Below are 57,671 nucleotides of genomic sequence, written 5' to 3'. Positions count from 1 at the left end.
GCTCAAAAAATCCGAAAGTACAAACAGTTGACCAAATTACCTATAAGCAAGCATTGACGGTCGGATTGTTTCAATGCTTTTCCCTTTGGCCTGGATTTTCTCGTTCGGGATCAACCATCTCAGGCGGCGTCCTGATGGGGATGAGTCACCGTGCTGCAGCTGATTTTACCTTTATTATGGCTGTGCCGATCATGGCCGGTGCTAGTTTTCTTTCCTTATTAAAGAATTGGGAATATATGACCTTGGATGCCTTACCTATTTTTATCGCGGGATTTATTAGTGCTTTTATTTTTGCTTTATTGTCTATTCGCTTTTTCCTAAAGCTAATTAATAAAATTAGGTTGTTGCCATTTGCCATTTATCGTATTGTCTTGGCACTCATCCTCTATATCATTTTTTTCTAAATTTGGCATTTTGAATAGGAATCTCTAATAATAGACTGGTAGTGGAGAAACACGTCGTTTCTTCCTGCCGGTTTTTTTGTATGTATAACTATAAAAATTAAAATAATGTATAAGCCTGTTTAAAAATAATTAGTTATTTACCTGTTTTTCCGTAAGAAAGTTGCCTATACCAACTGCTCTTACTAGAATATTTTAAAATTAGGGACAGTTGAGTGGTAACAGGGGAGGAGGGAAAACATGGGGGAAGAACGGTGTCAGGAGCACTGTTTATGTAATGAACTAGAACAACTTCTTGAAGAGCAAAAAAGATTATCCTTCAATGATTTTAGATTTGTGTGTGATAAGATTGGATATGATACCATTCCGTTTGTCCTTTCAAATGGGAAATGTGACTTTGAGGTATTTGGAAGAACAAGAAATGGTAAATTCTTTACAACCCAAGTGTTCCGAATAGAAAGTCTTGATTCCAGACATTGCTGCGCAACATTATCGCTGCTCTTGCCAGTAGATATGGACGGATATCCAGTAGAATTGTGCGATGAGGTATTTTCACTTGTAAAAACAGATAATTGCATTATTGTTGATTTGTCTTGTTTTTGTAGTATTAAACCTTTATCACCTAAATTAGTAAATCGGGAGCTGCCCATTGTTGAACCAAAATGTTAAAAGCAAAGAGGGTCTAATGAATAGACCCTGCTTTTTCTTAAGATAAATCTGGAAAGTCACTGACAATGCCTTCAACATGTAAATTTTTTAATGCCTTTAAGTCATTCTTCCTTTTAACTGTCCAAATAATTGTTTTAAAGCCATGAAGGTGAATTCTTTTAATCATCCGCTTATTCACCATGGATATTTTCGGATTTACATACGACACATAGCTAGCAAAGGACTTTAAATTTTTGTTCGAAATCATCTTCAAACCTGAATTTCTTACCAAAATACCAATTGGAATTGAAGGCAGGAGTTCATGAAACCGTTTAAGGGATTCACGATCAAAGGATTGAACAATAATTTGCCTGTCACCTGTAGTAAACTCTCTCTTTACTAGTTCCTCCGCAAGTTTTTCCTCAATTAGGGGATAAAGCGATGGTTTTTTTAGTTCAATTAAAAAGCCTATTTTCCCAGCAAACTCATCAAAAACTTCAGAGAGAGATGGTATTTTCTCGCCCGCAAATTTACGATGAAACCAACTTCCTGCATCAAGATTTTGAATTTCAGGTAAGGTAAAATCCATTACTTTCCCTTTTCCATTCGTTGTTCTGTTAACGGTTGAATCATGAATCACAACCAGTTCACCATCTTTAGTCATTTGAATATCAAGCTCTAGGTAGTCAGCCCCTAATTCTAACGCTTTTTGAAAGGATGAAATGGTGTTTTCTGGACAGTAGCCTGCTGCACCTCTATGGCCAATTTTCAAGGGGGAGTGTTGTTCAGTTTTTACCATTAATCGTGTTATTGCCCGAAACAGTAATGCGAAAAGGATAACCAAAAGGGTAGCAGGGTTCCTCAAGTTGTGGGCTCCAATCTATAATTATTTGTGAACATGGTATGAAAAATAAAAAGAAATGTCAATCAAAAGAGGATAAATTTGTAAATTATTTTTTTCTTGTGTCATATAGGCCTTTAATTACTTGGTTTTGTACCTAAGAATGGGCTTCTTCTTTTTTTTCAAAACTAGGTATTTAGGATATGTGTCTATCGCACATTTTTAACCAAGTGAATAGGATATATGGAATTAAGAAAAGGAGGTAATGCAAATGTCAGGTGCAGCTGGTGGCTACGGCGGCGGATTTGCCCTACTAGTCGTTTTATTTATTTTGTTAATCATTATTGGGGCTTCATGGTGCTACTAAGAAATCGATTAAGATAAAAAGGAGGTCTTGATACATGTTTGGATATGGATATGGTGGATGCGGTTACGGTTACGGCGGCGGATGCGGCTACGGCGGCGGATTTGCCTTAATCGTTGTATTATTCATCCTCTTGATCATTGTGGGTGCTGCTTGCTTTAGATAAAAAAATAAAAAAGTGGACCCGCTTGGTTAATCAAGCGGGTTTTCATAATGAAGAATATTAGCTCGTTTCCATTTACTAAATGCATCTAATTCGGTTGAAATTTTCTTTACGGTATAACCAATCAATGCTGCATCATCAAGGATTCCAAGACCAATGATGAAATCTGGTATTAAGTCTAGTGGTGAAACAAAGTAAAGCAAGGTACCGATAACGGTAAGGATGGTGCTTGGTGCGATATTTTTATATTCTCCTTTTGAATATGCTTTAACTAATTCAAAAAATAATTGCAGTTTATCCCATACTTCTCCTAAACTTTCTTTCTTCTCGTTCGCCAATTTTATCGCTTTGTTAAGTAACCCTTGTGTTTTTTGCGGATTGCCGAGGTAATCCTTTGCTTCGTTATTATATTTATACTGCTCTTTTTCAAACATCTTAGTTTTACCGAACAATTCGTTCACTTCCTTTATGTGAAGTCAAATCTTAGTTTACCACCAAATCAAAAAAACATAAGATATTTCATTATAAACAAAACCAGGTGCTCGAATTAGCACCTGGTTTTCGTTGGCTATTTTTATACTAATACCACGTTATCACGTAAGGTTGTCCGTGTTCCCCAAACAATCTCTTCAATTTCAGAGCCTTCAAGTGTTTCTTTCTTTAATAAAGCATCAACTAATTGTTGATACTGATATTGATGGCTATTTATAAGGTTTTCTGCTTTTTCTAAAGCTTTCTCAAATAGCTCTTGCATCTTCTCTTCTTTATCTTGTTTTTTGAATGTCAATGTAAAACCATCTTGAAGCATTCCAGTGTCCACCATTTGTTCGATGATTTGTTTGGCCTGCCCGACGTCGCCGCTAACGCCGATGCTGTGCTCTCCAAGATGGATTCTCTCAGCAACTCCACCAGCTAAAACCATTGCAACCCGCTCTAGGAGGTCACTGGTTGTCGACAAATGCAATTCCTTAGGAATCGGGGCAACATACCCTAACGCCTCTCCACGCGGGATAATGGTTGCTTTTCTGACTGAACCCGGCTTTGTTAATGAAGCTACAATGGCATGGCCTGCTTCATGAATGGCGACCCTTCGTTTTGTTTCATAATCTTGTAAGGATCGGGAAGTGCTCCCTAAGATCGTCCTATCAAGAGCATAGTCAAGGTCATGTTTTTGAATCATATCTTGTCCATTCCGTACCGCTCTTCGACTAGCAGTTTCAAACAGAGACTGAAGCTCGGCACCAGAAAAACCTGAAGTGCTTTCTGCTAGTTCATCTAATTGTGCAAGAGCATCCCTGGAAAATGACTTGTCATTGGCATGTATAGCAATAATTTCTCTTCTTCCTTTTGTATCAGGAAGTGGTACATGGAAAGAGAAATCAATTCTTCCTGGACGAAGAAAAGCATCATCCAACATGTCTTTGCGGTTTGTGGCAGCTATAAAAAGGATACCATCATTAGGATGGCCGCCATCTAATTGTACAAGTAATTCTGTTAAAGTTTTTTCAGCTTCTTCACCGCCATGTGCCTTTCTTTTGGCTGCTAAAGCATCCACTTCATCAATAAATATAACTGCTGGACCCTGTTTTCTTGCTGCCTTAAACAAGGAACGAACCCGGCTTGCCCCAACTCCAATAAACATTTCATTAAATGCCGATCCACTTGCTGAAAAGAATGCAGCATTTAATTCACGGGCGATTGCTTGAGCAAGCAGAGTTTTTCCAGTACCTGGAGGACCATATAAAAGGATGCCCTTTGGTGGTTTAATCCCTAATTTGGCCGATCGATCCGGTTCTTTTAAGGTAGAGACTGTTTGTAATATTTCTTCTTTCATTTCGTCTCCGAGTCCACCGACATCTTTAAAGGTAATCGAAGGAAGGGTACGAGACTTGGCAACACTATTCTTCATAGAATTATTTAGTCCAAAGCCGCCTTTTGTTTTTTGTAGAGCGAATGCTGCTCCAGCCAAGAGGATAATTACACCGCCCAAAATCCATTTTCCATATTTACTGCTCGTCGAATATGAATATTCAATATTATATTTAGCAACCAACTTATCTACCATTTGGCTATTTGGTGGAACATGGGAAACAAATACCGCGTCGCCTGTATGAATATAAAGGCTTCCATCGGGCTTTTCAATAATTTTAACGACCTTTCCTTGTTGAGCTTGTATGGTTTTCTCAACTGAAGAAAACGGAATCGCTACTTCATTATTAGTGGTCTGAATAACCCAGACGATTCCTGCAATAACTAATATAAACGCTGCAATTAGCGGAATAAACTTTGAAACTTTTTTTATATTTGGCTTCAATTTTCTTCATCTCCTTTAACAAGGTCATACTCTATTATAAAGGAGTTTCCAGAAAAATGGATGTGGGAATCATTGGGAAACACAGTTTCCTTAATCATAAGCTATGTTCAAGCATATTGTTGTTTTTGGCACCCGGTTGATTGGAGAGGAAGGCGCTGCGCTCCTGCGGGAGACCCTCAGGAGCGCAGCGACGAGGAGGCTCCCCGGACCGCCCGCGGAAAGCGAAGCGCCTGGAGCGGAAATCAACTGGCAAGTTTAACAGAGCCTAATCATAAAAAATAACCAGCACGATTGTAAAATGTGCTGGTGTGGTTTGTAATGGTTATGATAATAATCGAAGATGAGGGATGATTGGCATTAACACACTTTGAGCGATGGCGCCAATACTTGCACCGATACATGATGCTTTACTCCATTTAAAAACATGAACTTTTTCGTCTTTTCCTTCATACAAAAATAATAACTGTTCGTTTTCTTCAGCAATTCCAATTTTTTCAAAGGGGATTTTATTTTCGTTTAGAATAATTTCAAATGCTTTATGCAATAAATTCAAGGTCGGTTGGTCAATTTTAGTAATATCCAAGGTATATGCCTCCGTTGTGGTTATGTATTCACGGTACCTATATTCATCATTACCGCTACCTTTCATTATATTCTTTCTACACATTGGATTAAAGAAATAATCGCTTTTGCTCAATTGAAATATTGCAAAGTTCTGGCTGGAGAGATAAGATTGAAGTTATGGACAAAAATTTTTATTGTCAAAAGAGAGGAAAACGAAATGGGTAACAATTTTAAAGAAGAAGTATTGTCACGCCGGACATTTGCGATTATATCCCACCCAGATGCCGGAAAAACCACGCTTACGGAAAAATTATTATTATTCGGTGGCGCTATTCGAGACGCTGGAACTGTTAAAGCGAAAAAAACAGGTAAGTTTGCAACAAGTGACTGGATGGAAATTGAAAAGCAACGGGGAATTTCAGTAACTTCCAGTGTAATGCAATTTGACTATGAAGGTTTCCGTGTTAACATTTTGGATACTCCTGGGCACCAGGATTTCAGTGAAGATACGTACCGAACCTTAATGGCTGTAGATAGTGCTGTGATGATCGTGGATGCTGCCAAAGGGATTGAGGCACAAACACTTAAGCTTTTTAAAGTATGTCGGATGAGGGGCATTCCTATTTTCACATTTATGAATAAACTCGATCGTCAAGGAAAACCGCCACTTGAACTTTTGGCAGAATTAGAAGAGGTTCTCGGTATAGAATCATATCCAATGAACTGGCCGATTGGGATGGGTAAAGAGTTCCTTGGAATTTATGATCGTTATAACAATCGAGTTGAACAGTTCCGTGTGGATTCAGAAGACCGATACATTCCTTTAAATGAAGACGGAGAAATAGCTGGTGACCATCCACTTAAAAAGTCAGGGCTATATGATCAAACACTAGATGAGATTATGCTGCTAAACGAGGCTGGAAATGAGTTTTCAGCAGAAAAAATTGCAGCGGGCAGCTTGACACCAGTTTTCTTTGGTAGTGCGCTGACTGCCTTTGGAGTACAGACATTTTTAGAGTCTTACCTCCAGTTTGCTCCGCCGCCAATGGCACGGAATTCCACTATTGGTGAAATTGATCCGTTAGGGGAACAATTTTCAGGGTTTGTGTTTAAAATCCAAGCTAACATGAATCCTGCACATCGAGACAGGATTGCTTTTGTTCGAGTATGTTCAGGAAAATTTGAGCGGGGAATGTCAGTAAATATTCCGCGTCTAAATAAACAAATTAAGCTCTCTCAATCGACGTCATTTATGGCTGAAGAACGTAATACGGTAGATGAAGCCGTCAGTGGAGATATTATCGGGTTATACGATACTGGCACATACCAAATTGGTGATACCTTGACTTCAGGGAAGAATGACTTTCAATATGAAAGACTGCCTCAATTTACACCAGAATTGTATGTCAGGGTTTCAGCCAAAAACGTTATGAAGCAAAAATCCTTTTATAAGGGAATTCAACAACTGGTTCAAGAAGGGGCTATCCAGCTCTATAAGACAATTAAAATGGATGATTATTTATTAGGTGCAGTTGGTCAATTACAATTTGAAGTGTTTGAGCATCGGATGAGAAATGAATATAATGCAGAGGTATTAATGGAACGAATGGGTTCCAAAATTGCTCGCTGGGTAGATAGTGAAACGGTAGATGAAAATTTATCGAGTTCCCGTTCACTTTTAGTTAAAGACAGGTACGACAATTATGTATTTTTGTTTGAAAATGAATTTGCACTCAGATGGTTTCAAGAGAAAAATCCAACGGTTAAACTCTATAATCCAATGGATCAAAATGATTAAGAAAAGTGGCGGCTTAGAAACCCGCCACTTTTCTTAATTATATTAGTCTGAAAATTCAGACTAATTTCCTATGGACGAATCATTTCTAAGGACTTTACAATGGTTACAATCGTCTTAAGGAGGAGATATGTTGGAAAAAGGGTTCTTTTTTACTGGTTTTCCTGGGTTCATATGCAACCAATTGATACGTGAAGTTTTAAAAAGAAATAATCATAATGGTACAATTTATGTCCTGGTCCTGCCTGATATGGTGGAAAAAGCAATAAACGAATCGACAGCAATAATTTCGGAATATGGGCTAGAGAAGTCCTCCTTTAATATTATTGTTGGAGATATAACAAAACCTTTTCTTGCTATTACGGACGAAGTACAGGAAGTTTTACAACAAAGGGTTACCCATGTTTTTCATCTAGCAGCTATTTATGATTTAGCTGTTCCAAGGGATATTGCCCAAAGAGTCAATGTGAACGGAACGGAAAATGTCAATGAATGGGTAAAACGATTACCAAGCATAGTCAGATATGTTTATTTTAGTACTGCCTATGTGGTTGGAAATCGAGAAGGAACACTTTATGAAACGGAACTTATCGCCCCGAGTAGTTTTAAAAACCATTATGAAGAAACAAAATATGAAGCGGAAGTTTTGGTCGAAAAACTGAAGTCAGAAGTGCCTGTAACTATAATTAGGCCAGGGATTGTCAAAGGTCATTCCCATACAGGTGAAACCATAAAATTTGATGGGCCCTATTTTATTATGAACTTTTTGGATCGGTTAAAATTTCTCCCTCTTATACCACGACTAGGAAAAGGTGAAGCCTTTGTGAACCTTGTTCCAGTAGACTATATAATTCAAGCCACTACGTATCTAAGTCAATTAGATAAAGCCGCTGGAAAGACGTATCATCTTACAGACCCTCATCCATATCGTGCTTCAGAAATTTATGAAATAATCATGCAAGAAATGCTAAACAAAAAGCCAAAAGGAATGGTACCCTTAACATTAGGTAAATGGTTCCTGTCTTTTAAACCGGTGCGAAAATATTTAGGAGTAGAAAAAGAAGCGTTGGATTATTTTACTTGGCAAGGACGTTTCGATTGCAAACAGGCTGTTACTGATCTAAAGGATTCAGGGATATCCTGTCCTGACTTTAAAGATGGGATGAAACCGATGGCATCTTTTTATTTAAAACAAAAGGATAACCCAACGTTTCAAATAAAAATTTTATAATAAGGGTGAAGACCTATGGATGCAATTCATGGAAAGCTTAAAGTAATTGCCCCAGCAACAGGAGAGCAGATTGGAGAAGTTTCAGAAACGCCAGTTAATCAAGTGGATAAATTTTATCAAAAGGGTAAAACTGCATTTAAGCAGTGGAGTAACCTGACTTCTTCAGATAGGGGAAAATATCTGTCTACGCTAAAAGGCATCATCGTTGAGGAGATGGATGAAATAGCTAAAATCATCGCTGCAGATACCGGAAAAGTGGTTACCGAAGCTTTGATTGCAGATATCATGCCGACCTTAGACAGTATTGATCACATCATAAACCATGGTGAGAAAATTCTTCTGAGGAAAAAAGTAAAAACACCTCTTTTATTGATTGGGAAGAAATCATTTATTGAATACATGCCTAGGGGTGTAGTATTAATTATTTCACCATGGAATTATCCCTTCCAACTTGCGATGGTTCCGATGCTGAGTGCTTTGGCATCAGGAAACACCGTTATCTTAAAACCATCGGAAGTAACTCCTCTTGTCGGGAAATGTATAGAGGAACTTTTTGTGAGAGCTGGCTTTCCTGTGGGAGTAGTACAAGTTGCCCATGGTGGGAAAGAGGTAGGGGCAGCGTTTACAAATGGAAAACCGGATTATATTTTTTTTACAGGGTCTGTCCGAACGGGGAAAATTATTCAACAGGTCGCGGCTAAAGAGCTAATTCCAACAACGCTTGAACTTGGCGGCAAGGACCCGATGATTGTATTTGCCGATGCTCATTTGGAACGAGCTGCAAAAGGGGCAGCATGGGCTGCATTTACCAACAGCGGCCAAGTATGTATGAGTGCAGAAAGGCTTTATGTTGAAAAGACAATCTATCCCCAGTTTCTGTCTTTACTAAAAAAAGAGATTCTAACCTTAAAACAGGGGACAGATGAAGATGCTGATGTCGGTTCGATGACCTTCCCGGCACAAAAAGAAATAGTAATGGACCAATTAGAGGATGCATTGAGGAAGGGAGCGAAACTAGAGAGCGGTCTACTGCCTGGTCAGTGGGAAAGTGGATTGTTTTTACCTTTAACGGTAGTAACCAATGTGAGCCATGAAATGAAAATAATCCAGGAGGAATCCTTTGGGCCTCTACTTCCTGTTATACCATTTGAGAATGAAGAAGAAGTAATTCAACTTGCAAACGATACCGTATATGGATTAAATGCTAGTGTTTGGACAAAGGACAAAAATAAAGCGAGAAGAGTAGCCTCGAAACTCGTATCGGGTGCAGTTGTTATTAATGATGCAATTATAAGTATCGCAAATCATGGTCTTCCTTTTGGAGGAACAAAACAAAGTGGAATCGGCAGATACCATGGTGAAGCAGGATTAAGGATTTTTTGTCATGAAAAAGCAATTGTCGAAGATTCAGGCCGGAAAATAAGTGAAATCCATTGGTATCCGTATAAAGGGAAATTTCCGTTATTTCTACAACTCTTTAAAAGTTATTTTCGCACCAATCGTGATTGGATTACCTTTGCGAAAACCTACCTGCGTATCCTTAAAAAGAATTAAGGTTGGGAAAAATTATTGAATATCCACTATTTTTTGGCATATTTGGATAAGCTAAGTTGAGGTGTTTTTTAGTTAAAAAATATGCCATGAGAAGCGGGATTGTAAGATGAAAAAGATGAGCAAACTCGAAGCAGTTTTATGGAATATTGCTTTTCCTGGTTTTAGTCAGTTGATATTGGGACAGTATATCAAAGGGATTTTATTTGTTGCATTAGAGGTAATGATAAATGCCATGAGTCACTTTAATATGGGGATTATGTATAGTTTTTTAGGTGAAATTGACAAGGCAGAGGCGGTTATTAATTACCAATGGCTAATGTTTTACCCCTGTGTCTATATGTTTTCCATGTGGGACGGTTATCGAACTGCAATGCCTGAAAATGAAAAAAACTCATTTTTACCATTTGTCTTTAGTGCCTATTTTGTGACAGTTGGTTTGATGCTATCACCTAAAATTACGATCTTTAAAATTCATCCTGGACCAGTATTTTTACCGATGTTGTTTTTAATTCCCGGATTACTTGTTGGTTTTGTGATTAAATTTTTATTGTCATTAAAGCAAGCAAATCATTAAAAAGCTTCAAATCAGGATTTACTGGTTTGAAGTTTTTTATTGGGAAAAATTTTTCAAAATGAACCCCCACAAATTGCTTTAGATGATACGTAACTATGTAGTGAAAAGAGCAATTTACCAAATATAAGGGGGAGAAAGAAGTGGATAAAGAGGTAAGGAAACAAAGACAAAAAAATAAGTACTCGCTTTAAATAATAGATAGGAAATGATAGCCATTCTTGGGGCTATTTTTTTCAAAATGCCTCACCCCAAAAAGTCCAAGATAACATTCGTATGTTATAATTGGTCGAATAGAGGTGAGCATATGCTAGGTTTATTGTTTATGGCCAAAAAGAATAAGAAAAAACAAACAAAAACATTAGAAGAAATGGTCCTACTAATTCAACAAGGTGACCGTTCTCTACTTGACGATATTATTAAATCCTATAAACCATTTATTGCTAAAACAGTATCTTCTGTATGTAGAAGATATATCTATGAAACCGATGATGAATTTAGTATTGGACTCATCGCATTCAATGAAGCGATTGAAAAATATTCAACTGAGCGAGGAAATTCCTTGTTGAGTTTTTCAGAAGTCATTATTAAAAGAAGAGTAATTGACTATATCCGTAAACAATCCAAAAATCAACATTTAAGTTTTGATTTAACCAATGATCCTACTGACGAAGAATCCGCTGGAACAATAATTGTTAACGAACTCTCATTAGATGATTACCAAAAAAAGAATGACGAACAATTAAGAAAAGATGAGATTGCTCACTTTCAGAATTTATTAATTACCTTTGATTTGAGTTTTAATGACTTAGTTGAGAATTCACCTAAGCATGTTGATGCTCGAAAAAATGCCATTATTGCAGCAAAGATGTTAGTAGAAAATGAAGAATTAAAAGATATGTTATTTACTAATAAGCGTCTTCCCATTAAACAATTAGAAAAAATGGTAGATGTCAGCAGAAAGACGATTGAGCGCAACAGGAAATATATTATTGCCATTGCACTTATTTTAGCTAGTGATTATGTGTATATGAAAGATTATATAAAGGGGGTGCTTGACACATGAAAAAGGGAATTATTATGGATATCGATGATGAATTCCTTACGCTTTTGACCCCAGAAGGTGAGTTTTTACATACTCGAAGACAAAATCAGCCGTATGCGGTTGGGGAGGAAATTCACTTTTTTCCAATTGAAAGGGTTAAGACTTCAAATCCTTTTCATCCGTTAAAAACGATTCTTAAATATAAACCGGTCTGGGCACTTATGGCTGCATTTGTTATTTTATTTAGCTCATTTTTCACAATGTATCAAAATAATAAAGCATATGCGTATATGTCCATTGATGTTAATCCAAGTATCGAACTTGGTGTGAATAAGAAAATGCAAGTAGTTGGGATAACTGGTAATAACAAAGAAGGTAAGAAGATTGTCTCGCATTTGAAAAACTGGAAAATGGAAAATGTTTCTAAAGTTGCACAAACAATCTTAGTTGAACTGAATAAAGAAGGTTATTTGAATTCTAATGAAGAAGTTATTATTTCCACAGTGCGGACCAAAGAGCCTGAAGTTAATGTGGAAAAGAAACTTAAAGAAAACATTGAAGTAATTAAAGCATCAGTAGCCAAGAAAAAGGTTGATCTTACATTCCAAAATGCAACGCTGGAAGAAAGGGAGAAAGCTCATAAAACTGGTACTAGCATTGTCAAAAACCGAGACAGAAAAACCAAAACTTCATTAAATCAAACAAATAAAGTGAAAACAAAGGATAATCAGTCAAAAACTGAAAATAAAGCTACCATTACAAAACCTAATAAATCCATTCCTTCTGAACTAATCAAAAAACAAACAGAAAATAAGGCCCTCCAAAATAAGAACAATGATTTGAAAAAGAAATCGGAGAAGAAATGGATCAATGGTAAATCTAATGCACCTGGACAATTAAAAAAGATTGAAGAAAAGCAATTCAAACAAAATCAATGGCAGCACAAAAACCAAATTAACAAAAGAGAAAAAAGGGCAGAAAACAAAAAATCATTAAACCGAGAAGACAATAAAAAAGAAGACAATAAAAAAGAAGACAATAAAAAAGAAGGCAATAAAAAAGAAGACAATAAAAAAGAAGACAATGAAAGTAAAGAACATAAATGGAAAGATCGTAATACAAATACGGGCAAAAATAATAATTACCAGAACAACAATGAATCTAAGTGGAAAAACAAAGAAAAAGATAAACATAAACAGGATGGCAGACAAAGTAAAAAATCTTATGGAAACCATTGGAGCAATCAAAAGTATAGATAAAAGTCCGGATAGGATCCGGACTTTTTTTCCATATTTATGAAGTTATTTTCCTGATAGTTGTGCTTGTGCTTGTTGTACGAGACGTTTTGTAATTTCCCCGCCAACAGATCCATTTGCTCTTGAAACTGTATCTGACCCTAAATTAACCCCAAATTCTTGGGCAATTTCGTATTTAACTTGATCTAAATATTGTTCAATCCCTGGTACTAACAATTTGTTTCTGCTATTAGCCATTTTATTCAACTCCTTATTTTCGGTACAGAGATAAATTACCTCTGTATAAGTATTATTAATTAAATTTGGTGTTTTATTAGTGGTAATGTTTTTCGTTATTGGATAGAAATTTTTTTGATACAGATTAAAAAAAAGAGCCAACTGGCTCTTTTTAATTACTCCTTCACTGCCTCCAATAAGAGGTCAACAATGTGTACGCCTCTCATTTTCTCAGAGAGTCCTTCCTTCTCAATTCCTACCTTCATTTGTAATAGGCAGCCAGGGTTGGCAGTGACGATCGTTGCAGCCTGAGTGTTTTTCGCTTGTACCATTTTGTAATCAAGCATTTTCATCGACATTTCTGATTCGATGATATTATATATTCCTGCCGAGCCGCAGCAACGATCTGCCTCTTTCATTTCCTTATATACCACTCCTTTAATCGATTGGAGAAGAAGTCTTGGAGCAGAAGCAGTTTTCATGACATTCCTAAGGTGGCAAGAATCCTGATAGGTAATAATCTGATTTGGCAGTTCTAGTTTTACCTTTTTTGGAAAACCAACGGACACCAAAATCTCTGATATGTCCATAATTTTCTCTGAAAATTTCTTAGCTCGATCCTTCCATTCTGGATCGTCCTGAAGTAAATGATCATAGTCTATCAAGAAGGCTCCACAACCACCGGCATTAGTGATTATAAAATCAACATTTAAATCTTCAAAGGCTTTGATATTTCTTCTTGCGAGTTCCTTTGAACCTTCCTTTTCGCCACTATGACCGTGCAGGGCACCACAGCAAGTTTGGTTTTGCGGTATGACAATCTCGCAGCCAGCCAACTGAAGTAATTTACAAGTCGCGTCATTTGTTTTTAAAAACATTGTATCCATTAAACAACCACTAAAAAAGGCAACACGATGAAGTTGGTTTCCAATTGGTGATAAATGTTCCGGGCGATGTTTCATTTCTTTTATAGTTGGTACTTTTGGCAAGACTTTTTCGATTGTCACTAAACTTTCTGGTAAAAGACCTAAAAAGCCAATTTTTCTCGCTATGGTTTGAATACCTGAGCGTTGATAAAATCCAATTAATCCTGTTAAATTTCTCATCCGATTTGGGTGAGGGAACAAGCCTTTAAATATGGTTTTGCGAACGACCCTCGTGGGTAAGGAGAAACTCTTGTTCTGATGGATAATGTCTCTAGCTTCTTCAAGCAAATGACCATATTTCACCCCCGATGGACATACGGGTTCACATGCCCTGCAGCCAAGACAAAGTTCTAGCGATCGTTCAAAATCCTCATCAGGTTCAACTAAACCATCAACGACAGCCTTCATCATTGCTATTCTTCCTCGGGGAGAATGGGATTCTTTGTAACCAGATTCGATATAAGTTGGGCAAGTTGGCAGACAAAACCCACAACGCATGCAATTTAATAATTCATCTTCATTCATTCGTTCTTTAAATTGCTCTTGGATGATTTCTTGTTCCATCACTGATGTCATTTTGAAACCACCACACGTTTCCTGCTATCTTTTGCGAAAATCTTTCCAGGATTCATTATATTATTTGGATCCAATGCTTGTTTAATCGCCTTCATCACAGCAATTCCTTCTTTTCCTAGCTTTAATTCAAGATAAGGTGCTTTCACAACGCCGACTCCATGCTCGCCAGTGATGGTACCGCCAAATTCAATCGCCTTTTCAAAAATTTCAGCAAAAGCCATTTCTACTTTTTCCATTTCTTCGTGATTTCTTGAATCAGTTGGACATGTTGGATGTAGATTCCCATCTCCGGCATGGCCAAATGTACAAATATCAAGCTTATATTTTAGTGCGATTTCATTTATCGCACTTACCATTCTCGCAATTTCCGATCTTGGAACAGTGGCGTCCTCAAGGATGGTAGTTGGCTTAAGACGTGCAAGGGCCGATAGGGCCGTACGTCTTGCTGTCGTTAACTTTTCTGCTTCTTCTTTTGATTGTGCCACTTGGACTGAGACAGCACCCTCTTGCTTACAGACTTCAATTATCTTTTCTAAATCACGATTGACAACTTCGAGTGTCCCATCCTGTTCGATCAACAGTACTGCTTTGGCATCTGTTGGCAATCCGATTTGTGCGAAGTCTTCAACAACCTTTAATGTCGGTTGGTCAAGAAATTCCAGAGTTATTGGAATAATCTTGTTTGCAATTATTTTTGAAACCGATCTGGCTGCTGATTCAAGGTCCTCATACAAGGCAAGCATCGTTTTTTTCGTTTCAGGCATCGGAATCAGCTTTAATGTGGCCTCGGTTATGATGCCAAGTGTACCTTCTGATCCAACCATTAGACGAGTTAAGTCATAGCCGGCAACATCTTTAGCCAGTTTCCCTCCAGTTCGCATTATATCACCGTTAGGCAGGACAACTTCAAGACCAATGACATAATCACGAGTTACCCCATACTTCAGCCCGCGTAATCCTCCTGAATTTTCACTAATGTTTCCAGCGATGGCTGAAACTTTCATTGAACCAGGGTCAGGCGGATAGAAGAGCCCTTTTGATTCAACCGCATTCGCAATTTCAATGGTAATCACCCCTGGTTGAACTGTTATGGTTAAATTTTCTTCATCGAGTTCAAGAATTTTGTTCATATGCTTGAAAAGAATAACAAGTCCACCTTCAGTTGGGCATGTACCACCACAAAGATTAGTGCCTGAACCACGTGGTACGATTGGAATTTTGTAATGGTTACAAATTTTTACAATTTCAGAAACTTCCTTGGTGTTTCTTGGACTAATAACAGCATCCGGCAATGACTGTAGGTTTGGTGTCGAATCATAAGAATAAGATAGCCTTTCGATTTTGGAATCGTCAAAATTATCCTTAGTTACAATGGCTACTAATTTTTCCTTCACAATATTGGAAATCATACCGTTTCCCCCAATTTGAATGCTTGTGCTTACATATTTATTTACCTTATATACGTAAACTAACTAATTATAGTATAAAAAAAACAGGCATCAGCCTGCTATGGATAAACATCCAAAAAAAATTCGTATTATTTTTTGATTTTTGTTTGTTCATCTAAAAATAAAAGTGCCAAATACATGGTAAGTAAATCATGAATGTTATTTGGACTCAATTGTGTCAATTCCTCTGCCTTTTTTAAACGGTAATGCAGGGTATTAATATGAATATGTAATTTATTAGAAGTGTTCTTTAACGAATGATTTTGCTTAAATAATTCATTTAGGGTTTCAAGCAAATCCACTTCTTTTAAGAGTGGACCAATCGTCCTGCTAATGAAATCAGATTTTGTTTTAGAACTGATTTCTTCAAAAATCATTTCAAGGGTTAAATCTTCATCGAAGGTTATATTCCCAGTTGCCTTTTTGATTTTCAATGATCTCTCGGCTTGCCGATAGGAAATACGGATATCGTGTGGTTCTGCGGCTTGGCCAACACCTGCTGTGGCATGTATTCCAAAAGTATTTGTTAAAAAATTCAAAAATTGCATCAGCCACTTCTCAATACTTGCTCGAGAAGGACCATTCGAGCAATTTATCAGAAGAACCATCCTTTCATTCCCAGATCGCGCCACAACTTCTTTAGTATTTTGCTTGAACCTATTAAAGATGGAAGACCAATTGTCTCTTGAGAGAGGAGAGTTTAACCCTAAAAATTCAATAATGACGACAGCTCGTTTGACCTCAATGTCGATAGATAAAAGCTTTGCTCTGTTTTGAAAAGTTTCGTCCCACTCTTTTGCTTGAACCCAGTCCATTACGAATGATTCTACGGCACGGGTATGCCAGTCAAACTGCTCGGCATAATAATTTTCACTTATGAGAAGTTCGGTCATTTTTCGGATAATTTCACCAAAAGGTGTTACCTTTTTGGGCTCTCCCGTTATTCCAATGACACCAATGACATCATTTTGGAAAAAGATAGGGAAATTAATGCCGGCTTTAACACCTTCTAGTTTCAATTGATCTTCTTCTGTAATAATCCGCTTTCGCTTTTTTTGTGATGCCAACAAGGCCCCTTCATGAAAGGTACCTACTCTGACTGGGTCTGTACTTGCGATAATATGACCTTCTGTATTTACGACAATAATATCCTCACCAATTAACTTCTGGACTTCTTTGACTATTTTTTCAGCTAATTCAGGTAATAGCAATGTGATCACCTCCGCTAACTCTGCATTTATTATAGCAGTGTTTGTCTTTGAACAGTCTGAAAAAAACACTCTGGGTGATGAGGCCCAGAGTGTTGTAGAATTCATTATATCAATCACTTCCTTGACTAACATCTTTTGAGGGATGCATAAAAGGATATGCCTGTGGTTTCTTTTTACTTTCTAATAACTCTCGATTTTCGCTTGTGTTCCAGCCAATATCATTTGTTGGATGGACCCATTCATCTCCTGCCATGATAGAGGGATCCGTATCCTTTGACCAATTTTCTAATGGGGAATTAGGGGAGGCATAAATACTATCTCCAATTGTAACACCACTTTTATTTACAAAGGGAGGCTCCATTTGAATACCTGTACCTTCAAAACTAGGGGCACTAATTTGGTGTGGCATTGTTTCATTTAGGCTGACCGTTTCGGGTGCTTTTGTATTTTTCGCTTTTTTCATTTTCACTTCACTCCTGTTTTTTCTTATTTTCTTCGAGTACTGCAATTTTATGAAAGAAAAATAAGGAAAGGAATGATTACCTTTATTTTGTTTCAAACTATGGAAGTAAGATTAACTATTTCTTTGGGAGGTTTAATTGATGGCTAAGCGTAAAGCAGAATTTGATGCAGTAGAAAAATATACAAAGACACCTCATAAAAATGTTCAGGAAAGTGAATTTTCAGCTGAGTTTACTGATAATAACAATGCGATTAGATTTCAGAATCGAAATTCGAAATTAGGGAAAAAGGGAAGAAGTTAATGAAAAGTCGCCGGAAAACCCCACCACGGATTCCTACTGAAGAATTCAGCATCGAATTTGGCGATGTTAACGGCTCAAAATTGTATGATATTATGCAGGTGACACAAAAAGGGAAGAACAATAATAAAAAGAAATAAAGCCGGCGATGCCGGCTTGTTATTTTTCAAGAAATGAGAATATTAGGGTTTGGCCTTTGAGTGGGTCGAAATAAGCTAATAGACAGGAAGGTTGTTTGGTAATCTTTCCGGTTGTTTGAAGCTCAGATAGATGAAAGGACAGTTCTTCAAGCATAGTATGTTTATATAATTCCTTTTCATCTAGGCCTAAGTCCACAAACGCTTGTCCTAAAAGTGATGGCTGTTCGGAAATTTGTTTGTAAATTTTTGTGCGCTTTTCCTTATCGAAACTCGCTTCCCACCATGGTTTTCTCGGCTTATATTTGTGCTTTAGAAGATAATCATATTTCATTAAGCCAATAATAATATCAAGGTCGGCAATATTCTCATGTTCCAGGAAGGTGTATAGTCTTCGGAATAGGTCTTCCAGTTGATGACCGATTCTAGACCAGCCTTGACTTTCCCAAAAAGAACCAAACTGTTGGAAGAAGTCAAACGGTGAAGGGAATACATTGGTTATTAAGTATTCGACAGTTGCATCCATTCGGTGATCATTCCAGTATTTTTCTAACACATCTTCTACTTGCTTAATTCTAACAATATCATCAAATGTAAGGACATTATTGCTTAAGATTTCATATGGAGAATGGTCCATATAAATATAATTGTGTTCTTCAGCACGAAGGCGGACTCCAGTTCCTCTTAGCATTTTTAAAAACCCTAACTGCAGCTCTTCTGGACGTAACTCAAAAACATCGTTAAATGTCTTTCGAAAAGAAGCATAATCTTCCTCAGGTAATCCAGCTATTAAATCAAGATGCTGGTCAATTTTTCTACCTTCCTTTACCATCGAAACTGTCCTGGAGAGCTTCGCATAATTTTGCTTGCGCATCACAAGCTCATTGGTAAAGTCATTGGTTGATTGGACCCCGATCTCAAAACGGAAAAGGCCCTTTGGTGCTTCTTGATTTAGAAAATCAATTACTTCAGGGCGCATGATATCTGCAGTAATTTCAAATTGAAAAACAGTTCCAGGTAGATGTTCATCAATTAAGAAGCGGAACATTTCCATTGCATAACTCCTGCTAATGTTAAAGGTACGATCGACAAATTTAATGGTTTTAGCACCATTAGCCATCAAGTATCGGATATCTTCTTTAATTTTTTCACGATCAAAATAGCGGACACCCACCTCAATCGATGACAGGCAAAATTGGCAGCTAAACGGGCAGCCACGGCTTGTCTCAATATAGCTGACTCTTTTACCTAAATTGGTGATGTCTTCAGGGAAACGATAGGGTGAAGGTAATTCCTTAAGGTCCAATTTATTCATTTGGGCAGTAATGACAACCTGTTGATGATCACGGAAGGCAATTCCAGGAACTTTTTTATAATTTTGATGTGTTTGGATTTCAGCTAGCAGTTGTTTAAAAGTTTGTTCCCCTTCCCCCATAACAATGAAGTCAACCTCAGGAATTTTCTCCATCCATTCTCTTGTATCATAAGTAACTTCAGGTCCTCCTAAAACAATAAGAAGCGATGGGTCCACTTTTTTTAGCAGATTCACAACTTTAATGGTTTCTTCGATGTTCCAGATATAACAGCTAAATCCAATTACGTCTGGTTTCTGTTGATAAAGATCTGTTACGATATTTAGGATGGGGTCCTTTATGGTATATTCTTTGATTTGTATAGTAAATTCCGGTGCTGCATACGCCTTTAAATAGCGAATCGCGAGATTTGTATGGATAAACTTAGCATTCAAGGTGGAACAAATTACATTCATATAAAAACTCCTTTGCATAAATGAAGACAATATTTTATTATAACTTATTTTAGTCCAAAAGGATAGGATGCAAACAATCAAAAAGCCCATGCCACAGGGGCATGAGCTTTCGTGTATGTTCAATTAAGGAATCATCCAAGATAAAACACCGTTTTGTAAGAAGGTGAGTATTCCGACAATGATGACCAGGAAAAAGCTATGTTTAATGGTGAAACGGAATAAATCGGATTCTTTTCCTGCTAATCCTACAGCTGCACAGGCCACTGCAATTGATTGCGGTGATATCATTTTCCCTGTTACACCACCTGAAGAGTTGGCTGCAATTGCAAGTACTGGGTCCATTCCGATTGAAGTTGCTGTAATTTTTTGCAGGTTCCCGAATAATAGGTTAGCTGATGTATCAGAACCAGTAATGAATACTCCAAGCCAGCCAAGGAAAGGCGAGAAGAATGGGAACAATACTGAACCAGTTTTTGCTAGAGACATACCAAGAGTGGTGCTCATACCAGAAGCATTCGTTACATATGCAAAACCAACCACGGAACCAATTGTAATTACTGGATATTTTAACTCATTGATGGTTTCCCAAAAAGTTACAACCCAATTTTTCCAAGAGATGCCGAAAATGAATTTTGTAATAAATGCTGCAATTAAAATTGCAGTTCCAGCAGCGCCGAGTAATTCAAGTTTGTAAACAGCTGGAGTCGGAACACCCGCAGCGTTCACTATTTTATTGTTCAAGAGAGGCACTTCAGGCATTAATGTTACTGCATGACCGATTGAATTAATTGCATTTAAAATAGCGTTTGCGCCCTCATAATGTCCTGTTAAGGCAAGTTTAATAGTAGGTATTCCCCAAACAGATATAATGCCTGTTAATACAAGGAACGGAGACCATGCCTTGAAAATTTCTCCACCTGTATAATGAACTTGTTTAGTTTTTAATTGTTTAGCTGTAGAAGTAACGGCAAGTTCTTGCTCTGCCGCAAAACGGAAAATAGTTTTTGGCTTCCAGAACTTTAAGAAAATAGCTAGTGCGAATAACGAAACAAGTGCAGAAAGGATATCCGGAAGTTCAGGGCCAATAAAGTTAGAAGTTATATATTGTGTAAGTGCAAAGGTAATTCCTGATACTAGAACAGCAGGTAATACCTCCATGGTTTTTTTTAATCCTGCCATAATAAATACTAAATAGAATGGAATAAAGACAGATAGAAACGGTAATTGGCGACCAACCATTTTGGAGATTTCCATTGCTGGAATTCCAGTTGGACCTTCTACTGCAATGATAGGAATCCCAATTGCTCCGAACGCTACTGGTGCAGTGTTTGCAATTAAGCATAGACCCGCAGCATATAAAGGATTAAATCCTAGTCCAACTAGTAAAGCAGCGGAAATGGCTACCGGTGCACCGAAACCTGCAGCGCCTTCAAGGAAGGCTCCGAAAGAAAATGCTACCAATAATGCTTGTAATCGGCGATCCTCTGTGATAGATAATACAGAGTTACGAATAATATCAAACTGACCTGTTTTTACGGTAAGTTTATATAAGAATACGGAAGTAATGATGATCCAGCCGATTGGAAGAATTCCGTATACAGCACCTTGTGATGCGGACATAAATGCCATACCTGCAGGCATTTTATAGGCAAATATTGCAATCACTAAGGCGATAGCGAGTGTCGATATTCCAGCAAGATAGCCTTTCATCCTTTTAATAGCTAAGGCCCAGAAAAAGTAAAGAATTGGAATAAGTGCAACAACAGCGGATAGTGCGAGATTATCTCCCACTGCGGTAAAATTTTGAGTAAATGTCATAATAGCTTAATCCCCCCGAATTAGCTTTTTTAGATTTTTTCCCTAGTAATAATGTCTGCCCTCCTTCACTAGAGTAACCGCTTACAAATGGTGACTAGGTCATCAGATGACTGGATGTTTGATGGTGCTAAAATGAATTATATGGATGATTTGGAAGAAAAACAATCCTATTTTTTAAAAATTTTATCAATTCAACTAAATAATCTTTCCATATTAAAGATGACGAAATACTATTTTTTATGATATTGCTGATGTTTGATGCAGATTTTTATAAAAACTGTATAATATAAAGTGCGTCCGTTTTAAGAAATGCTTGTTAGGGGCTGGATGGGTGAAATATAAAAAAATTAAACCAAAGAAGATATATGAAGAAGTAGCAGAGGCTATTTATGAAATGATTCGAACGGGTCAGGTAAAACCTGGGGAAAAACTAGATTCAGTACAACAGCTGGCTGAAAATTTCCAAGTGGGGAGGTCAGCGATCCGTGAAGCGTTAACCTCATTGAGAGCAATGGGTCTCGTTGAAATGAAGCAAGGGGAAGGTACATTCGTAAAGGAATTTGGAACTGAGCAAATTACTTTTCCACTATCAACTGCCATTTTATTGAATAAAGAGGATTTCGCTCAACTATTAGAGGTTCGTAAGATTATTGAAATTGGTACCGCGGCTGCGGCTGCTAAAAAAAGAACGAGTCAGCATCTTGAAATGATGGAGAAGGCTCTCGAAGAAATGAAGAGTGCCCAAGGGGATGAAACACTCGGTGAAATAGCAGACTTACAATTTCATTTTGCCCTTGCCGATGCAGCGCAAAACCCTCTTTTACTAAGCTTGATGAATCATGTTTCAGGTTTAATGGGAGAAACGATGAAAGAAACACGACGTGTTTGGCTCTTTTCAAAGCAAACCACGGTTGAACGACTGTATGAAGAACACAAGGATATTTATCAAGCCATTAAAGAGCAAGATGAAGAAAAAGCTCGGAATTTAATGCTTGTTCACTTAGAAAATGTTGAGGATATACTGCAACAGTATTTTCAATCTGCTCATTTATCTAAATAATTTAATATAATCAAATGGATGTCATAAACATGTAGTTCCAATCTCTTTTGGATCCGCATGTTTTTTTATTAGATAGGCTGTGATAATCTTGCCTGTTGATTTCCGCGGGCGGTTCGGGGAGCCTCCTCGGCGCTGAAGCGCCTGCGGGGTCTCCCCTCTCCCGTACTCCCGCAGGAGTCTCGCGCCTTCCGCTCCAATCAACATGACTAAAATATCAATAATAACCTTTAACATAGGAATTATTTAATATTTTTTTGTGGAAGCACTTTCATTAGGAACCACTTTTATTGTAGTATGATAGGTATAAAAAATATTTTTTTCATTAAGTCATCAGATGACCGGTTCATCTGTCTGTTGGTGAAAATTTGATGTAGGAGAGGAAGTCAGACATGAAGGTTACCCTGTTTGCAACTTGTATTGTAGATATGTTTCAAAGTAATGTGGGGAAAGCGACGGTCGAACTACTTGAAAGGCTTGGTTGTGAAATTGACTTTCCTGAATCGCAAGTATGTTGTGGTCAACCATCATATAATAGCGGGTATGTTAAAGAAACAAAAGAAGCAATGAAACGAATGATTGACACATTTATAGATGCCGAGTATGTTGTTTCACCTTCAGGCTCTTGCATAACGATGTTTCACGAATATCAGCACATCTTTAAGGGAGATCCTGTTTGGGAACCAAAGGCAAAAAAATTGGCTGAAAAGTCATTTGAACTCACACAATTTATTGTTGACGTCTTGAAAATTGAGGATGTTGGTGCTCGTTTTGAAGGTAGTGTAACGTACCATACCTCCTGTCACATGACAAGATTACTAGGTGTTAAGAAAGCACCTATGATTCTATTAAGTAATGTTAAAGGTCTTACGTTCACTGAATTACCTGGGAAGGAACAATGCTGTGGTTTTGGGGGCACCTTTGCAGTTAAAATGGCCCAAATTTCAGAGCAAATGGTGGATGAAAAAGTCCGCCATGTGGAAGAAACTGGTGCTAAGTATCTTATTGGGGCCGATGCTGCATGCTTGATGAATATCGGAGGACGAATCAATAGAATTGGAAAGCCCATTAAGGTGATGCATATTGCAGAAGTACTAAACAGTCGGTGATTTTTTTATAAACAAGTTATGAATCTGATGCTGTGTAAAAGATCATTGTGATTTTTGAAACCAATTTGATTGGAGCGGAAATCAACAGGCAACCTTAACACAGCCTAATCTAAAAGAGTGGAGGAATGGTTGTATGGCGATGAAGATTAGCACGGATCAATTTAAAGAACGTGTTGATAAAGGGATACATAATGACTTCATGCGAGGTGCCGTTGCTGGAGCACAGGATGGAATGGGCATAAAAAGGCGAGTTGCCACTGAGGAATTAGGAAATTGGGAAGAATGGCGCTCACATGGAGAAGAAATTCGTCAACATGTACTAGAAAACTTAGACTATTATTTAGAGCAATTAAGTGAGAATGTTGCCAAACTCGGTGGCCATGTATTCTTTGCACAAACAAAGGAAGAAGCAAATGAGTATATACAAGGAATTGTAAAAAAGAAGGAAGCAAAGAAAATTGTTAAATCTAAATCGATGGTTACAGAAGAAATCAGTTTAAATGCAATGTTGGAACAAGAAGGCTGTGAGGTGATTGAAACCGATCTTGGCGAATACATCCTTCAAATTGATGATCATGATCCGCCATCGCATATAGTTGTACCGGCACTCCATAAAAATAAAGAGCAAATTCGGGACGTGTTTACGGAGAGGTTAGGTTACACCAAAACATCAAAACCGGAAGAATTAGCTTGGCATGCACGTGAAATGCTTCGCAAGGAATACTTATCAGCGGACATCGGAATTACTGGCTGTAATTTTGCAATAGCAGAGACAGGATCTTTTAGTCTCGTAACAAACGAAGGAAATGCTGATTTAGTTACAGCTTTACCTAAAACACAAATAACAGTTATGGGGATGGAGCGACTGGTCCCTACTTTTGAAGAGATGGAGGTCTTAGTTAGTTTACTAACTAGAAGTGCGGTAGGTCAGAAATTAACCAGCTATATTACAGTATTAACAGGTCCAAGAGAGGCATTAGACGTCGACGGTCCCGAGGAATTTCACCTTGTTATTGTTGATAATGGAAGATCTAAGATTCTGGGCGGAGAATTCCAATCTGTATTGCAGTGTATCCGTTGTGCTGCATGTATAAATGTATGTCCAGTTTATCGTCATGTAGGCGGACATTCATATGGTTCTATTTATTCTGGTCCAATCGGCGCAGTCCTGTCTCCATTATTAGGAGGATACGACGAATTTAAAGAACTGCCTTACGCTTCAACCCTATGTGGTGCTTGCACAGAAGTATGTCCAGTCAAAATACCGTTACATAATCTTCTTCATAAACACCGGGAAGTCATTGTCGAAAAAGAGGGTAAAGCACCAATATCCGAAAAACTATTAATGAAGGCGTTTGGATTAGGGGCGGCATCTCCAGTCTTGTACAATATAGGCTCTAAGATGGCACCAGCTGCAATGAATCCTTTTACAGTTGGAGAGAAGATTTCAAAGGGACCAGGTCCGTTAAAGGCTTGGACAGATATCCGTGATTTTCCTGCACCAAATAAAGAGCGATTCAGAGATTGGTTTAAAAACCGTGAAAAAGGAGGCAAATAATCATGGTTGGGATGATTCACAATCAAGATAAATTTCTAAACCAAATTGCGAGCCGTCTGGGACGTCCCCGCATTTCCTCTCCGGTTGAAAGACCGACCTGGAAATTCCAGCCCCAATATGAGGTGTTGAAAGATGCTACACAAGACGATTTGTTAGAGGTATTAACAGAACAATGTAAGAAAATTCATACAAACCTCTACGTAACGAACAGTAAAGATTTATCATCCACGCTACATGAGGTAGTTACAGATTATGGCGGAGGTCCTATTGTAACATGGAAGGATGAACGATTTTCAGAGTGGGGGTTGGATCCACTTTTTAAGAAGGAATGGCCTGATCAGAAGATTGAGGTTCACGAATGGAATCACAGTAGCGGGGAACAAAACATCGCTAAAGCTGAAAAGGCAAATGTCGGGATAACCATTAGTGAAATAACACTTGCAGAATCCGGAACGGTTGTTTTGTTTAGCGATGAGAATAAAGGAAGAACAGTCAGCTTTTTACCTGCAACATATATTGCTCTTATTCCGAAAAGTACTTTAGTTCCGCGTATTACTCAAGCTGCTCAAAAAATGCGGGAAATTCACAAGAAAACGAGTCATGTTGCTTCATGCATCAACTTTATTACTGGGCCTAGTAATTCGGCAGATATTGAATTAAATCTTGTCGTTGGGGTTCACGGACCCGTAAAAGCTTCGTATATTGTCATTGATGATTTATAAATATTTTAAGAGGTCTGTACCATAAATAGGTGCAGACCTTTTTTATAGAGTTCTGTTATATGACAATTTCGGTTCTGTTATATAATTACTAACCATCTTGAAAATCATATATAGTAGCATTTATTCATTATAAATTTTATGTGTTATAAAATTTTTTTTATTGTGTTTGACTTTTATCACAGATTAATAAAAATATTAGTCTTACAATAGTTGTGGGGAAGTTAAAATTATATGTCTATTTCGTATATTATTTTTACGAAATGTCTGGCTGCAGCGCCTAGAGCGCTTCCGCTTTTCTAAATTGAGGAGGGGCATTATGTCTATTTTACCGAATAAAAACGAACTGGGATTTTTTGAAATCCGTCTAGAGTCAATTGGAGGCCTCGGAGCTAACCTAGCTGGAAAAATGTTGGCGGAAGCTGGCGTTTTAAGTCTTGGCTTAAAAGGATCAAATTTTTCATCTTATGGGTCTGAAAAAAAAGGGTCTCCCGTAAAAAGCTTTATCCGTTTTTGTGAACCAGACGTTGAAATTAGAGATCATAGTCCTATTGAACAACCACATATTGTTGGTGTTTTTCATGAAGCTTTATATAGGACTGTTAATGTTGTTAGCGGTTTGAATGCTGATGGGATTGTCCTGGTAAATACAGCCAGGGAATTTGATGAAGTTAAAACAGATTTGCAATTAGAATACGGTACACTTGCGATAATTGATGCCTTAACCATTGCTGTCGAGGAAAAAACCAAAGTAAATACTGCGATGCTTGGGGCGTTATACCGAATTTGTGATTTTTTAGACCCAGAATCAATGAGAGATGTAATTCGTAAAACGTTTACAAAGAAATACCCTCATCTTGTGGAACCCAATATCCGTACCTTTGACCGCGGTTATAATGAAGTTCAATTTAAAACATACGAAGTGCCAGCTGGAGCCGAAGGGAAAGCCTTTACACGATCATTGCCACTGCTTGGATACATGACTCAGGAGATCGGTGGAGTTATGGCTTCTCAAGCCAATAGTATTTTTAAAGATTTAAGCGGTTCACGCCAAGGATTCCTTCCAGAGTTCCAACAAGACAAATGCATCCACTGTGCAAATTGTGACAATGTTTGTCCTGACTTTTGTTTCGTATGGAAAGAAGGAGAAGATAAGCGTGGCAGAAAACAAATGTTCCTTCAAGGTATTGATTATCAATACTGTAAAGGCTGCCTAAAATGCGTGGAAGCCTGCCCAACTGATGCACTTGGTGATCTTCGTGAACTACTTGGGTATGCAGATGACCACCGTGTTAAGCAAAACTTTCCTTATATTGCAGGAGGGGTCCAATAATGGCTATTTTAGAAGATAAATTAATATCAAAAGATACGGCAGAACAAATTTCAACATTTGAATCAGGAAATGAAATGGCTGCAATGGCTGCAGCACAAATCAATTATCATATTATGGGATACTTCCCAATTACTCCTTCGACTGAGGTTGCACAATTTTTAGATCAAATGAAAACACGTGGAGAACATGATATTAAGTTGATTCCTGCAGATGGTGAGCACGGTTCAGCAGGTATTTGCTATGGTGCAGCGGCAACTGGTGCGCGCGTAATTAATGCAACCAGTGCAAATGGCTTCTTATATATGCTTGAACAAATGCCAGTACATCAGGAACTCGTTTTCCTATGGTTATGAATCTTGTTACTCGAGCTGTCAGTGGTCCACTAGATATTCGCGGTGATCATTCTGACTTGTATTATGCATTAAATACCGGCTGGGTAATATTAACGGCAAAAACACCACAGGCTGTTTATGATATGAATATTATGGCGTTAAAAATTGCAGAACATTCTAAGGTTCGTTTACCAGTTATTGTTGCTTATGATGGATTCTTTACATCTCATCAAAAGCGTCGCGTTGAATTTTTCAAAGATCGCAGGGTTGTCCAGCAATTTGTTGGTGAATGTCCAACAGATTACAACTTTGTTAGGGATTTGAGGAAACCAGTTACGATTGGCGCACATATGAGCGGGGATGATTTCCTCAACAATCACTTCCAACAGTCAGAAGCGATGTACAATGCTGGTGAGGTATTTAAAGAGGTAGCGGAAGAATATGCTAAGCTCTCCGGAAGAGAATATCCAGTACTAGATTTATATAAAATGGAAGATGCAGAAGTAGCACTTTTTCTATTAAACTCTGCTGCAGAATCTGCTAAAGATGTTGTCGATCAACTTCGTGCACAAGGAATAAAGGCAGGTGTTATCAGTCCGAATATTATTCGTCCATTCCCTGCCAAGGAAATTCGCGAAGCTCTTAAGAATGTAAAATCACTATTAGTTGGGGAACGTGCGGATTCATATGGAGCCAATGGACCTAACCTCACTCATGAGGTTAAATCTGCACTACAAGACGACAAAGACAACAAGACAATCGTCATGAGCCGCGTATTTGGTTTAGGCGGTAAGGATTTCTATGCAAGTGATGCACAGGCTTTCTTTGATATGGCACTAGATACAATGGAAAAAGGCTTCGCCGAAAAGCCATTTGATTACTATGGTCACATCCCAGGAAATCCTGAGAAAATTCTTAAGCCAGTCATTTTGCCACAGCATGGTGATGTCTATAAAAGCGGATTAATTGATGTGAAAATGGATGAAGAAACCAATAAATTAAAGGTGAAAATCCCACCGCTGCGGGCATTAACTGGTAAACCAAAGCGAATTGCATCAGGTCACGGGGCTTGTCCTGGCTGCGGAATTTTTGCTGGGCTTGAGTTGTTCTTTAAAGGAATTGAGGGAGACATTGTTACACTATTCCAAACAGGCTGTGCGTATGTAACGACAACATCCTATCCAAGCACATCCCATAAGCAAACGATGATGCACAATTTATTCCAAAACGGTGCCGCGACACTTTCTGGTACTGTTGAAGCGTTCATGGAATTAAAACGCCGTGGCGAAATTCAGGTATCAGATGATGCTACATTTGTATTGATTACGGGTGATGGCGGAATGGACATTGGAATGGGATCAGCTATCGGAACAGCGCTTCGTGGTCATAAGCTAATTATGCTTGAATACGATAATGAAGGTTACATGAATACTGGTTCACAAATGTCCTATTCCACTCCAATTGGTCACATGACAAGTACTTCCGGAGTGGGAAAAACACAGCGCGGTAAGGCTTTCCATCATAAAGATACAGCACAAATTATGGCATCAACTAATATTCCATATGTGTTTACAGGGTCTGAAGCCTTCCCGCAGGACTTAGTTAAAAAGGGTGCTAAGGCACAGTGGTATGCACAAAATGTCGGAACAGTATATGGGAAACTTCTCATTACATGCCCGCTTAACTGGAAATCTGATGACCGGTTCGGCACCACTATTATTGAAGCTGCAGTTAATTCTTGCTTCTTCCCGCTTTATGAAGTGGAGCAGGGTGTTACTACCATAACATACAATCCAGAGGAGAAGAACAAACGCATTCCGCTTTCGGATTGGTTAAAATACATGGGTAAAACAAAACACCTTCTAAAAGAAGAGAATAAGCCGATGTTAGACGAGTTTGAAGCTGAAGTGGAGAAAAGATGGCAGCGTCTTAAAGCAAAAGATGAAAATCCATTGTTGTAAATAAAAAAAGTCAAACACTTCCTTTTGGGGAAGTGTTTTTTTGCTAGTTATTGACATCGTTTAACTAATTTGATATATATCTAATTAGATGAATATCGAATAACGTGAGGGAGAGGTTGTACATTGATCCAGTTAGATAAAGTGGTTGCTTTTTATAAAACAATGGGGGACCCAACAAGAATTAGGATTGTCTCTATATTGGCAAAAGGTCCACTCCATGGACAGGCGATTGCTGGGAAGCTCGGTTTGTCTGCCCCAACCATCACTCATCATTTAAAAAAATTACGGGAAATCCATGTAGTGTATGACAGAAGAGTCAAGAACACCATCTACTTTTACCTAAATGAATCGCTGATCAACCAGCAGGCAAAGGTGTTTACAGAGTTGTTAGAAAAAAAGAGTGAGGAGTTGGATGTAATGGTCGAGTCCAGTCTCGAGAGACAAAAAATAATCGAAAATTTCTTTACGAAAAATGGGAAACTAAAAAATATTCCAGCACAACGGAAGAAGAAATTAATTGTATTCGAACACATGTTACGCGGCTTAAAAATTGGTGAAAAGTACGAAGAAAAACAGATAAATGAGTTTATCAAACAATACCATGATGATTATGCAACCATTCGCAGAGAATTTATCATTAATCACTACATGTTTCGCGAAAATGGTATTTATGAACTAAATCCAGAAGAAATGTGGGCAAAAATTGACTAGAAAAGCAATCCAAAAGTGGATTGCTTTTCTCTTATCAATCCAATTCTTTTATTGTTTTAATAAAGGCTGTAAGGTTATTGATTTCTTTTCGTTGTTTAATTAGGATTTTTCCAAGTTCAATCGTTTTCTGTTTTGCGGCTATTCTGGATTTCTCATCCTCAATCCCATCTAAATCAGTAACATGTGCCAGTCCAATGGTTCTTCTGATTAATTCACATCCAGCAAAGCCAAGGGAGTCTTCAAATATTTTTCTTAAATGATAGTTTAAAAATGTAAAAGTTATGGAAGCTGCCTCTTTATTTTCTGTTCTCCAGAGGAGTGTATATTGCTCTTCAAATCCGTTCCAAACCGTTTCAATATGATTGATAAAAAGATTGCGTTTTTCATTGTTCACAATGACTTGGAAGAGAAGATTCCCAAATACTTGACCAATATCGAAGCCGGCAGGTCCATAGAAAGCAAATTCAGGGTCGATTACTTTAGTTTCGGATAGACCTGCAAACACACTTCCTGTATGGAGATCACCATGAAGGAGGGCTTCAGCCTCTGTTAAAAAGCTTTTCTTCAAAACATTGACATGAAATTTTAGTTCATTATCCTGCCAAAGCGCTTCGACAGCAGGACGGAGACGTTCTTCAAATTCATTTGTATCTGCATCAAAATAAGGGTCGGTGAAGATTAAATCTTCCGTAATTTTGCAAAGCTCGGGATTGATAAACTGTTGGACATATTCTTTTTTTACACCTGGGGTTAATCCGTAATCAGAAGTGCAAAATAATGTCTTGGCAAGATATTCACCAAGATGCTTGGAAATCAATGGATAGGTTTCCCCGTTGTTAAATCCAGTCCTTGCGATTAAAAGATGGGAAAGGTCCTCCATTACCGTTACAGCAAGCACATCATCGGTGAAATAAACTTCAGGTACATATTCTGGAGCGATTTGTCCGAATATTTTTAAGGCATCTGCTTCAATCTTTGCCCTTTTCAGTGTTAATGGCCAGCTTTCACCTACTACTTTTGCATAAGGGAGAGCTTGTTTAATTATAATACCTTTTCCTTCCCACTCATCCACAATATGAAAAACAAGATTGAGATTGCCGTCGCCAATTTCCTTGCAGTCTAGCTTAGCTTGCCCGGCAAAAATATTTAATTCAAGTGCAAGTTCAACAGCACTCTCGTTTGTTAAAGGCTGGTATGTTTTGTGTTTTAGTAGACTCATAATGGTTCCTCCTAGTTTTTGGAGGCTTAATTGCGCGTGAAGGCACTAAAAAAGCCTCTTTCTCATCTGAAAGAGGCTGAAAGACAATATTGTCTGTCGCACCTCTTATCTCTCAGAAAGATAATCCTTCTGTTGGAATTAGCACCGTGCCTTTAAAGGGGGATCCCCTGCGCAAAAAGCGCCCCATTCAATGGGTTTCCGGTCGGTTGCTGGGCTTCAAAGGGCCAAATCCCTCAGCCAGCTCGTGATAAGAGAAAATCTATTTAACTGGTAAAAATCATATCAGTAACAAAATAATATTGTCAATATTTTTTGAAAATTATTTTTTTAAAAATTACTTATAGTATTCTGGTTTTCGATCTGTAAAAATAGGAATTTGGCTGCGAATCTCCTTGACTAAATCCATCTCAATTTCTGCTGTCAAGATTTCTTGGTTATTACCCGCCTCTGCTATAACCTCTCCCCAAGGATCAATAATCATCGAGTGCCCTGCGAAATGATTATTTGGGTCTTGACCAGAACGATTACAGGCGATTACGTAACATTGATTTTCAATTGCTCGTGCAATTAATAGTGCTCTCCAATGCGACAATCGTGGAGCTGGCCACTCCGCTACCACAAACAATGCTTCAGCACCTTCAGCTGAATGTGCACGTATCCACTCAGGAAAACGGATGTCATAACAGATTGATCCGGCAAATTTATTATTTTCAATTTCAAAAAGTCCTTTTTGGGACCCTGCTTCTAAATAAAGATGCTCATCCATAAGCTTAAACAGGTGAAGCTTACTATACTTGTGGACGAGTTTGCCTTCCTTATTGATGATAAGCAGGGTGTTTTTTACACCATTTTTTTCACGGTTAGCTACCGATCCACCGACGAAATGAACTTGGTATTTTTTGGCCGCTTTTTGTAGAAATTCAATGGTTTGAAGGGCATGATCGTCTGCAATTTCATTAAGACGGGTTAGATCATACCCCGTCGTCCACAGCTCTGGAAGTACAATAACATTTGGTCGATTATCTAGGGCTTTTTCAATGAGTCTTTCGGCTGATTGATAATTTTTATTTGGATCACCAAAGGCGATATCCATTTGTAAACATGATATTTTCAATTTCACAAATTTTCACCTCATTTGAACTTTCGGAATTTTTTCTTTACAAGCTGTTATAAAAGTTATATCATTTGTGACTAGAATTTCACAATGAAAAAACATTATATAAATCATTAAAGCAGGTGAGAACCATGAAGCAATTTCCACCATCACAATTATTAAACAGTCTCCCGAAGCAGTTTTTTGCTTCCCTTGTTAAAAAAGTCGGGGAATATATTTCACAAGGTTATGATGTGATAAATTTAGGGCAGGGCAATCCAGATCAGCCAACGCCCGCTCATATCGTTGCCAAACTTCAGGAAGCAGCAGAAAATCCTATAAACCACAAATATTCTCCTTTTCAGGGGTACAGTTATTTAAAACAGGCTGTGGCAGATTTTTATTTAAGAGAATATGGAGTTACTATTGATCCAAATAAAGAAGTGGCTATTTTGTTTGGCGGGAAAGCAGGACTAGTTGAAATTCCACAGTGCTTATTAAATCCTGGAGATACCATCCTCGTGCCCGATCCGGGCTATCCGGATTATTGGTCTGGAGTTGCACTTGCTAAAGCAGAAATGGTTACGATGCCGCTTAGAGAGCAGAAAAACTTTTTGCCTGATTATAACGAATTAGATGAGAATGTCTTAGCTAAAGCAAAGCTAATGTTTCTTAATTATCCTAATAATCCAACTGGCGCTGTAGCGACAAGTGAATTTTTTGAAGAAACTGTAAAACTTGCGAATGATAATGACATTTGTATTGTCCACGATTTTGCCTATGGGGCCGTTGGTTTTGACGGAGAAAAACCATTAAGCTTTTTACAAGTTCCAGGGGCAAAGGACGTTGGAATTGAAATTTATACCTTGTCTAAAACCTATAACATGGCAGGCTGGCGTGTGGGTTTTGCGATTGGGAATGAGAGCGTCGTTTCCGCTATAGAACTTTTACAGGACCATTTGTATGTTAGTTTATTTGGGGCCGTTCAAGAAGCAGCTAGAGAGGCCCTAACAGGACCTCAGGATTGTGTAAAAGAACTAAACATACTTTATGAACGAAGAAGGAATGTTCTGATTGATGGGCTTCGATCTTTAGGCTGGAATGTCAGCGCACCAAAGGGATCTTTTTTCGCGTGGCTAAAGGTTCCTGAAGGGTTTTCCTCTGCGGAATTTGCTAATATTCTCCTTGAACAGGCCCATATAATGGTTGCCCCTGGAATTGGATTTGGTGAATTTGGTGAGGGGTATGTTCGGGTAGGGTTACTTTCATCAGAACAACGGTTAGCCGAAGCCGTCGAAAGAATTAGTCGTTTGGAAATATTTAAAGAAAACTCTCCGACTGGCGAGTCCCTTAGGGTGAAGGCAGAGGAGTAGTTGCACTTATGCGTTCAGAATTTTGTTAAAAATTCTGATTAGCCAGTTAAATAGATTGACATTTTATTTATTTCTTGCGATAATGCAAATTAAAGTTGAACAGGATTATGAACTTAATAAAATACGAATCGTTTTCTTATCAAGAGCAGGCGGAGGGAAAAGCCCAATGAAGCCCGGCAACCGACTTAAACCCAATTTTAAGCACGGTGCTAATTCTTGCAGCAACTAGGCTGAAAGATGAGAAGATGTTAGTTTGCAGCTAACCTCTTCTTTGGTGAAGAGGTTTTTTATGTTTGATTAAAAGGACGTGTATCTAAAATGACTGAAATTATCGCTACCTATCTACTTCATAATGAAAAGAGCCCAACCAAGAAGGCTGAAGAAATTGCTCTTGGATTAACGGTCGGTTCATGGACAAATTTGCCTGAGTTAGAGCAAAGCCAATTACGTAAGCATAAAGGCAGAGTCGTTTCGGTCGCAGCGATTCCTTCAGAAAAAGAGGACCTTTCACAAATCCAAATCGCCTATCCTACGATTAATTTCTCTAATGACCTTCCTGCCATCTTGACCACCGTTTTCGGAAAGCTTTCTTTGGATGGAAAAATTAAATTACTCGATTTGCAATTTGATGAGGGATTAAAGAGTCAGTTCCCAGGCCCAAGATTCGGGATTCAGGGTATTCGAGAGAAATTAAATGTCTATAATCGACCACTATTAATGAGTATCTTTAAAGGTGTGCTTGGAAAGGACCTTACGTTTTTGGTAGAGCAGTTAAAACATCAAGCACTCGGTGGTGTTGATTTGGTGAAGGATGATGAAATCCTATTTGAAAATGAATTAACACCATTTGAAAAAAGAATTGTTGAAGGAAAAAAAGGATTGCAAGAAGTCTATGAAGAAACAGGACATCGCACTTTATATGCAGTTAACCTAACAGGGAGAACATCACAGTTGAAGGAAAAAGCAAGAAAGGCTGCTGAACTAGGTGCAGACCTCCTATTATTTAATGTTTTTTCTTATGGGTTAGATGTTTTGCAGGAATTAAGAGAGGATAAGGAGATTGCTTTGCCGCTTATGGCTCATCCAGCAGTTAGTGGTGCATTTACTTCTTCTCCTGTGTATGGTTTTTCCCATTCATTATTGCTTGGCAAACTTCTCCGTTATGCGGGTGCAGATTTATCATTATTCCCATCCCCATATGGGACCGTGGCATTGGAAAAAACAACAGCACTCTCCATTGCCAATGAATTAACAGTTGCTGATAGCTTTAAAAGATCTTTCCCAGTTCCATCAGCAGGAATTCATCCTGGCTTAGTTCCTTTATTAATACGTGATTTTGGTATCGATTCTGTTATTAATGCAGGCGGTGGAGTACATGGTCATCCAGATGGGGCCCGTGGCGGTGGCCTTGCATTCCGACAAGCCATAGAGACCAATCTTCAAGGCAAGTTATTGGTAGAAGGTGCAAAAAACAATCCTGAGCTTAAAGTTGCATTACAGCTATGGGGGAATGCCGAGGTTACGGCATGACAAAACCTGTAATTTTTTGTGATTTTGATGGAACGGTAACGGAAAGTGATAACATCATTAAAATGATGGAGGAATTTGCTCCTCACGGATGGGAACTCATTAAAGATCAAATTTTAGCCAGCCAGATTTCGATTAATGAGGGAGTAGGAAAGTTATTCTCCTTATTACCTAGTAATAGGAAGGAAGAATTAACTGCATTTGCGATTGAACATGCAAAAATTCGTCCGGGATTTCAAGAATTTGTAGAATTTACGCGAACTGAAGGTATACCAATCTATATTGTTAGCGGTGGAATTGACTTTTTTGTTTATCCGATATTAGAGAAATTTGGGCCATTTGATGGTATTTATTGCAACGAATCAGACTTTTCAAGCGAGCGCATAAAAATTCTCTGGCCGAACCAATGTGATTCATTATGTGACAATGATTGTGGCTGCTGTAAGCCTAGCATTATTCGGAAATTAACTCAGGGTTCCGACAACTTCAAAATTGTCATTGGAGACTCAGTTACTGATCTTGAGGCAGCAAAACATGCCGACTTGGTGTTAGCAAGAGATTTGCTTCTAGAAAAATGCTTGGAATGGGGAATTAATCACCGTGGGTTTAGTTCGTTCTTCGAATGTATCGAGGAAATTAAAAATAGAATTGAGGTGGGAGGACTAAAATGCTAAAGGACAGATGGAAAGAATTAGCCGATGTAAAGGATGAACTTGCTGACCGAGACTGGTTTATGGGCACGAGCGGGAATCTGGCGATTAAAGTAAATGATCATCCCCTTCAATTCTTGGTAACCGCTAGTGGGAAGGATAAGCGTAAACGTACAGATGAAGATTTTTTACTTGTTGATGAATTTGGTCACCCGGTTGAAGAAACACATTTAAAACCTTCAGCAGAGACACTTCTCCATGTTGAAATTTATCGGAAAACACAGGCTGGCTGCAGTCTCCATGTTCATACCATTGATAATAATGTGATTTCAGAAGTATATGGTGATCATGGTGAGGTGACATTCAAGGGACAAGAACTAATCAAGGCATTTGATATGTGGGAAGAGGACGCTGTATTAAAAATACCGATTATTCGAAATTATGCACATATTCCGACTCTTGCAACTGAATTATCTGAACATATTTCAGGAGATACCGGTGCTGTCTTAATTCGTAACCACGGAATCACGGTGTGGGGTAAAACAGCCTTTGAAGCTAAAAAAATCCTCGAAGCATCAGAATTTTTATTTCGTTATCAATTAAGGTTATTAGAACACAAGCCATATCAATTAATTTAAGTAGTTTAACTAATTGGCTATGTTTAAACTCATTTTTAATTTGGTACCCTGTTGATTGGAGTGGAAGGCGCGAAGACTCCTGCGGGAGGACGGGGCAGGGGAGACCCCGCAGGAGCGCAGCGACGAGGAGGCTCCCCGGACCGCCCGCGGAAAGCGAAGCGCCTGGAGCGGAGATCAACAGGCCAGTTTAACAGAGCCAACTAATTAAAAAATAGAAAGGAAGATTCGAAATGGCATATATTACATTTCAAAATAAAGAAGAGCAAATTCATGAACAAGAAGAGGTAGCAAGTTACCTTGAATCACAGGAAGTGATTTATGAAAATTGGGATATTAGCAAACTCCCTAGTGATCTTGTAGAAAAGTATCTTTTAAGCGAAGAAGAAAAAGAGCAAATTCTAGGTACGTTTGCTGAAGAAATTGCTGACATCTCTGCTAGACGGGGTTACAAAGCACAGGATGTCATTTCCTTGTCAGAACATACTCCGAATTTGGATGTCTTACTAACAAACTTTAAAAATGAACATCATCATACAGATGATGAAGTTCGGTTTATTGTCAGTGGTCATGGTGTATTTGTGATCCAAGGCAAAGATGGTGAGTTCTTTGAAGTACATCTAAATCCAGGCGACTTAATCTCTGTACCTGAGAATACACGGCACTATTTTACATTGGAAGAAGATCGAAAAGTGGTCGCCGTTAGGATTTTTGTTACAACTGAAGGATGGGTACCGATTTATGAAAAATTAGAGATTCATCAATAATAGAGGAAAAACTGGCTGTAGTTATCTGTATGCCAGTTTTTATAATTCCTATTTTATTAATTGATGAAAGAGTAGAAAGTAGGATTTGTAAAAAGGAGTATTTTGTCGCAAAAACCAGAAATAAATCGAAGAATTTGTCGAAAAACGAAAGAATTAGGATGTTTTGTCTACTTTTGCGAATCTGTTTACTTTTACCAAAATTCTTGTCATAATTCATCAAGTAGTCAAATTTTTAGTGTTTTACTGTAATAGAGTAATAGGTAGGGGGATAACAGTGTCCGAGCATCAGATTGACCATATTGAAATGATTGAAGAGATTAAGGTTAAAAGGGAACTAATGATAAATAGTGCATATTCACTTGGATTCACAAGTGAAGTTACGATAAAGTATAGCCAAGAGCTGGATGAATTAATAAATGAATATCAAAAGGCCATGGAAGCATCCTCTAGGCCAACTGATGAAATCAAATTTGCATTTAAACAAATGACTATGATATGGCCAAAGGTATTGGTTTAAACAACAACCAATCGAAAAGATTGTTGTGCAATACACTCCGTTAAATGATCATATTATGAAAAAAAATCAAATATGTATACCATTACCAACAACCCCAAGATAAAGGCATAGGTAGAAACCCGCTCATTTCCGTCACCGTGGCTTTCAGGTATTAATTCCTTATAAATGATAAATAACATCGCGCCGGCAGCAAAGGATAGCCCATATGGTACAAGACCTTGAACAAACGAGGTCAAAAAATACCCTAATAATGAAGTTACGATTTCAATCGCCCCTGTTAAGGTCGCGATAATGAAGGCCTTCAACTTACTTATCCGTTGATTAATTAAGAATAATGCGACAAGGAGGCCTTCCGGCGCATTTTGAAATCCAATTGCCAAAGCGATTAAATTCCCCGTATCGTCTTGTTGCGAGGCATAGCTGACACCAACAGACAACCCCTCTGGAATATTATGTAGAGTAATCGCTGAAATAATTAATAGAGCCTTGTCGTCAAATTGAATTCCAGTTTTGTTATGCTGTAAGTCAATATGGGGTATATTTTTTTCTAATAGAGTCAGCGTCCATACCCCTAGACATACTCCGACAAAAAGTGCTCCAAATCCTCCATATTTCAAAGCTTCAGGGATCAAACCTATCGTAGACCGTAGACGCAGCCATCATAATACCAGCGCTAAAAGCTAATAATACATCCTTCCAGCGATGTGTAATAGAATATTGAATAAATAGAATAATTAGTGCTCCTGCTCCAGTAGATAACGCCGAAAGTACACTGCCAAAAATAACCTCAGTCATCACACATTTCCTTCCATATCCGATCATCAATCAAAACATCTACAAAATTAGACATGAACTGTGATTTTTATCATTGTTTATATCTAAATATTTCATATAGTTATATTAGTACTATTTATCAAATATTTATATCACGATTAACTTCATATTTTACCACAACTTGTAATAACTTCAAAAAATTTACTTTTATACCACCTCATAAGAAACTGCATAAATCTTTGTTTGAAATCTTTTAAATCATCGCTAGTTTAAGTAAAATCCAGTAAGAAAATTAGAAAACTATCATTGTTTGGTACTATGCTTCTGTTGCGATTCATATATCGTTAATAAAAGCATTTTTAAACCATAAGGAAGCAAATGCTTTCAATAATCTCAGATCATATGGAGGAGGGAAAGTCCTACATGCATATTGTCGTATGTGTCAAACAAGTACCCGATACAAAAATTATTAAAATTAATCCTAAAACAAACACACTCGACCGACGAAGTGCACCTGCCATTTTAAACCCCTACGATGCCCATGCAGTTCAGGAGGCGGTGAAAATCAAGGAAAATACTGGAGGTACCATTTCAGTTTTATCAATGGGACCGCCGCAAGCGACTGCTGTTATTAAGAAGAGCGTAGAAATAGGTGCAGATAAAGGTTATTTAATTTCTGACCGTGCCTTTGCAGGAGCGGATACATTAGCAACTAGTTATGCCCTTTCAAAAGCATTAGAAAAAATCAATAATGAACACCCAGTAGATATGATTATTTGTGGGAAGCACGCAATAGATGGTGATACAGGACAAGTTGGACCTGGAATTGCACGAAGAATGGATATTCCGCCAATAACAAATGTGATTGAAGTTTCGGAAGTTAATCAGAAAGAAAAGACCGTTCTAATTAAACGAAAATTATCCAACGGCTATGAATTAATTCAATCCGAACTTCCTTGCTTATTAACAGTTGAAAAAGAAATTAATGAGATAGATTATTCACCAATGACAAACATGATTCAAGCAGCAAGGTACGAACCTGTTATATGGGCGGTAAGTGATTTAGAAAATGTAGACCGTTCACAGCTTGGACTTAAAGGTTCACCAACAATTGTCGGGAAGATGTTTACACCACCACGTCCAGAGGGCGGTAAAAGACTCGAAGGAACGGCAGACGAGCAGGTCGGGCACCTTATGGAGATTTTAATGGAGAAGAAAGACGTATTAACAATCCAGTCATCTAAATAATAATGATCAATCTTTTGTCACGGGGGGAATTTAATATGAATCTAGACGATTATCGGGGAGTCTGGGTATTCATCGAACAAAACGATGGTAAGATTGAAGGCGTTTCTCTAGAATTACTTGGGGCCGGAAGGAAGTTAGCGGATAAATTACAAGTTCCGTTAGCTGGATTTTTACTGGGGCATGAAATAAAACCACTGGCGAATAAAGTCATTTCGAATGGTGCGGATATCGTCTATATGGTCGATCATCCTGTCTTAAAGAATTATCGAACAGAATCATATATGAAGGGCGTTATGCTCCTCGCTGAAAAATATAAACCAGAAATTATCCTATATGGAGCAACACCAAATGGTAAGGACTTAGCTAGTGCCGTAGCAACAGATTTAAACACAGGTTTAACAGCAGATACAACAATGCTTGATGTAGATAACGAGAATAGATTGCTAGAAGCAAGCAGACCTGCCTTTGGCGGAAATATTATGGCAACCATCCTTTGTAAAAAACATCGTCCCCAAATGGCAACTGTAAGACCGAAGGTAATGAAGGCACTTGAACCAGTGTTGGGTAGAACAGGAAAGATTATTGAAGAAAAAATAGTACTTCAAGAAGAAGAAATGCGTACCAAGGTACTACAAATTGTGAATGACGTAACAAAAAAAGCCAATTTAGCTGATGCACATGTCATCGTCTGTGGTGGAAAAGGCATGGGGGATGTGCAAAACTTCCAGCTCCTATATGATTTTGCAGAGACAATCGGAGCGACAGTGGGTGGTACCCGTGATGTGGTTGAGGCTGGTTGGCTGCCACACCATCTTCAAATTGGTCAAACAGGTGAAACCGTTATTCCAAAAATTTATTTTGCAGTAGCCTTATCCGGAGCTATTCAGCATGTTGTTGGAATGAAAAATTCTGATTTAATTATCGCTATTAACAAAGACCCAAATGCACCCATTTTTGATGTTGCCACATATGGAATCGTTGGAGATGCACTCGAAATCATCCCAAAATTAATCGAACAGTTTAAACAGCTGAGATCTGAAAAAGGCGGTGAATTAAGCTATGTCTGAAAAATTTGATGTAATTGTTGTAGGCGCAGGCCCTGCTGGTACTTCATGTGCCCTCACATGTGCAAGGAATGGACTAAATGTTCTGCTTCTTGAAAGAGGAGAATACCCGGGCGCCAAAAACGTAATGGGCGGGGTATTGTACCGTAAGCAAATGGAAGAATTAGTTCCTGAATTTTGGAAGGAAGCACCTCTTGAGCGTCCGGTTATTGAACAGCGTTTTTGGATGATGGATAAAGAATCCGTAATTCAATTTGGTTATAAAGGTCTTGAATGGGGGGTAGAGCCATATAATAATTTTACAGTCTTACGCGCCCAGTTTGACCAATGGTTTGCTAAAAAGGCAGTAGACGCTGGTGCTCTCCTGATCAATGAAACGGTTGTTACGGAATGCATTGTTGAAAACGGCAAGGTCGTTGGAGTGCGGACAGATCGTCCAAATGGCGAGGTATATGCAGATGTGGTAGTACTGGCCGACGGGGTAAACTCTCTCCTTTCAAAACAATTGGGCTTCCATAAAGAATTTCGTCCAGATGAAGTAGCCTTAACAGTGATGGAAGTTATTAATTTACCAAAAGAAAAAATAAATGATCGTTTTAATTTGGAAGATAATCAGGGATGTACGATTGAAATCTTTGGGGATTCAACAAAAGGGAACCTCGGAACGGCTTTTGTTTACACAAATAAAGAAAGCTTAAATATTGGGGTTGGTACAACACTATCGAGCATGATTAAAGCGAAAATAAAGCCGTATGAGCTTCTAGACTACCTAAAAACACACCCAATGGTCAAGCCAATTGTTGCTGGGGGAGAATCCGCCGAATATCTAGCTCATCTCATTCCTGAAGGAGGCTACCGTTCTGTCCCGAAAGTGGCTGGTAATGGAGTAATTGTCGTCGGGGATGCAGCACAGCTAGTTAATGCGATTCATCGTGAAGGCTCGAATATGGCGATGTCATCAGGAAAGATGGCTGGCGAGGCCGTAGTTTTGGCCCATAGCCGTGGTGACTTCAGTGAATCAAGTCTAAATAGTTACCGTGATGCACTTAATAATAGTTTCATAATGAAAGATTTAGAAAAATATAAAGATGCTGCACATACATTCGAGAAATATCCACAATACTTTAATGAATATGTTCCAATGATGAATAAGGCCATGAGCAAGTTCTTTACCGTTGATGGGACACCGAAACGGGAAAAACAAAAACAAATTATGAAGAGTGTGACCTCCGAACGTGGAACCATAAGAGTGTTACAAGATATTTATCGAGCCTGGAAGGCGGTGAAATAATGTCAACGAAGAATATCGAGGAAAAACAATACCTGCTCCGTTTTAAATGTGATACAAAATCTCATTTAACTGTGTTGGATCATGACGTCTGCATGACAAAATGTCCCGATAAAATTTGTACAGTATTTTGCCCAGCAGAGGTTTATAAGTGGGAAGGAACCCGCATGCAAGTAGGCTATGAAGGATGCCATGAGTGCGGCAGCTGTCGGATTGGCTGTCCATACCAGAATATTAAATGGGAATATCCAAAGGGCGGTCATGGAATCGTCTTCCGCTTAGCGTAAATTGAAAAGTGCAGTTTGCATTGCAAACTGCACTTTTATTATGCACTCCAAGGTAAAGCGCAATATTAAATTTTCCATTATGTTGATTGTACGCGGATACAGCGAGACACCAGCGAAAAAAGTGGTTAACGGGAGACCCCGCAGACGTGAAGCGACGGAGGCTCCCCATGGAAAGCTAGCTTCTTTCGCTTCAATCAATAGGCTGTTTAAATCATTATGTAAAATTTTTATTTTTACTATATGTGGGTTTTTTCACATATGAGGGTAAAAAGAAGGTAAAGCAGAAGTTAATATGTTAGGGGTTAGCTTATTTTCTCTAGAAGGGCTGCAGAGGAAAGGTTATCGTTTTTACTGGCCGTAACAAGTGAAGATGCAATTGCATTTGCTTGATCAATGAATTCCATATTCGGAGAACAATAATATGGCATTTTCCAATTGAAGTCGCCATCACAATCAGCAGGGTAGATACTAACTTTCCAATGATAATATATTTTTGTTTGTGGGAGTTGTACCCCTTCTACGGCAATCAGCCAGTGAGTCGCAGGTGAGTTCGGATAGGATGATTTGGATTCTTGTAAGGCCAGCAGGTCATTGACACCAATGGGGATTAGTGCCTTTTGATAAAAATCATGATAATTTGGGGTTTTCATATCTTTTCCCTCCCTTATAGGTTCTATCTCTATTATATGAAACATTTAAGCTTTATTTGTGTGATAAATGTTAAAATTTTTTAAATTATTTTCAAGTTTTCATGAAACCGACAAAAATTCTTAAAGTGGTTCACAATTTAGCGGAAATGTGAGCAAAGTCACTACATTACCTAATAGTTGCTTTTATACTTGAAACTATAAATGGGATTGAGGTGATTGATGATGAGTGGCTGTATGAGCGCACTTGGAGGCATGCCCCAAGCTGAACTATGTAAAGGGCTTAAGCAATTAAAAAGTGAACATCCTCCGTTATTAAAGCAATTAGAGGAAATTTATGATTTAACACAAAAAATTGATCAAGAAATAGACATCGAAACAAACTATGCAACTTTAACTACAATAGTAAATGAATTTAAGACTGCATTAGACCCCCATTCAGAAAGAGAAGAAGGCATTCTTTTTCCGATGATGGGTGTTTATATCGGAACAACTTCAGGACCAATTGCTGTAATGGAATATGAGCATGATCAAGCAAAAGCAAATATTGGTGAATTTCTTACGAAGGTAGAAAGTGGTCTTGGGTCCATAGAAGAAAAGAAACAAGCGGCACAGCTAATTCAAAATGCTTACTTCATCTTAACAGAGCATTTCTCCAAAGAGGAAAATGTTTTATTCCCAATGGCAGAAAGAATGCTTACCGACGAGGAAAAGGCAGAATTATTCCAAAAAATTCAGGAAATATAAAAAGGATGGGCCCCTATGCCCATCCTTTTACATTACTGTTTATTCCATTCCCAAATCTTTTTATCGGACGGAAGAAGGAACGCAATTAAACCTAGTAATGGCAATACTCCAAGCCATCTTATCATTGACTGTAATCCAATCCAGTCAGCAATATAGCCAAGGCCGACAGAACCAATTGCGCCCATTCCAAATGCAAGACCCACTGTTAACCCAGACATCGTCCCAATTTTTCCTGGGACTAATTCCTGTGCATATACAACCGTAACGGAGAAACTAGTCATTAAAATGAATCCAGTGATAATAAGGAAAATAAATGCAAGTGTTGGTGATGAATACGGAATTAAAATAGAAAAAGGAACCGTGGCTAACATTGAAAAGGAAATGATTGTTTTCTTTCCAAAACGATCGGAAAGTGGACCACCAAAAAAGGTCCCGATTGCACCTGAAACTAAAAACGCAAAGAGGAAAAGTTGCGATTGTTTAATCGCAAGGCTATATTCTTTAATGGCATAAAAAGTATAAAAATTAGTAATCCCCGAAGTATACCAAGTCCTTGCAAAAATTAATAACAGAATCAATATTAATGTATTTTTTACTTCTTTCGTTAACCCTTTATTTTTACCTGCAGGAGATTTCTTTTTCAATCTTAAATTTGGAGAAACTACTAACCTTTGATTATACCAATTTGCGATATAAATTAATAAGATTACAGCTAATGCGGCAACCACTGTAAACCAGGACGCCCCGATTTGGCCTAGTGGAACTAATATTAACGCAGTAATTAGTGGAGCTAATGCCTGCCCCGTATTACCGCCGACCTGATATATTGACTGTGCAAGCCCGCGCCTATTTCCTGCAGCCATATAGGCAACCCGTGATCCTTCTGGATGAAATACTGCTGACCCTAGACCGATAAAGAGAACGGACACTACGATCCATCCAAAGCTTGATGCAAACCCTAAGCCAAGAATTCCGACTAACGTGAAGGTCAATCCAATCGGCAGTGCGAAAGGCATCGGTCTTTTGTCTGTTACAAATCCGACAATAGGCTGCATAACTGAAGACACCATATTTAAGGAAAAAGCAATGATTCCCAGTTGGGTGAAACTAAGTCCCATTGATTTTTCCAAAATAGGAAACATGGCGGGGACGACAGCTTGAATGGCATCATTTAATAAATGGCACAATCCAATAATAAATAAAATTTTAAACATGGTTGCTTCAGAGGCATTTGGTGCACGCTGCGGTAAAACTGCTTGTTGGCTCATAATAATCCCTTCTTTATATAAATAGTATATTTTCTACCCATATCTTACTACCGAATGCTGGAAATAAGAAATATTTATGATTAATTTCATAAAATTTCCTTTTACCCAGAGTTTTTTGCTAACTTATGGCGAATCCTGTCTAAGGTAAATTGACATTTAGTCAAAAATTCCTTATAATAATCTTGAAATCAAGATAATTAAATGAGCAGGTGTTCTACCATTATAAGCTGTATTTATTAAACAAAAAGGATGAGTTTTTTATGGAAAATAATTCAACAACAGCCACTTCATTAAAGCTTTTTATCGTCCTTTCAAGAGCCTATAAAGCTATTAACGAACATGTAAATAAAGTGATTCAGGCAAATGGGTTAAATCCTACAGAATTTGCCGTTTTGGAACTTCTTTATCATAAAGGTGACCAGCCCATGCAGCAAATTGGCGGGAAAATCTTACTTGCAAGTGGAAGTATTACTTACGTGGTCGACAAGCTTGAACAAAAAGGAATGTTAAAAAGAATTGCCTGTCCGAAAGACCGCCGTGTCACATATGCACAAATCACAGAAGACGGGAAAAAGTTTATTCAAGAAATTTTTCCTGAACATGCTAAGCAAATCGACAAACTCATGTCAACCCTTAATGAATCGGAAAAACTAGAAGCTATTGATTTGTTAAAAAAACTAGGTATACCTGCTGGTAAGTTTTAATACGGCCATTTTGGTCGTATTTTTTTTATTGTCAGGAATGTTAGCCGATAGTATATAATAAAATAGGTTGGAATATTAGAAAAATTTAAAGGAGTTGTTTCAATGGGGTTTGAAAACTATTCATACATACGGCCAAATTTAGAAGAAGTAACCGAAAAATTTAATACTGCAATTGAAAAATTTAAAAATGCAGACACTGTAGAAGAACAAAACGGGGTAATGAATGAGATCAATCAAATAAGAAATGACTTAGGTACGATGTTCAATCTATGTTATATTCGTCATTCAATTGATACGAATGATGAGTTTTATAAGGAAGAGCAAGATTATATGGATGAGATGCAGCCTGAAATCGAAGGTTTAGTAACAAAGTATTATCAAGTACTTGTTCAATCTAAGTTCCGGAATGAATTAGAAGAAAAGTGGGGGAAACAGCTTTTTGCTCTTGCAGAAGGACAACTAAAAACATTTAAACCAGAGATTGTCCCTTTGCTTCAGAAAGAAAATCGCTTGTCAACGGAATACACAAAGCTTATGGCTTCTGCAAAAATTGATTTTGAAGGGGAAGAACGAACGCTTGCCCAATTAGAACCGTTTGCTCAGTCAACTGATAGAAATATGAGAAAACGGGCTAATGAAGCGAAATTTGGCTTTATGGTTGAACATGAAGCAGATTTTGATCGCATATATGATGATCTTGTCAAGGTAAGGACTGAAATAGCTCAGACACTGGGTTTCAAAAACTTTGTTGAACTTGGTTATTACCGAATGATGAGAACGGATTATAATGCAGAAATGGTAGCCAATTTCCGTAATCAAGTTAAGGACTTCATTGTTCCAATCGCGACAAAATTAAAGGAACGCCAACAAGAAAGAATCGGGCTCGATCAGCTAAAGTATTACGATGAATCTTTTAATTTTCAAACTGGTAATGCCACTCCAAAGGGTACCCCGGAATGGATTATTGAAAATGGACAACAAATGTATGAGGATCTTTCAGAAGAAACAGGTGCATTTTTCCGATTTATGCAGGAAAATAATTTGATGGACCTTGTTGCTAAGAAGGGAAAAGCTGGCGGTGGCTATTGTACTTTTATTGAAAATTACAAAGCACCTTTCATTTTTTCTAATTTCAACGGTACATCCGGAGATATTGATGTCTTGACACATGAAGCAGGTCATGCGTTCCAAGTATACTCAAGCCGTCATTTTGAGATACCGGAATATGCTTGGCCGACTTATGAAGCATGTGAAATTCATTCAATGAGTATGGAATTTTTCACATGGCCATGGATGGATTTGTTCTTTAAGGAAGACACCGATAAATACAAGTTTTCACATTTAAGTGATGCATTGTTATTCCTGCCATATGGTGTGTCCGTTGACGAATTCCAACACTGGGTATATGAAAACCCAGAAGCTACCCCAAGAGAGCGAAAGCTTCAATGGCGTGAAATTGAGAAAAAGTATTTGCCTCATAAAGATTATGACGGTAATGAGTACTTAGAGAATGGCGGTTTCTGGCAGCGCCAAGGACATATCTATAATTCCCCGTTTTATTATATTGATTATACGCTTGCACAAATTTGCGCATTTCAATTCTGGAAGCGTTCCAGAGAAAATCAAGAAGAAGCATGGGCTGACTATGTCAAGCTTTGCAAACTAGGCGGCAGTATGTCATTTACAAAGTTAGTTGAGGAGGCTAATTTAATCTCTCCATTTAAGGCAGGTTGTGTAGAGTCCGTGGTGGGTGTGATTGAAAATTGGTTAAACTCTGTTGATGATAAGAATATATAAGTAAATAAAAAGCGAAGCCACTCTAGAAATTCTAGAATGGCTTCGCTTTTATTTATTTAACCACAGCTGCATTAGCGACAACTTTAAGTTGATCTTCTTCAACAACTGCGGTTAAGTTTTTAACGTCTGGCTGCTCTAAGATAAAGTCAGCGATTTTATCTTCAAGCTGTTCTTGGATTACGCGACGGAGCGGGCGTGCCCCGAAGGCTGGATGGTACCCAAGCATTGCTAATTTTTCTTTTGATTCTGAAGTAATGGTTAGTTCAATCTTTTGTTCCGTAAGCGTTTCTTGTAATTCCTGAATCATTAAATCGACGATATAGAGGATATGTTCTTTGCCGAGTGAATTAAACTCGATGATACTATCGAAACGATTCAAGAATTCAGGCTTAAAGAAGCTGCCAAGTAAGTCGAGAATGCTTGCTTCCTCGATTGCTTCGTTTGTCCCAAAGCCAACATGAATGGTCTTGCGGCCTACACCAGCATTACTTGTCATGATGATGACAGTATCCTTAAAGCTGACAATTCTACCTTGACTATCCGTTAGGCGTCCGTCTTCAAGAATTTGCAGGAATAGGTGTTGAACTTCTGGGTGTGCCTTTTCAATCTCATCTAATAAGATGATAGTGTAAGGATTTCTACGTACTTTTTCAGTTAACTGTCCTGCTTCTTCGTAACCAACGTAGCCAGGAGGTGAGCCAATTAACTTGGAAACACTGTGTTTTTCCATGTATTCACTCATATCGAGGCGGATCATCGAATCCTTAGAACCAAATAGTACTTCGGCAAGTGTTTTTGTTAATTCAGTTTTACCAACTCCAGTTGGTCCAACAAATAAGAAGGAACCAATCGGACGATGTTTTGATTTTAATCCAGCACGACTGCGCCGGATCGCTTTAGCGACTTTATTCACTGCTTTTTCCTGGCCAATAACCTTATGATTAAGAGTTTTTTCTAAGGACTTCATTTTTAACTGTTCATCTTGTTGTAATTTTCCAACTGGGATTCCAGTTTTTTCTTCGATAATTTCTTGAATATGTGAAACATTAACAATTGGTCGATCAACACCAGAAACCATATTTAATGACTTTTCCAATTTGGCTTCTTCATCACGAAGAGTAGCCGCTTTTTCATAATTCTCGTTTTTCAGTGCTTCTTCTTTTTCTTCACCAATCTCTTTTAATCGAAGTTCAATTTGATCATTGCTTTTATAATCTGAAGTAAGATTTAATTTCGAACCAGCCTCATCCAGCAAATCAATGGCTTTGTCAGGTAAGAAACGGTCTTGAATATAACGATGTGACAATTGAACACAGGCAAGAATGGCTTTATCTGAATAGGTCACATCATGGTAATCCTCGTACCTCTTTTGGATTCCTTTTAAAATGTCAATCGCTGCCTCTAGCGTTGGTTCAAGTACGTGGACTGGCTGGAAGCGGCGTTCTAAGGCGGAATCTTTCTCGATTTGTCGATATTCTTTAAGTGTGGTTGCACCAACAACCTGAAGTTCACCACGGGCAAGGGCAGGCTTTAAGATATTCCCTGCATCCATAGAGCCTTCAGCGGAACCAGCACCTACCAGAAGGTGAATTTCATCAATGAAAATAATAATATTTTTCCGCTCTTGTAACTCAGAAATGAGTTGTTTCATTCTCTCTTCAAATTGACCGCGGATGCCTGTATTGGCAACAAGGGAAGCAACGTCGAGCAAATAAACTTCTTTATTTCGTAACTTGCCTGGGATATCTCCTTCAGCAATTTTCAAGGCAAGACCCTCAGCAATTGCTGTCTTTCCGACCCCTGGTTCTCCAATTAATACTGGATTATTCTTATTACGTCGATTTAGTATTTCGATGACACGCTTTACTTCTCCATCGCGACCGATAACAGGATCAATTAAGCCTGCTTTCGCCATTTGGGATAAATTCCGTCCGAATTGGTCGATGAAACCGCTCTGTCCATTTTTTCTTCCTGTTTGCTGGTGAGCAGATTGATGGCTGCCGTCCTTTCCGGGTGCAGCATGAGTCATGAAAAAGTTTTCAAATGGGAAGTTTGGAAAGAGATTCATATTTTGACCAAAGCCGGCCTCTAATGTTTTCTTTTCTTTTGTATAACATTCGTGACAGAGTTTAATTTCCTTACGCTGTCCATTAATAATTACATTTAATTGTATGTTTGCATTGTTTTCATTACATTGTTGACAAAGCATAAGTAAATATCCTCCTTGTAAAATTTGGATTTAGTATTGTTTGACTTTGACTATATTTGACCTTATGACGATAGTATACTCTGACCTTTTTTGACTTTCAAGAGATTTGCTTATGGTAATGCTTGCTAATTAAGGAAAAAAAGCTCGTCTTTGTTTGTCCTTCTTATCATATATTGATGATAGGGGGGAGATTTTGTGAAGAGGGATTGGACTCAAGCATTTCAGATAGCTGCAGTTTATGTAGGGACTGTAGTAGGAGCTGGCTTCGCCACTGGAAAAGAAATCGTTGAATTTTTTTCACGGTTTGGTTTCTTTGGCTTAATAAGTATATTAATGAGCGGATATCTTTTTATATCGTTGGGTTCGAAACTAATGAGAATGGCATCCCATATAAATGCAAAATCCTATCAAGAGTTTAATGTGTACTTGTTTGGAAAATGGCCAAGTCGTGTCATTAATATCTTTATGTTATTTATGCTTCTTGGAGTTAGTGCCGTCATGCTTTCAGGTGCTGGGGCAGTTTTTGAGGAACAGTTAGGCCTGTCTAAAACAGCAGGTGTTTTCCTAACCATTATTTTATCCTTTTTAGTCATGTTAGTAGGAACAAAAGGCCTTTATGCAGTTAATACGTTTGTTGTTCCGCTTATGATCACGTTCAGCATTATATTAATGTTCTATTCCGTTCAAATGCCTCACTTCATCGATCAATTATTATTTATCCCTCATGCTGATGATGGCTGGAGGAGTGTTATTGCCCCATTTTCATATGTGGCATTAAATCTTGGTCTATCCCAAGCCGTATTAGTACCGATTGCATCAGAAGTTAAGGATGATTGGACAATTAAATGGGGAGGAATTCTTGGAGGGTCTGCTCTAACATTAATTTTAATTGCTAGTCATTTTACCCTGATCATGCTTCCAAATTTGGAATTATATAATATCCCGATGGCAATTGTCATGAAAAATTTAGCTCCTTTTTTGTATTGGATCTTTGTTCTTGTTATTTATGGAGAAATTTTTACGTCGGTGATTGGGAATGTGTTTGGATTGGATCGCCAGTTAAAACAATATTGGTCGATTCCGACAATGGTTTCTGTAACGCTGATTTTTGTCGTTTCCTACCTGATTAGTCTTGTAAATTACGGAACACTGCTCTCTTATTTGTATCCTTTGTTCGGTTATATTTGTTTGATTTTTTTTGCATTACTTTGGATCAAGCCATTTCCAGCCAGCATAAAAAAATAAAAAAGCAGTCGTTAGCAACTGCCTTTTTAATGTAAAGGTAAGATTATAAACAGCATCAGGTCAAATATGATATGAGAAACGATCACTAAGGGCATACTCTTTTTCCATAAATACAAATATCCCCAAAATAAACCTGATAGATAAGCAGCAAGGACTAACAGAAACGAGCCAGAATAAATATGTGCTGAAGCATACAGAAGTGATGCGGTAAAAATACTTAATCCTGGTTTGAACTTTTTGTTCAGTCTCTTTTGGATAAAACCACGCCAGAAAAGTTCTTCTCCTGGGGCTGCAACTAATACAAGAGCAAGGTATTGCCAGAATAAAGTCGGGGCGAACCAATTGTAAAGATTTTTAAGACTTGTACCATAGGGAAGGTGGAGAATCTTCATGCCTCTTATGCCAAGCCAAAAAACCAAATATAGAACTAACCCGCTTATTGCCCCTAGAAAAATATAGTGAATAAAGGATGCGTCGTCATCAACTTCTTCTTCCTGAAACATGGCGTAAGCTATTAATACCAGGACAGATCCAGTAAATATATACCAAAAGATCGCTTTATCATGAAATGAAAAAAATAAAAGGACGTGAGCAAGAATTAAACCAATTAGTAGAAGAGGGTCTTGGATGAATTTTTTCATTACGCGATCTCCTTTTTAGAAACATAAAATTTATTTTATCAAATAAGTTTTTCAAATGGAAATCATTACATCGCTGATTTTACGGTTTCCTAAGTTTAGAACAGGAAGAAAAGAAAAAAATAATAAAAGAAGGGAGTGAAAGAAATGAGCAAATCAAAAAGTGAACAAGAACGAGAATGGACTGTCCGGAAACAAGATCAAAATCCACATGGAAAAGTAAAACCCTTAAAGCAATTGGCAAATGAAGCTGGGAAAGGTCAATAACTTTCTAATTGAAACAAAAAAGAAAAGGCAGCCATCATTACACGGACTGCCTTTTCTAGCATTCTAGTATTTAATAAGCGCTTTCTTTTATAACTTTATAGTTTTTGTGATTGACAACTGTTCGCTGATCTAATTCCAAATCACGATAATTATCCATAAATGTAAGGTCGACTATGACAGAATTTTCATTTACCTTTTCAACAATCCCTTTCAAGCCACCACGGAATTCTATGATATTCCCTACTTCAGCTTTTCTCATTAAGTCCCTCTCCTTTGTCTCAAAAACTATAAATGAAATCCAGTTAAATAACAGTTTGCACTACTTTATTCATTTCGTAAAGGCTTTTATTTGACAATTATGTTAATTCTTTATTAACAATATATTTATATGAGAAAAAAGGCAACAAAAGAATAGAAAACGCTTTCAAAGATTCTTTTAAATTTCAATGTTGGCTTAATAAAAGGCAGATACGATAGAATAAAATCAGGTAAAGGTGGTGTTTAGAATGAAGGAAGAAATGATTACTGATATTTTGGATCGCCTCATGACAGGGGAACTCTCGGAGTATTATGTCACAAATGATCAGTTTATGGAATTTCGTCAGGTGCTGGTAAAAAGAAAAGATTTTAAGCATTTCCGTGGTATTGGTCAGAGAGGCGGGGAGGTATTGTATCAATATTTAAAAGAACCAAGAAGTTAATCAAATTTTTCAAGGAGTTTCTCGGGAAAGAGAACTCCTTTTTCTATGTTTTGGAAAAAATGAAAAATTTGTTAAAATAAAAAGGTCTACATACAAATTGAATGGGTTTCTTAGGGGGAGGACAGAATGGCATTTACAGAGAACATAGAAAAATTAAAGACTGAGATAAGTAAAGTGATTGTCGGTATGGATACAGAAGTGGAATTAATGGCAATTTCTTTATTGTTTAACGGACATATTTTACTTGAAAGTATGCCTGGTACAGGGAAAACCATGCTTGCCAAGAGTTTTGCAGCTGCAATAGGCGGCGAGTTTTCACGAATTCAGTTTACTCCGGATGTCCTGCCAAGTGATGTGACTGGTATTCATTTTTTTAATCCAAAAGTGCAAGAGTTTGAATTACGTCCGGGTCCGATTATGTCAAATATTGTTTTAGCCGATGAAATAAATAGAGCAACCCCTAGGACCCAGTCAAGCTTACTGGAGGTTATGGAGGAGCGGCAAGTCACGATTGATGGTATAACAATTCCGTTAGAGGAGCCCTTTATGGTGATTGCAACACAAAATCCTGTTGAATCTCAACAAGGAACCTTTTCCTTGCCAGCAGCCCAAATGGACCGGTTTTTTATTAAAATAAATGTTGGGTATCCCGTTTATGAGGATGAAAGAAGAATTATGCAAATTCATCGTGGGGACAAAAAAACGAGCAATCTAGCTCAAGTATTTTCGATCCAGGATGTTAAGGAATTAAAGGCAGCCATAAATAAAACGCGTATTTCAACTGAAATCGAAGATTACCTCCTAACCATCGTTAGAAAAACGCGAGAGTTTAATAGCATTGAACTAGGTGCAAGTCCAAGAGGAACGTTAGCACTGATGAAAGCGGCACAGGGAAAAGCTTTCTTGAGCGATCGTACATACGTTACGCCAGCAGATGTGAAAGCAATTGCACCTTATGTCCTTGGGCATCGAATTATCCTTTCACTCGAAGGTGCTTTAACAAAAACGCCTGAAATGATTATCGAAGAAATCCTTGATACCATTCCTGTTCCAGTAGAAGCGGGGGCAAATGGATGATTTGGAACAAATACACGGTATTAGATCAAAGAATTACCGGCATATCCGGCTTGGCTTTGATCCTGGTCATTGTAAGTATATATATTCATTCCCATTTAACGTTATTTCTAGCAATCTTTTTTCTAACAATTGCATGGACCAATCAACGTTATTTAATAAAAGCAGGGGACAGGCTTTTTTTTGAAAATCTTTATGAAAAAACCTACTTCTTTGTTAACAATAAGGGACAATGGTTTATTAATTTACGTAATGATGGTTTACCCATTATTAATGGTGATTTAAGGGTATTCTTTGACTCGTCTGTAGTGCCAGTAGATGAAGAATCCGAATCCAGTCTCTCAATGTTTGAAATTTCCGTTCCCATTTCTTTGTACAAGAATCAGACTAAACAAATAATGATCCCTTTTTCGGCAAAATGCAGGGGAATTGCTAAAATACGCAGACTCGAATTTCATGTCCCCAGTCCTCTAGGGTTAGGAGAAACGATTTTAGAATCGAAACGATTCTTAAACCAACAAGCTGTTGTTTATCCACAACCACTTTTAGTAAAAGGTTTAAGAGAACAAATGTCGATGCTTCAAGGAAAAAGCATTGTCCCTATCTCTGTTTTTGAGGATCGGCATAGTCCATTAGGTACAAGACACTACCTTCCATCAGATAGTTTTAGCCAAATTCATTGGAAAGCATCGGCTCGAAAACAATTTTTGCAAACTAAAATCAATGAAAAAATGACGGAAAAGGGAATAAATATTACCCTAAACATTTCGAATGGACATTCTTTAAATGGTGAATTCGAAGAATTAATTAGCGGTCTCACTGAAATTGCTTATTATGCTTTTAATAGGCAAATTCCATATTCAATGTGTATCAATGTTCGAACCTCGGGAAGCACTCCTTTTCTTTATCTCTCTTTGGGAGAGGGGAAGGAGCATTTACAAAAAGTATTGGAAGCGCTCGCTTCAATAAGTACGCAGAATACGATTTTACCATATGAGCATATGCTTTCTTTTTATAACAGGCATTTGCCTGTTCAGCCAATTCTTATACACGCAGGGATTAGAACGGAAGAAACTAATCGAACCCTTTTATATATGGCTCATAAGGGGACTGAATTATTTGAACTTAAAATTCAACAGCAGCAAGGAATGTTAGGAAAAATGCCAATTCATCAAGAGAGTAGGAAACTGCTATGATGAAACGTTTGACAGAAATATCGAGCCATTTTCTTTTGGAATTAAACATAAGTATTCTTTTTCTGTTCCTATTTTATATAAATAAACAAGAATTGCCGCCTATTCTCTTGTTAGCTGTTTTATGCTTTAGCAGTATTCTCTTATTTATTATTATTCTTGAAAAATATCGGAATAAAGGAAAAAGGCTTTTTTTCGTAACCATTTTCCCTTTACTGATTGTGGCAGGGTACCTAGCAGGTTTATCTATTTTTGTGGGTTTTGTACTCGCCATGCTTGTATTTTGGCGGGGACAATCCTTGTACGAAGATGCCTCACAGCAATCTGAAATATTCTTGCTTTTATTGTCATTCCTAGTCGGAATCCTTGCTATTGTTTATTCAGGAATGAGTCATTACCCATATCAAAACCAGATTATCATCCTTCTAATTATTCAAGTCTTATTAGTTATTATTGGCAGTTTTGTTAAAAAATGGAATACGATGATAACTGATAAATCAAAGTTTGCGATATATTTGATAAAAATCCTTGCAGCAATTGCTGTAATTGGCGTAACGGTTACGTTCTTATTGATATATATTCAATTGTTGTTTTTTACTATTTTAAAATTATTCGTATTAGTTTTTTCTAGTATTATTGGACCTATCTTAAATCTTCTCAACTTGCTGTTAAGTAGAAATGAAAGTAAAGAAAGAAAACTACCACCCTTGGAGGAAAGTGATGTCCTTCAAGAAGCCGATAAGTACCAGAGGCATTCATATGGAATTACAGACGATATCCTCTATTCAATTCTCTTCGCGGGAATAGTTGTCTCTATCCTTTATTTGATTTACAAAAGGCATTTACGACAGAAGAAAGAGTCAGATAGTTCATCCCCTCTCGTGAAAATTTTCGAAGGGTCATTCAAATCCAACCAAGTTTCCTTTAGTCAAAAGAAAGGAAAACCTCCGGTAGATTTGATTAGAAGAGAAATATTCGACTTGGAAAATTATGCTCAGAAAAGGAAATTAGGACGTCTTCCCTACGAGACGTTGAGCGAATGGTGGCAGCGAGTAGGCATTACAGACTCTGAGGAATTAATTGAATACTATAATAAAGTCCGCTATGGCGGGGTTATCTATTCAAAAGAAGAAACCACCCAAATTTCAAAGGAAATTCGCCAATTAAGGCAAAGACTAAAGGATATTTATAAAAATAAACCAAATAAAAATATGTTGCTATAAATAAAGTTCATTCTTGATTGGAGCGGAAATCAACAGGCAAGTTTAACAGAAACTAATAAAAAAAATGATAGATTTTGATTGTTTTTGACAGATTTGTGAATTATGATATAAAATAGATTTTTCAGTTGTTTGAACTAGTCTAAACATGATATTCTAGCAATTGTATGAAACAATACATTATCATGAGAGTGAATATTCATTACATGATTGTTTTCTTTTTGGAAAAAATAACTGAAAAGAAGTGATTTTTTCTCTTTAGTTAGTTAACGATTTAGTTGACTAAATGATGAGAAATGTTTATTTTTAATGAAGTATATTTTATATAAATTAAAGGAGATTGATTAGCATGTCAGAAAAGCAATTTAAAATAATCGCAGAAACAGGTATTCACGCTAGACCAGCAACTTTATTAGTTCAAACAGCAAGCAGATTTGATTCTGAAATTCATTTAGAATATAAAGGTAAAAAAGTAAACTTAAAATCAATTATGGGTGTTATGTCTCTTGGTGTTGGCCAAGGTGCTGATATTACCATTTCTGCAGAAGGAAACGACGCAAACGATGCTTTAAATAGCCTTGAAGAAACATTGAAAAAAGAAGGATTGGCAGAATAATGACTTTTTTACATGGGATTGCTGCATCAAACGGTATTGCTATTGCAAAAGCTTACCGTCTTGTTGAACCAGATTTATCATTTGAATCAGGAACCATTGAAGATACTGCTGCTGAGGTGGACCGTTTCCGCAAGGCAATGGAGAAATCTAAAACAGAACTTGAAGCAATTCGTGACCGTGCTAAAGTTGACCTTGGGGCGGATAAAGCAGCCATTTTTGAAGCACATCTACTTGTATTAAGTGACCCTGAATTAAACTCACCAATTGAAGATAAAATTCAGTCTGATAAAGTAAATGCCGAGTCTGCGTTAAAAGAAACAGCAGATATGTTCATTATGATGTTTGAACAAATGGATAATGAATATATGAAGGAACGTGCAGCCGATATTCGTGATGTAACGAAGCGAGTCTTAGCTCATTTACTAGGCGTGCAGCTTGTCAATCCAAGTATGATTGCGGAAGAAGTAATTATTGTTGCTGAAGATTTAACTCCTTCAGATACAGCACAATTAAAC

59 protein-coding genes, 2 pseudogenes and 2 riboswitches (2 of these 63 cut by a window edge) are annotated in these 57,671 nt (G+C 37.8%); of the genes and pseudogenes, 41 read left to right on the top strand and 20 right to left on the bottom strand.

Annotation, left to right across the window (positions count from 1 at the left end; genetic code table 11):
- Positions 1-404, top strand: the 3' end of a protein-coding gene (locus KW850_RS01715; protein WP_218345841.1) for an undecaprenyl-diphosphate phosphatase. Its footprint begins 427 nt before the window's first position; the window shows 404 of its 831 coding nt (coding positions 428-831); the start codon falls outside the window, past its left edge; the stop codon is at positions 402-404.
- Positions 405-641: 237 nt separating this feature from the next.
- A complete protein-coding gene (locus tag KW850_RS01710; protein ID WP_218345840.1) occupies positions 642-1,070 on the top strand; it encodes a CotY/CotZ family spore coat protein in 429 nt (142 codons plus the stop codon).
- A gap of 37 nt (positions 1,071-1,107) precedes the next feature.
- Here KW850_RS01710 and KW850_RS01705 read toward each other — a convergent pair whose 3' ends face one another.
- Positions 1,108-1,914, bottom strand: coding sequence for a glycerophosphodiester phosphodiesterase (locus KW850_RS01705; protein WP_218345839.1), 807 nt, complete (start codon positions 1,912-1,914; stop codon positions 1,108-1,110).
- A 247-nt stretch (positions 1,915-2,161) separates the two neighbouring features.
- On the opposite strand from KW850_RS01705, the gene KW850_RS01700 reads away from it, so the two are divergent.
- Both KW850_RS01700 and KW850_RS01695 read left to right on the top strand, forming a co-directional pair.
- On the top strand, positions 2,162-2,257 hold the full coding sequence (locus KW850_RS01700) for a YjcZ family sporulation protein (RefSeq protein WP_026566235.1): 96 nt from the start codon (positions 2,162-2,164) through the stop codon (positions 2,255-2,257).
- Positions 2,258-2,291: 34 nt separating this feature from the next.
- Positions 2,292-2,420 carry a YjcZ family sporulation protein gene (locus KW850_RS01695; RefSeq protein WP_218345838.1) on the top strand — a complete coding sequence of 43 codons (129 nt, stop codon included), beginning with the start codon at positions 2,292-2,294 and terminating at the stop codon, positions 2,418-2,420.
- A 26-nt stretch (positions 2,421-2,446) separates the two neighbouring features.
- Here KW850_RS01695 and KW850_RS01690 read toward each other — a convergent pair whose 3' ends face one another.
- The 3 genes from KW850_RS01690 to KW850_RS01680 all read right to left on the bottom strand — a co-directional run bounded on the left by KW850_RS01690 (position 2,447) and on the right by KW850_RS01680 (position 5,314).
- Complete coding sequence (locus KW850_RS01690) at positions 2,447-2,869, bottom strand: YkvA family protein (RefSeq protein WP_256358014.1); 423 nt, start codon at positions 2,867-2,869, stop codon at positions 2,447-2,449.
- Positions 2,870-2,991: 122 nt separating this feature from the next.
- The gene (locus tag KW850_RS01685; protein WP_218345837.1) at positions 2,992-4,731 is read right to left on the bottom strand and encodes an AAA family ATPase; all 1,740 of its coding nucleotides are present in this window, start codon (positions 4,729-4,731) and stop codon (positions 2,992-2,994) included.
- 322 nt (positions 4,732-5,053) lie between these two features.
- Entirely contained in the window at positions 5,054-5,314 is a 261-nt protein-coding gene (locus tag KW850_RS01680) for a hypothetical protein (protein WP_218345836.1), read from the bottom strand.
- A gap of 198 nt (positions 5,315-5,512) precedes the next feature.
- Here KW850_RS01680 and KW850_RS01675 point away from each other — a divergent pair, with 198 nt between their 5' ends.
- The 6 genes from KW850_RS01675 to KW850_RS01650 all read left to right on the top strand — a co-directional run bounded on the left by KW850_RS01675 (position 5,513) and on the right by KW850_RS01650 (position 12,750).
- Positions 5,513-7,093: a peptide chain release factor 3 gene (locus KW850_RS01675; RefSeq protein ID WP_218345934.1), complete on the top strand. Its 1,581-nt coding sequence runs from the start codon at positions 5,513-5,515 to the stop codon at positions 7,091-7,093.
- Positions 7,094-7,220: 127 nt separating this feature from the next.
- Entirely contained in the window at positions 7,221-8,321 is a 1,101-nt protein-coding gene (locus KW850_RS01670; RefSeq protein ID WP_308128737.1) for an SDR family oxidoreductase, read from the top strand.
- Positions 8,322-8,336: 15 nt separating this feature from the next.
- The gene (locus KW850_RS01665) at positions 8,337-9,875 is read left to right on the top strand and encodes an aldehyde dehydrogenase family protein (protein WP_218345834.1); all 1,539 of its coding nucleotides are present in this window, start codon (positions 8,337-8,339) and stop codon (positions 9,873-9,875) included.
- 106 nt (positions 9,876-9,981) lie between these two features.
- The gene (locus KW850_RS01660; protein WP_218345833.1) at positions 9,982-10,449 is read left to right on the top strand and encodes a hypothetical protein; all 468 of its coding nucleotides are present in this window, start codon (positions 9,982-9,984) and stop codon (positions 10,447-10,449) included.
- Between the two features lie 304 nt (positions 10,450-10,753).
- Positions 10,754-11,512, top strand: a complete 759-nt coding sequence (gene sigI / locus KW850_RS01655) for an RNA polymerase sigma factor SigI (protein WP_218345832.1) — start codon at positions 10,754-10,756, stop codon at positions 11,510-11,512.
- Positions 11,509-12,750, top strand: coding sequence for an anti-sigma factor domain-containing protein (locus KW850_RS01650; protein ID WP_218345831.1), 1,242 nt, complete (start codon positions 11,509-11,511; stop codon positions 12,748-12,750). The genes sigI and KW850_RS01650 overlap by 4 nt, the downstream gene beginning before the upstream one ends.
- A 42-nt stretch (positions 12,751-12,792) precedes the next feature.
- On the opposite strand, the gene KW850_RS01645 is transcribed toward KW850_RS01650, so the two are convergent.
- From KW850_RS01645 to KW850_RS01625, 5 genes are all read right to left on the bottom strand, one after another.
- Complete coding sequence (locus KW850_RS01645; RefSeq protein WP_218345830.1) at positions 12,793-12,984, bottom strand: alpha/beta-type small acid-soluble spore protein; 192 nt, start codon at positions 12,982-12,984, stop codon at positions 12,793-12,795.
- Positions 12,985-13,139: 155 nt separating this feature from the next.
- Entirely contained in the window at positions 13,140-14,465 is a 1,326-nt protein-coding gene (locus KW850_RS01640) for a (Fe-S)-binding protein (protein WP_218345829.1), read from the bottom strand.
- A complete protein-coding gene (gene glcD / locus KW850_RS01635) occupies positions 14,462-15,874 on the bottom strand; it encodes a glycolate oxidase subunit GlcD (RefSeq protein WP_218345828.1) in 1,413 nt (470 codons plus the stop codon). Before glcD ends, KW850_RS01640 begins: the two co-directional genes overlap by 4 nt.
- 128 nt (positions 15,875-16,002) lie before the next feature.
- Complete coding sequence (locus tag KW850_RS01630; protein ID WP_218345827.1) at positions 16,003-17,124, bottom strand: CdaR family transcriptional regulator; 1,122 nt, start codon at positions 17,122-17,124, stop codon at positions 16,003-16,005.
- A 109-nt stretch (positions 17,125-17,233) separates the two neighbouring features.
- Entirely contained in the window at positions 17,234-17,587 is a 354-nt protein-coding gene (locus KW850_RS01625) for a DUF3905 domain-containing protein (RefSeq protein ID WP_218345826.1), read from the bottom strand.
- A 139-nt stretch (positions 17,588-17,726) separates the two neighbouring features.
- On the opposite strand from KW850_RS01625, the gene KW850_RS01620 reads away from it, so the two are divergent.
- The gene (locus KW850_RS01620) at positions 17,727-17,888 is read left to right on the top strand and encodes a hypothetical protein (RefSeq protein ID WP_166257651.1); all 162 of its coding nucleotides are present in this window, start codon (positions 17,727-17,729) and stop codon (positions 17,886-17,888) included.
- On the top strand, positions 17,888-18,025 hold the full coding sequence (locus KW850_RS01615; protein WP_218345825.1) for a hypothetical protein: 138 nt from the start codon (positions 17,888-17,890) through the stop codon (positions 18,023-18,025). The genes KW850_RS01620 and KW850_RS01615 overlap by 1 nt, the downstream gene beginning before the upstream one ends.
- A 19-nt stretch (positions 18,026-18,044) precedes the next feature.
- On the opposite strand, the gene KW850_RS01610 is transcribed toward KW850_RS01615, so the two are convergent.
- Positions 18,045-19,790 (bottom strand): B12-binding domain-containing radical SAM protein, encoded by a 1,746-nt coding sequence (locus tag KW850_RS01610; RefSeq protein WP_218345824.1) that lies wholly within the window; start codon positions 19,788-19,790, stop codon positions 18,045-18,047.
- A 123-nt stretch (positions 19,791-19,913) separates the two neighbouring features.
- A complete protein-coding gene (locus tag KW850_RS01605; RefSeq protein WP_218345823.1) occupies positions 19,914-21,608 on the bottom strand; it encodes an L-lactate permease in 1,695 nt (564 codons plus the stop codon).
- Between the two features lie 331 nt (positions 21,609-21,939).
- Between KW850_RS01605 and KW850_RS01600 the strand changes: the two genes are divergently transcribed.
- A complete protein-coding gene (locus tag KW850_RS01600) occupies positions 21,940-22,668 on the top strand; it encodes a FadR/GntR family transcriptional regulator (RefSeq protein ID WP_218345822.1) in 729 nt (242 codons plus the stop codon).
- A gap of 21 nt (positions 22,669-22,689) precedes the next feature.
- Here KW850_RS01600 and KW850_RS01595 read toward each other — a convergent pair whose 3' ends face one another.
- Positions 22,690-22,902 (bottom strand): hypothetical protein, encoded by a 213-nt coding sequence (locus KW850_RS01595; protein ID WP_218345821.1) that lies wholly within the window; start codon positions 22,900-22,902, stop codon positions 22,690-22,692.
- Between the two features lie 155 nt (positions 22,903-23,057).
- Between KW850_RS01595 and KW850_RS01590 the strand changes: the two genes are divergently transcribed.
- From KW850_RS01590 to KW850_RS01565, 6 genes and pseudogenes are all read left to right on the top strand, one after another.
- Positions 23,058-23,774 carry a (Fe-S)-binding protein gene (locus KW850_RS01590; protein WP_218345820.1) on the top strand — a complete coding sequence of 239 codons (717 nt, stop codon included), beginning with the start codon at positions 23,058-23,060 and terminating at the stop codon, positions 23,772-23,774.
- Positions 23,775-23,907: 133 nt separating this feature from the next.
- Entirely contained in the window at positions 23,908-25,332 is a 1,425-nt protein-coding gene (locus KW850_RS01585; protein ID WP_218345819.1) for a LutB/LldF family L-lactate oxidation iron-sulfur protein, read from the top strand.
- Between the two features lie 2 nt (positions 25,333-25,334).
- Positions 25,335-26,054 (top strand): LutC/YkgG family protein, encoded by a 720-nt coding sequence (locus tag KW850_RS01580; protein WP_256358013.1) that lies wholly within the window; start codon positions 25,335-25,337, stop codon positions 26,052-26,054.
- Between the two features lie 316 nt (positions 26,055-26,370).
- The gene (locus KW850_RS01575) at positions 26,371-27,384 is read left to right on the top strand and encodes a 2-oxoacid:acceptor oxidoreductase family protein (protein ID WP_218345818.1); all 1,014 of its coding nucleotides are present in this window, start codon (positions 26,371-26,373) and stop codon (positions 27,382-27,384) included.
- Positions 27,384-29,677, top strand: a pseudogene (locus KW850_RS01570) (thiamine pyrophosphate-dependent enzyme). Before KW850_RS01575 ends, KW850_RS01570 begins: the two are co-directional and overlap by 1 nt.
- Positions 29,678-29,803: 126 nt before the next feature.
- Complete coding sequence (locus KW850_RS01565; protein ID WP_218345932.1) at positions 29,804-30,388, top strand: DUF2087 domain-containing protein; 585 nt, start codon at positions 29,804-29,806, stop codon at positions 30,386-30,388.
- 34 nt (positions 30,389-30,422) lie between these two features.
- Here the strand turns inward: KW850_RS01565 and mtnK are convergent, their stop codons facing one another.
- Together mtnK and KW850_RS01555 are read right to left on the bottom strand one after the other, a co-directional pair.
- The gene (mtnK, locus tag KW850_RS01560; protein WP_218345817.1) at positions 30,423-31,607 is read right to left on the bottom strand and encodes an S-methyl-5-thioribose kinase; all 1,185 of its coding nucleotides are present in this window, start codon (positions 31,605-31,607) and stop codon (positions 30,423-30,425) included.
- A gap of 102 nt (positions 31,608-31,709) precedes the next feature.
- Positions 31,710-31,861, bottom strand: a riboswitch (SAM riboswitch).
- An 80-nt stretch (positions 31,862-31,941) separates the two neighbouring features.
- Complete coding sequence (locus tag KW850_RS01555) at positions 31,942-32,727, bottom strand: carbon-nitrogen family hydrolase (protein ID WP_218345816.1); 786 nt, start codon at positions 32,725-32,727, stop codon at positions 31,942-31,944.
- 125 nt (positions 32,728-32,852) lie between these two features.
- Between KW850_RS01555 and KW850_RS01550 the strand changes: the two genes are divergently transcribed.
- The 7 genes from KW850_RS01550 to KW850_RS01520 all read left to right on the top strand — a co-directional run bounded on the left by KW850_RS01550 (position 32,853) and on the right by KW850_RS01520 (position 38,169).
- Entirely contained in the window at positions 32,853-34,073 is a 1,221-nt protein-coding gene (locus KW850_RS01550) for a pyridoxal phosphate-dependent aminotransferase (protein ID WP_218345815.1), read from the top strand.
- 133 nt (positions 34,074-34,206) lie between these two features.
- A riboswitch (SAM riboswitch) is annotated at positions 34,207-34,317 on the top strand.
- 74 nt (positions 34,318-34,391) lie between these two features.
- Complete coding sequence (mtnW, locus tag KW850_RS01545; RefSeq protein WP_218345814.1) at positions 34,392-35,603, top strand: 2,3-diketo-5-methylthiopentyl-1-phosphate enolase; 1,212 nt, start codon at positions 34,392-34,394, stop codon at positions 35,601-35,603.
- Complete coding sequence (locus tag KW850_RS01540) at positions 35,600-36,274, top strand: 2-hydroxy-3-keto-5-methylthiopentenyl-1-phosphate phosphatase (RefSeq protein WP_218345813.1); 675 nt, start codon at positions 35,600-35,602, stop codon at positions 36,272-36,274. Before mtnW ends, KW850_RS01540 begins: the two co-directional genes overlap by 4 nt.
- On the top strand, positions 36,268-36,888 hold the full coding sequence (locus tag KW850_RS01535) for a methylthioribulose 1-phosphate dehydratase (protein WP_218345812.1): 621 nt from the start codon (positions 36,268-36,270) through the stop codon (positions 36,886-36,888). Before KW850_RS01540 ends, KW850_RS01535 begins: the two co-directional genes overlap by 7 nt.
- A 51-nt stretch (positions 36,889-36,939) precedes the next feature.
- Positions 36,940-37,092, top strand: coding sequence for a hypothetical protein (locus KW850_RS01530; protein WP_218345944.1), 153 nt, complete (start codon positions 36,940-36,942; stop codon positions 37,090-37,092).
- Between the two features lie 26 nt (positions 37,093-37,118).
- Entirely contained in the window at positions 37,119-37,652 is a 534-nt protein-coding gene (locus tag KW850_RS01525; RefSeq protein ID WP_218345811.1) for a 1,2-dihydroxy-3-keto-5-methylthiopentene dioxygenase, read from the top strand.
- A gap of 274 nt (positions 37,653-37,926) precedes the next feature.
- A complete protein-coding gene (locus KW850_RS01520) occupies positions 37,927-38,169 on the top strand; it encodes a Spo0E family sporulation regulatory protein-aspartic acid phosphatase (RefSeq protein ID WP_308128736.1) in 243 nt (80 codons plus the stop codon).
- Between the two features lie 53 nt (positions 38,170-38,222).
- Here KW850_RS01520 and KW850_RS01515 read toward each other — a convergent pair.
- Positions 38,223-38,964 (bottom strand): annotated as a pseudogene (locus KW850_RS01515) (ZIP family metal transporter).
- Positions 38,965-39,366: 402 nt separating this feature from the next.
- Here KW850_RS01515 and KW850_RS01510 point away from each other — a divergent pair.
- The 4 genes from KW850_RS01510 to KW850_RS01495 are packed head-to-tail and all read left to right on the top strand — an operon-like array spanning position 39,367 to position 42,830.
- Entirely contained in the window at positions 39,367-40,191 is an 825-nt protein-coding gene (locus KW850_RS01510) for an electron transfer flavoprotein subunit beta/FixA family protein (protein WP_218345810.1), read from the top strand.
- Positions 40,192-40,226: 35 nt separating this feature from the next.
- The gene (locus KW850_RS01505; RefSeq protein WP_218345809.1) at positions 40,227-41,258 is read left to right on the top strand and encodes an electron transfer flavoprotein subunit alpha/FixB family protein; all 1,032 of its coding nucleotides are present in this window, start codon (positions 40,227-40,229) and stop codon (positions 41,256-41,258) included.
- Positions 41,251-42,546, top strand: a complete 1,296-nt coding sequence (locus tag KW850_RS01500; protein WP_218345808.1) for an FAD-dependent oxidoreductase — start codon at positions 41,251-41,253, stop codon at positions 42,544-42,546. The genes KW850_RS01505 and KW850_RS01500 overlap by 8 nt, the downstream gene beginning before the upstream one ends.
- Positions 42,546-42,830 (top strand): ferredoxin family protein, encoded by a 285-nt coding sequence (locus KW850_RS01495; protein WP_066252392.1) that lies wholly within the window; start codon positions 42,546-42,548, stop codon positions 42,828-42,830. Before KW850_RS01500 ends, KW850_RS01495 begins: the two co-directional genes overlap by 1 nt.
- A gap of 302 nt (positions 42,831-43,132) precedes the next feature.
- Here KW850_RS01495 and KW850_RS01490 read toward each other — a convergent pair whose 3' ends face one another.
- Positions 43,133-43,480 (bottom strand): hypothetical protein, encoded by a 348-nt coding sequence (locus tag KW850_RS01490; protein ID WP_218345807.1) that lies wholly within the window; start codon positions 43,478-43,480, stop codon positions 43,133-43,135.
- 234 nt (positions 43,481-43,714) lie between these two features.
- Here KW850_RS01490 and KW850_RS01485 point away from each other — a divergent pair, with 234 nt between their 5' ends.
- On the top strand, positions 43,715-44,224 hold the full coding sequence (locus KW850_RS01485; protein ID WP_308128735.1) for a hemerythrin domain-containing protein: 510 nt from the start codon (positions 43,715-43,717) through the stop codon (positions 44,222-44,224).
- 32 nt (positions 44,225-44,256) lie between these two features.
- Here KW850_RS01485 and KW850_RS01480 read toward each other — a convergent pair whose 3' ends face one another.
- On the bottom strand, positions 44,257-45,492 hold the full coding sequence (locus KW850_RS01480; protein WP_218345805.1) for an MFS transporter: 1,236 nt from the start codon (positions 45,490-45,492) through the stop codon (positions 44,257-44,259).
- A 260-nt stretch (positions 45,493-45,752) separates the two neighbouring features.
- Between KW850_RS01480 and KW850_RS01475 the strand changes: the two genes are divergently transcribed.
- Together KW850_RS01475 and KW850_RS01470 are read left to right on the top strand one after the other, a co-directional pair.
- Positions 45,753-46,196, top strand: a complete 444-nt coding sequence (locus KW850_RS01475; protein WP_218345804.1) for a MarR family winged helix-turn-helix transcriptional regulator — start codon at positions 45,753-45,755, stop codon at positions 46,194-46,196.
- Between the two features lie 102 nt (positions 46,197-46,298).
- Positions 46,299-47,993 (top strand): M3 family oligoendopeptidase, encoded by a 1,695-nt coding sequence (locus KW850_RS01470; RefSeq protein WP_218345803.1) that lies wholly within the window; start codon positions 46,299-46,301, stop codon positions 47,991-47,993.
- 52 nt (positions 47,994-48,045) lie between these two features.
- Here the strand turns inward: KW850_RS01470 and KW850_RS01465 are convergent, their stop codons facing one another.
- Positions 48,046-50,202: an ATP-dependent Clp protease ATP-binding subunit gene (locus KW850_RS01465; protein ID WP_218345802.1), complete on the bottom strand. Its 2,157-nt coding sequence runs from the start codon at positions 50,200-50,202 to the stop codon at positions 48,046-48,048.
- 195 nt (positions 50,203-50,397) lie between these two features.
- On the opposite strand from KW850_RS01465, the gene KW850_RS01460 reads away from it, so the two are divergent.
- The gene (locus tag KW850_RS01460; protein ID WP_218345801.1) at positions 50,398-51,447 is read left to right on the top strand and encodes a YkvI family membrane protein; all 1,050 of its coding nucleotides are present in this window, start codon (positions 50,398-50,400) and stop codon (positions 51,445-51,447) included.
- A 26-nt stretch (positions 51,448-51,473) separates the two neighbouring features.
- On the opposite strand, the gene KW850_RS01455 is transcribed toward KW850_RS01460, so the two are convergent.
- Positions 51,474-52,088, bottom strand: coding sequence for a CPBP family intramembrane glutamic endopeptidase (locus KW850_RS01455; protein WP_218345800.1), 615 nt, complete (start codon positions 52,086-52,088; stop codon positions 51,474-51,476).
- A gap of 144 nt (positions 52,089-52,232) precedes the next feature.
- Here KW850_RS01455 and KW850_RS33065 point away from each other — a divergent pair, with 144 nt between their 5' ends.
- Entirely contained in the window at positions 52,233-52,352 is a 120-nt protein-coding gene (locus tag KW850_RS33065) for a DUF6254 family protein (RefSeq protein ID WP_256358011.1), read from the top strand.
- 70 nt (positions 52,353-52,422) lie between these two features.
- On the opposite strand, the gene KW850_RS01450 is transcribed toward KW850_RS33065, so the two are convergent.
- Positions 52,423-52,611: a YkvS family protein gene (locus tag KW850_RS01450; protein ID WP_218345799.1), complete on the bottom strand. Its 189-nt coding sequence runs from the start codon at positions 52,609-52,611 to the stop codon at positions 52,423-52,425.
- A gap of 247 nt (positions 52,612-52,858) precedes the next feature.
- On the opposite strand from KW850_RS01450, the gene KW850_RS01445 reads away from it, so the two are divergent.
- The 6 genes from KW850_RS01445 to ptsP all read left to right on the top strand — a co-directional run.
- The gene (locus tag KW850_RS01445) at positions 52,859-53,053 is read left to right on the top strand and encodes a hypothetical protein (protein ID WP_218345798.1); all 195 of its coding nucleotides are present in this window, start codon (positions 52,859-52,861) and stop codon (positions 53,051-53,053) included.
- A 126-nt stretch (positions 53,054-53,179) separates the two neighbouring features.
- A complete protein-coding gene (locus tag KW850_RS01440) occupies positions 53,180-54,130 on the top strand; it encodes an AAA family ATPase (RefSeq protein WP_218345797.1) in 951 nt (316 codons plus the stop codon).
- Entirely contained in the window at positions 54,127-55,323 is a 1,197-nt protein-coding gene (locus KW850_RS01435; protein WP_218345796.1) for a DUF58 domain-containing protein, read from the top strand. Before KW850_RS01440 ends, KW850_RS01435 begins: the two co-directional genes overlap by 4 nt.
- A complete protein-coding gene (locus KW850_RS01430; protein WP_218345795.1) occupies positions 55,320-56,543 on the top strand; it encodes a hypothetical protein in 1,224 nt (407 codons plus the stop codon). Before KW850_RS01435 ends, KW850_RS01430 begins: the two co-directional genes overlap by 4 nt.
- A gap of 346 nt (positions 56,544-56,889) precedes the next feature.
- On the top strand, positions 56,890-57,156 hold the full coding sequence (locus tag KW850_RS01425) for a phosphocarrier protein HPr (protein WP_144548718.1): 267 nt from the start codon (positions 56,890-56,892) through the stop codon (positions 57,154-57,156).
- Positions 57,156-57,671: the start of a phosphoenolpyruvate--protein phosphotransferase gene (gene ptsP, locus KW850_RS01420; RefSeq protein ID WP_218345794.1), read on the top strand. 1,197 nt of this gene lie beyond the right edge of the window; the window shows 516 of its 1,713 coding nt (coding positions 1-516); it begins with the start codon at positions 57,156-57,158; its stop codon lies beyond the right edge, outside the window. The genes KW850_RS01425 and ptsP overlap by 1 nt, the downstream gene beginning before the upstream one ends.

This window comes from Bacillus sp. sid0103 (genome assembly GCF_019219025.1).
Note: the sequence above shows the minus strand (reverse complement) of the source record. Positions and strands in the feature narration are given on the sequence as shown.

What these genes read in the sequence shown, in the direction of transcription:
- KW850_RS01710 (WP_218345840.1), top strand. Translation starts at nt 642, where the DNA reads ATGGGGGAAGAACGGTGTCAGGAGCACTGTTTATGTAATGAACTAGAA.
- KW850_RS01700 (WP_026566235.1), top strand. Translation starts at nt 2,162, where the DNA reads ATGTCAGGTGCAGCTGGTGGCTACGGCGGCGGATTTGCCCTACTAGTC.
- KW850_RS01695 (WP_218345838.1), top strand. Translation starts at nt 2,292, where the DNA reads ATGTTTGGATATGGATATGGTGGATGCGGTTACGGTTACGGCGGCGGA.
- KW850_RS01675 (WP_218345934.1), top strand. Translation starts at nt 5,513, where the DNA reads ATGGGTAACAATTTTAAAGAAGAAGTATTGTCACGCCGGACATTTGCG.
- KW850_RS01670 (WP_308128737.1), top strand. Translation starts at nt 7,221, where the DNA reads ATGTTGGAAAAAGGGTTCTTTTTTACTGGTTTTCCTGGGTTCATATGC.
- KW850_RS01665 (WP_218345834.1), top strand. Translation starts at nt 8,337, where the DNA reads ATGGATGCAATTCATGGAAAGCTTAAAGTAATTGCCCCAGCAACAGGA.
- KW850_RS01660 (WP_218345833.1), top strand. Translation starts at nt 9,982, where the DNA reads ATGAAAAAGATGAGCAAACTCGAAGCAGTTTTATGGAATATTGCTTTT.
- sigI (WP_218345832.1), top strand. Translation starts at nt 10,754, where the DNA reads ATGCTAGGTTTATTGTTTATGGCCAAAAAGAATAAGAAAAAACAAACA.
- KW850_RS01650 (WP_218345831.1), top strand. Translation starts at nt 11,509, where the DNA reads ATGAAAAAGGGAATTATTATGGATATCGATGATGAATTCCTTACGCTT.
- KW850_RS01645 (WP_218345830.1), bottom strand. Translation starts at nt 12,984, where the DNA reads ATGGCTAATAGCAGAAACAAATTGTTAGTACCAGGGATTGAACAATAT.
- KW850_RS01640 (WP_218345829.1), bottom strand. Translation starts at nt 14,465, where the DNA reads ATGACATCAGTGATGGAACAAGAAATCATCCAAGAGCAATTTAAAGAA.
- glcD (WP_218345828.1), bottom strand. Translation starts at nt 15,874, where the DNA reads ATGATTTCCAATATTGTGAAGGAAAAATTAGTAGCCATTGTAACTAAG.
- KW850_RS01625 (WP_218345826.1), bottom strand. Translation starts at nt 17,587, where the DNA reads ATGAAAAAAGCGAAAAATACAAAAGCACCCGAAACGGTCAGCCTAAAT.
- KW850_RS01620 (WP_166257651.1), top strand. Translation starts at nt 17,727, where the DNA reads ATGGCTAAGCGTAAAGCAGAATTTGATGCAGTAGAAAAATATACAAAG.
- KW850_RS01615 (WP_218345825.1), top strand. Translation starts at nt 17,888, where the DNA reads ATGAAAAGTCGCCGGAAAACCCCACCACGGATTCCTACTGAAGAATTC.
- KW850_RS01610 (WP_218345824.1), bottom strand. Translation starts at nt 19,790, where the DNA reads ATGAATGTAATTTGTTCCACCTTGAATGCTAAGTTTATCCATACAAAT.
- KW850_RS01605 (WP_218345823.1), bottom strand. Translation starts at nt 21,608, where the DNA reads ATGACATTTACTCAAAATTTTACCGCAGTGGGAGATAATCTCGCACTA.
- KW850_RS01595 (WP_218345821.1), bottom strand. Translation starts at nt 22,902, where the DNA reads ATGTTAAAGGTTATTATTGATATTTTAGTCATGTTGATTGGAGCGGAA.
- KW850_RS01590 (WP_218345820.1), top strand. Translation starts at nt 23,058, where the DNA reads ATGAAGGTTACCCTGTTTGCAACTTGTATTGTAGATATGTTTCAAAGT.
- KW850_RS01585 (WP_218345819.1), top strand. Translation starts at nt 23,908, where the DNA reads ATGGCGATGAAGATTAGCACGGATCAATTTAAAGAACGTGTTGATAAA.
- KW850_RS01580 (WP_256358013.1), top strand. Translation starts at nt 25,335, where the DNA reads ATGGTTGGGATGATTCACAATCAAGATAAATTTCTAAACCAAATTGCG.
- KW850_RS01575 (WP_218345818.1), top strand. Translation starts at nt 26,371, where the DNA reads ATGTCTATTTTACCGAATAAAAACGAACTGGGATTTTTTGAAATCCGT.
- mtnK (WP_218345817.1), bottom strand. Translation starts at nt 31,607, where the DNA reads ATGAGTCTACTAAAACACAAAACATACCAGCCTTTAACAAACGAGAGT.
- KW850_RS01550 (WP_218345815.1), top strand. Translation starts at nt 32,853, where the DNA reads ATGAAGCAATTTCCACCATCACAATTATTAAACAGTCTCCCGAAGCAG.
- mtnW (WP_218345814.1), top strand. Translation starts at nt 34,392, where the DNA reads ATGACTGAAATTATCGCTACCTATCTACTTCATAATGAAAAGAGCCCA.
- KW850_RS01540 (WP_218345813.1), top strand. Translation starts at nt 35,600, where the DNA reads ATGACAAAACCTGTAATTTTTTGTGATTTTGATGGAACGGTAACGGAA.
- KW850_RS01535 (WP_218345812.1), top strand. Translation starts at nt 36,268, where the DNA reads ATGCTAAAGGACAGATGGAAAGAATTAGCCGATGTAAAGGATGAACTT.
- KW850_RS01525 (WP_218345811.1), top strand. Translation starts at nt 37,119, where the DNA reads ATGGCATATATTACATTTCAAAATAAAGAAGAGCAAATTCATGAACAA.
- KW850_RS01510 (WP_218345810.1), top strand. Translation starts at nt 39,367, where the DNA reads ATGCATATTGTCGTATGTGTCAAACAAGTACCCGATACAAAAATTATT.
- KW850_RS01505 (WP_218345809.1), top strand. Translation starts at nt 40,227, where the DNA reads ATGAATCTAGACGATTATCGGGGAGTCTGGGTATTCATCGAACAAAAC.
- KW850_RS01500 (WP_218345808.1), top strand. Translation starts at nt 41,251, where the DNA reads ATGTCTGAAAAATTTGATGTAATTGTTGTAGGCGCAGGCCCTGCTGGT.
- KW850_RS01495 (WP_066252392.1), top strand. Translation starts at nt 42,546, where the DNA reads ATGTCAACGAAGAATATCGAGGAAAAACAATACCTGCTCCGTTTTAAA.
- KW850_RS01490 (WP_218345807.1), bottom strand. Translation starts at nt 43,480, where the DNA reads ATGAAAACCCCAAATTATCATGATTTTTATCAAAAGGCACTAATCCCC.
- KW850_RS01485 (WP_308128735.1), top strand. Translation starts at nt 43,715, where the DNA reads ATGAGCGCACTTGGAGGCATGCCCCAAGCTGAACTATGTAAAGGGCTT.
- KW850_RS01480 (WP_218345805.1), bottom strand. Translation starts at nt 45,492, where the DNA reads ATGAGCCAACAAGCAGTTTTACCGCAGCGTGCACCAAATGCCTCTGAA.
- KW850_RS01475 (WP_218345804.1), top strand. Translation starts at nt 45,753, where the DNA reads ATGGAAAATAATTCAACAACAGCCACTTCATTAAAGCTTTTTATCGTC.
- KW850_RS01470 (WP_218345803.1), top strand. Translation starts at nt 46,299, where the DNA reads ATGGGGTTTGAAAACTATTCATACATACGGCCAAATTTAGAAGAAGTA.
- KW850_RS01465 (WP_218345802.1), bottom strand. Translation starts at nt 50,202, where the DNA reads ATGCTTTGTCAACAATGTAATGAAAACAATGCAAACATACAATTAAAT.
- KW850_RS01455 (WP_218345800.1), bottom strand. Translation starts at nt 52,088, where the DNA reads ATGAAAAAATTCATCCAAGACCCTCTTCTACTAATTGGTTTAATTCTT.
- KW850_RS33065 (WP_256358011.1), top strand. Translation starts at nt 52,233, where the DNA reads ATGAGCAAATCAAAAAGTGAACAAGAACGAGAATGGACTGTCCGGAAA.
- KW850_RS01450 (WP_218345799.1), bottom strand. Translation starts at nt 52,611, where the DNA reads ATGAGAAAAGCTGAAGTAGGGAATATCATAGAATTCCGTGGTGGCTTG.
- KW850_RS01445 (WP_218345798.1), top strand. Translation starts at nt 52,859, where the DNA reads ATGAAGGAAGAAATGATTACTGATATTTTGGATCGCCTCATGACAGGG.
- KW850_RS01440 (WP_218345797.1), top strand. Translation starts at nt 53,180, where the DNA reads ATGGCATTTACAGAGAACATAGAAAAATTAAAGACTGAGATAAGTAAA.
- KW850_RS01435 (WP_218345796.1), top strand. Translation starts at nt 54,127, where the DNA reads ATGATTTGGAACAAATACACGGTATTAGATCAAAGAATTACCGGCATA.
- KW850_RS01430 (WP_218345795.1), top strand. Translation starts at nt 55,320, where the DNA reads ATGATGAAACGTTTGACAGAAATATCGAGCCATTTTCTTTTGGAATTA.
- KW850_RS01425 (WP_144548718.1), top strand. Translation starts at nt 56,890, where the DNA reads ATGTCAGAAAAGCAATTTAAAATAATCGCAGAAACAGGTATTCACGCT.